General features: G+C 44.9%; 53 protein-coding genes (1 of these 53 cut by a window edge). 37 read left to right on the top strand and 16 right to left on the bottom strand.

The annotated features are described in order from the left end of the window. Positions 1 to 30: 30 nt before the first annotated feature. Positions 31 to 714: a PilZ domain-containing protein gene (locus tag VF412_RS03745; RefSeq protein ID WP_331337865.1), complete on the bottom strand. Its 684-nt coding sequence runs from the start codon at positions 712 to 714 to the stop codon at positions 31 to 33. A gap of 82 nt (positions 715 to 796) precedes the next feature. On the opposite strand from VF412_RS03745, the gene VF412_RS03740 reads away from it, so the two are divergent. After that, complete coding sequence (locus tag VF412_RS03740; RefSeq protein WP_331337864.1) at positions 797 to 1,966, top strand: hypothetical protein; 1,170 nt, start codon at positions 797 to 799, stop codon at positions 1,964 to 1,966. Positions 1,967 to 1,978: 12 nt separating this feature from the next. Then, a complete protein-coding gene (locus VF412_RS03735; protein ID WP_331337863.1) occupies positions 1,979 to 2,608 on the top strand; it encodes a hypothetical protein in 630 nt (209 codons plus the stop codon). Between the two features lie 53 nt (positions 2,609 to 2,661). Here the strand turns inward: VF412_RS03735 and VF412_RS03730 are convergent, their stop codons facing one another. Continuing rightward, on the bottom strand, positions 2,662 to 3,153 hold the full coding sequence (locus VF412_RS03730) for a YceI family protein (RefSeq protein WP_331337862.1): 492 nt from the start codon (positions 3,151 to 3,153) through the stop codon (positions 2,662 to 2,664). 79 nt (positions 3,154 to 3,232) lie between these two features. Continuing rightward, positions 3,233 to 4,237: a c-type cytochrome gene (locus VF412_RS03725; RefSeq protein WP_331337861.1), complete on the bottom strand. Its 1,005-nt coding sequence runs from the start codon at positions 4,235 to 4,237 to the stop codon at positions 3,233 to 3,235. A 174-nt stretch (positions 4,238 to 4,411) separates the two neighbouring features. Between VF412_RS03725 and VF412_RS03720 the strand changes: the two genes are divergently transcribed. The 3 genes from VF412_RS03720 (at position 4,412) to VF412_RS03710 (ending at position 7,653) form a co-directional block, all read left to right on the top strand. After that, positions 4,412 to 5,233, top strand: coding sequence for a hypothetical protein (locus tag VF412_RS03720; protein WP_331337860.1), 822 nt, complete (start codon positions 4,412 to 4,414; stop codon positions 5,231 to 5,233). Between the two features lie 184 nt (positions 5,234 to 5,417). Then, positions 5,418 to 7,139 carry a hypothetical protein gene (locus VF412_RS03715; RefSeq protein ID WP_331337859.1) on the top strand — a complete coding sequence of 574 codons (1,722 nt, stop codon included), beginning with the start codon at positions 5,418 to 5,420 and terminating at the stop codon, positions 7,137 to 7,139. Between the two features lies 1 nt (position 7,140). Continuing rightward, complete coding sequence (locus tag VF412_RS03710) at positions 7,141 to 7,653, top strand: hypothetical protein (RefSeq protein WP_331337858.1); 513 nt, start codon at positions 7,141 to 7,143, stop codon at positions 7,651 to 7,653. Here VF412_RS03710 and VF412_RS03705 read toward each other — a convergent pair. Beyond that, positions 7,650 to 9,152 (bottom strand): NAD(P)/FAD-dependent oxidoreductase, encoded by a 1,503-nt coding sequence (locus tag VF412_RS03705; protein ID WP_331337857.1) that lies wholly within the window; start codon positions 9,150 to 9,152, stop codon positions 7,650 to 7,652. The genes VF412_RS03710 and VF412_RS03705 overlap by 4 nt on opposite strands. Before the next feature lie 181 nt (positions 9,153 to 9,333). On the opposite strand from VF412_RS03705, the gene VF412_RS03700 reads away from it, so the two are divergent. From VF412_RS03700 to mgtE, 4 genes are all read left to right on the top strand, one after another. Then, positions 9,334 to 9,792 carry a 2OG-Fe(II) oxygenase gene (locus tag VF412_RS03700; protein WP_331337856.1) on the top strand — a complete coding sequence of 153 codons (459 nt, stop codon included), beginning with the start codon at positions 9,334 to 9,336 and terminating at the stop codon, positions 9,790 to 9,792. Next, on the top strand, positions 9,789 to 11,570 hold the full coding sequence (locus VF412_RS03695; protein WP_331337855.1) for an ABC transporter ATP-binding protein: 1,782 nt from the start codon (positions 9,789 to 9,791) through the stop codon (positions 11,568 to 11,570). Before VF412_RS03700 ends, VF412_RS03695 begins: the two co-directional genes overlap by 4 nt. Next, positions 11,563 to 13,422 (top strand): ABC transporter ATP-binding protein, encoded by a 1,860-nt coding sequence (locus VF412_RS03690; protein WP_331337854.1) that lies wholly within the window; start codon positions 11,563 to 11,565, stop codon positions 13,420 to 13,422. Before VF412_RS03695 ends, VF412_RS03690 begins: the two co-directional genes overlap by 8 nt. 186 nt (positions 13,423 to 13,608) lie before the next feature. Next, on the top strand, positions 13,609 to 14,949 hold the full coding sequence (mgtE, locus tag VF412_RS03685) for a magnesium transporter (RefSeq protein WP_331337853.1): 1,341 nt from the start codon (positions 13,609 to 13,611) through the stop codon (positions 14,947 to 14,949). Positions 14,950 to 15,183: 234 nt separating this feature from the next. Here mgtE and VF412_RS03680 read toward each other — a convergent pair whose 3' ends face one another. Beyond that, the gene (locus VF412_RS03680; protein ID WP_331337852.1) at positions 15,184 to 17,058 is read right to left on the bottom strand and encodes a S8 family serine peptidase; all 1,875 of its coding nucleotides are present in this window, start codon (positions 17,056 to 17,058) and stop codon (positions 15,184 to 15,186) included. A gap of 157 nt (positions 17,059 to 17,215) precedes the next feature. Between VF412_RS03680 and VF412_RS03675 the strand changes: the two genes are divergently transcribed. Both VF412_RS03675 and VF412_RS03670 read left to right on the top strand, forming a co-directional pair. Next, complete coding sequence (locus tag VF412_RS03675; protein ID WP_331337851.1) at positions 17,216 to 17,812, top strand: DUF502 domain-containing protein; 597 nt, start codon at positions 17,216 to 17,218, stop codon at positions 17,810 to 17,812. Then, complete coding sequence (locus VF412_RS03670) at positions 17,813 to 19,225, top strand: hypothetical protein (protein WP_331337850.1); 1,413 nt, start codon at positions 17,813 to 17,815, stop codon at positions 19,223 to 19,225. A gap of 48 nt (positions 19,226 to 19,273) precedes the next feature. On the opposite strand, the gene VF412_RS03665 is transcribed toward VF412_RS03670, so the two are convergent. After that, complete coding sequence (locus VF412_RS03665; protein WP_331337849.1) at positions 19,274 to 20,833, bottom strand: leucyl aminopeptidase family protein; 1,560 nt, start codon at positions 20,831 to 20,833, stop codon at positions 19,274 to 19,276. Between the two features lie 55 nt (positions 20,834 to 20,888). Between VF412_RS03665 and VF412_RS03660 the strand changes: the two genes are divergently transcribed. From VF412_RS03660 to VF412_RS03635, 6 genes are all read left to right on the top strand, one after another. Next, positions 20,889 to 21,920 (top strand): hypothetical protein, encoded by a 1,032-nt coding sequence (locus tag VF412_RS03660; protein WP_331337848.1) that lies wholly within the window; start codon positions 20,889 to 20,891, stop codon positions 21,918 to 21,920. Between the two features lie 126 nt (positions 21,921 to 22,046). Continuing rightward, positions 22,047 to 22,436 carry a Co2+/Mg2+ efflux protein ApaG gene (gene apaG, locus VF412_RS03655; protein ID WP_331337847.1) on the top strand — a complete coding sequence of 130 codons (390 nt, stop codon included), beginning with the start codon at positions 22,047 to 22,049 and terminating at the stop codon, positions 22,434 to 22,436. 103 nt (positions 22,437 to 22,539) lie between these two features. Next, positions 22,540 to 22,869 carry a hypothetical protein gene (locus VF412_RS03650; protein WP_331337846.1) on the top strand — a complete coding sequence of 110 codons (330 nt, stop codon included), beginning with the start codon at positions 22,540 to 22,542 and terminating at the stop codon, positions 22,867 to 22,869. Further along, positions 22,835 to 23,446, top strand: coding sequence for a GNAT family N-acetyltransferase (locus VF412_RS03645; protein ID WP_331337845.1), 612 nt, complete (start codon positions 22,835 to 22,837; stop codon positions 23,444 to 23,446). The genes VF412_RS03650 and VF412_RS03645 overlap by 35 nt, the downstream gene beginning before the upstream one ends. A gap of 173 nt (positions 23,447 to 23,619) precedes the next feature. Next, positions 23,620 to 23,883 carry a hypothetical protein gene (locus VF412_RS03640; protein WP_331337844.1) on the top strand — a complete coding sequence of 88 codons (264 nt, stop codon included), beginning with the start codon at positions 23,620 to 23,622 and terminating at the stop codon, positions 23,881 to 23,883. 93 nt (positions 23,884 to 23,976) lie between these two features. Then, positions 23,977 to 24,525, top strand: a complete 549-nt coding sequence (locus VF412_RS03635; RefSeq protein WP_331337843.1) for a hypothetical protein — start codon at positions 23,977 to 23,979, stop codon at positions 24,523 to 24,525. Here VF412_RS03635 and pdxH read toward each other — a convergent pair. After that, positions 24,509 to 25,096, bottom strand: a complete 588-nt coding sequence (pdxH, locus tag VF412_RS03630) for a pyridoxamine 5'-phosphate oxidase (protein WP_331337842.1) — start codon at positions 25,094 to 25,096, stop codon at positions 24,509 to 24,511. The two genes, VF412_RS03635 and pdxH, sit on opposite strands and share 17 nt — an antisense overlap. Before the next feature lie 3 nt (positions 25,097 to 25,099). Beyond that, entirely contained in the window at positions 25,100 to 25,816 is a 717-nt protein-coding gene (locus tag VF412_RS03625; RefSeq protein ID WP_331337841.1) for an FKBP-type peptidyl-prolyl cis-trans isomerase, read from the bottom strand. Positions 25,817 to 26,131: 315 nt separating this feature from the next. On the opposite strand from VF412_RS03625, the gene VF412_RS03620 reads away from it, so the two are divergent. Then, positions 26,132 to 28,225 carry a S8 family serine peptidase gene (locus VF412_RS03620; protein WP_331337840.1) on the top strand — a complete coding sequence of 698 codons (2,094 nt, stop codon included), beginning with the start codon at positions 26,132 to 26,134 and terminating at the stop codon, positions 28,223 to 28,225. 85 nt (positions 28,226 to 28,310) lie between these two features. Here VF412_RS03620 and VF412_RS03615 read toward each other — a convergent pair whose 3' ends face one another. Together VF412_RS03615 and VF412_RS03610 are read right to left on the bottom strand one after the other, a co-directional pair. Next, positions 28,311 to 28,670: a DUF2388 domain-containing protein gene (locus tag VF412_RS03615; protein WP_331337839.1), complete on the bottom strand. Its 360-nt coding sequence runs from the start codon at positions 28,668 to 28,670 to the stop codon at positions 28,311 to 28,313. Positions 28,671 to 28,691: 21 nt separating this feature from the next. Beyond that, positions 28,692 to 30,677 (bottom strand): DUF4105 domain-containing protein, encoded by a 1,986-nt coding sequence (locus tag VF412_RS03610; protein WP_331337890.1) that lies wholly within the window; start codon positions 30,675 to 30,677, stop codon positions 28,692 to 28,694. Positions 30,678 to 30,881: 204 nt separating this feature from the next. Between VF412_RS03610 and VF412_RS03605 the strand changes: the two genes are divergently transcribed. The 5 genes from VF412_RS03605 to VF412_RS03585 all read left to right on the top strand — a co-directional run bounded on the left by VF412_RS03605 (position 30,882) and on the right by VF412_RS03585 (position 35,880). Then, positions 30,882 to 31,310, top strand: a complete 429-nt coding sequence (locus tag VF412_RS03605; RefSeq protein ID WP_331337838.1) for a hypothetical protein — start codon at positions 30,882 to 30,884, stop codon at positions 31,308 to 31,310. Between the two features lie 54 nt (positions 31,311 to 31,364). Beyond that, positions 31,365 to 33,467: an LTA synthase family protein gene (locus VF412_RS03600; protein ID WP_331337837.1), complete on the top strand. Its 2,103-nt coding sequence runs from the start codon at positions 31,365 to 31,367 to the stop codon at positions 33,465 to 33,467. Next, on the top strand, positions 33,464 to 34,147 hold the full coding sequence (locus tag VF412_RS03595; RefSeq protein WP_331337836.1) for a response regulator transcription factor: 684 nt from the start codon (positions 33,464 to 33,466) through the stop codon (positions 34,145 to 34,147). The genes VF412_RS03600 and VF412_RS03595 overlap by 4 nt, the downstream gene beginning before the upstream one ends. Continuing rightward, complete coding sequence (locus VF412_RS03590) at positions 34,125 to 35,582, top strand: HAMP domain-containing sensor histidine kinase (RefSeq protein WP_331337835.1); 1,458 nt, start codon at positions 34,125 to 34,127, stop codon at positions 35,580 to 35,582. Before VF412_RS03595 ends, VF412_RS03590 begins: the two co-directional genes overlap by 23 nt. 85 nt (positions 35,583 to 35,667) lie before the next feature. Further along, positions 35,668 to 35,880 carry a hypothetical protein gene (locus tag VF412_RS03585; RefSeq protein WP_331337834.1) on the top strand — a complete coding sequence of 71 codons (213 nt, stop codon included), beginning with the start codon at positions 35,668 to 35,670 and terminating at the stop codon, positions 35,878 to 35,880. A gap of 141 nt (positions 35,881 to 36,021) precedes the next feature. On the opposite strand, the gene VF412_RS03580 is transcribed toward VF412_RS03585, so the two are convergent. The 5 genes from VF412_RS03580 to VF412_RS03560 all read right to left on the bottom strand — a co-directional run bounded on the left by VF412_RS03580 (position 36,022) and on the right by VF412_RS03560 (position 43,832). Continuing rightward, positions 36,022 to 36,630: an NAD(P)H-dependent oxidoreductase gene (locus tag VF412_RS03580; protein ID WP_331337833.1), complete on the bottom strand. Its 609-nt coding sequence runs from the start codon at positions 36,628 to 36,630 to the stop codon at positions 36,022 to 36,024. 105 nt (positions 36,631 to 36,735) lie between these two features. Continuing rightward, entirely contained in the window at positions 36,736 to 40,422 is a 3,687-nt protein-coding gene (locus tag VF412_RS03575) for an ABC transporter transmembrane domain-containing protein (protein ID WP_331337832.1), read from the bottom strand. Between the two features lie 257 nt (positions 40,423 to 40,679). Continuing rightward, positions 40,680 to 41,969 carry a putative Na+/H+ antiporter gene (locus tag VF412_RS03570; RefSeq protein WP_331337831.1) on the bottom strand — a complete coding sequence of 430 codons (1,290 nt, stop codon included), beginning with the start codon at positions 41,967 to 41,969 and terminating at the stop codon, positions 40,680 to 40,682. Positions 41,970 to 42,020: 51 nt separating this feature from the next. Beyond that, positions 42,021 to 42,935, bottom strand: a complete 915-nt coding sequence (locus VF412_RS03565; RefSeq protein ID WP_331337830.1) for an ADP-ribosylglycohydrolase family protein — start codon at positions 42,933 to 42,935, stop codon at positions 42,021 to 42,023. Between the two features lie 36 nt (positions 42,936 to 42,971). Then, positions 42,972 to 43,832 (bottom strand): HNH endonuclease family protein, encoded by an 861-nt coding sequence (locus tag VF412_RS03560; protein WP_331337829.1) that lies wholly within the window; start codon positions 43,830 to 43,832, stop codon positions 42,972 to 42,974. Positions 43,833 to 43,932: 100 nt separating this feature from the next. Here VF412_RS03560 and VF412_RS03555 point away from each other — a divergent pair, with 100 nt between their 5' ends. The 11 genes from VF412_RS03555 (at position 43,933) to VF412_RS03505 (ending at position 54,869) form a co-directional block, all read left to right on the top strand. Then, the gene (locus VF412_RS03555) at positions 43,933 to 44,949 is read left to right on the top strand and encodes a hypothetical protein (RefSeq protein ID WP_331337828.1); all 1,017 of its coding nucleotides are present in this window, start codon (positions 43,933 to 43,935) and stop codon (positions 44,947 to 44,949) included. A gap of 126 nt (positions 44,950 to 45,075) precedes the next feature. Then, the gene (locus tag VF412_RS03550; RefSeq protein WP_331337827.1) at positions 45,076 to 45,723 is read left to right on the top strand and encodes a Crp/Fnr family transcriptional regulator; all 648 of its coding nucleotides are present in this window, start codon (positions 45,076 to 45,078) and stop codon (positions 45,721 to 45,723) included. Between the two features lie 71 nt (positions 45,724 to 45,794). Beyond that, positions 45,795 to 48,050 (top strand): heavy metal translocating P-type ATPase, encoded by a 2,256-nt coding sequence (locus VF412_RS03545; protein WP_331337826.1) that lies wholly within the window; start codon positions 45,795 to 45,797, stop codon positions 48,048 to 48,050. Then, positions 48,047 to 48,211 carry a cbb3-type cytochrome oxidase assembly protein CcoS gene (gene ccoS, locus VF412_RS03540; protein ID WP_331337825.1) on the top strand — a complete coding sequence of 55 codons (165 nt, stop codon included), beginning with the start codon at positions 48,047 to 48,049 and terminating at the stop codon, positions 48,209 to 48,211. The genes VF412_RS03545 and ccoS overlap by 4 nt, the downstream gene beginning before the upstream one ends. Next, positions 48,198 to 50,327, top strand: coding sequence for a cytochrome-c oxidase, cbb3-type subunit I (gene ccoN, locus VF412_RS03535; RefSeq protein ID WP_331337824.1), 2,130 nt, complete (start codon positions 48,198 to 48,200; stop codon positions 50,325 to 50,327). The genes ccoS and ccoN overlap by 14 nt, the downstream gene beginning before the upstream one ends. Next, positions 50,324 to 50,503, top strand: a complete 180-nt coding sequence (locus VF412_RS03530) for a cbb3-type cytochrome c oxidase subunit 3 (RefSeq protein WP_331337823.1) — start codon at positions 50,324 to 50,326, stop codon at positions 50,501 to 50,503. The genes ccoN and VF412_RS03530 overlap by 4 nt, the downstream gene beginning before the upstream one ends. Continuing rightward, complete coding sequence (locus tag VF412_RS03525) at positions 50,490 to 51,047, top strand: cbb3-type cytochrome c oxidase N-terminal domain-containing protein (RefSeq protein WP_331337822.1); 558 nt, start codon at positions 50,490 to 50,492, stop codon at positions 51,045 to 51,047. The genes VF412_RS03530 and VF412_RS03525 overlap by 14 nt, the downstream gene beginning before the upstream one ends. Then, on the top strand, positions 51,044 to 52,435 hold the full coding sequence (gene ccoG / locus VF412_RS03520) for a cytochrome c oxidase accessory protein CcoG (RefSeq protein WP_331337821.1): 1,392 nt from the start codon (positions 51,044 to 51,046) through the stop codon (positions 52,433 to 52,435). The genes VF412_RS03525 and ccoG overlap by 4 nt, the downstream gene beginning before the upstream one ends. Continuing rightward, positions 52,432 to 53,061, top strand: coding sequence for a sulfite exporter TauE/SafE family protein (locus VF412_RS03515; RefSeq protein WP_331337820.1), 630 nt, complete (start codon positions 52,432 to 52,434; stop codon positions 53,059 to 53,061). The genes ccoG and VF412_RS03515 overlap by 4 nt, the downstream gene beginning before the upstream one ends. Positions 53,062 to 53,228: 167 nt before the next feature. Beyond that, a complete protein-coding gene (locus VF412_RS03510; protein ID WP_331337819.1) occupies positions 53,229 to 54,545 on the top strand; it encodes an OmpA family protein in 1,317 nt (438 codons plus the stop codon). 9 nt (positions 54,546 to 54,554) lie between these two features. Continuing rightward, positions 54,555 to 54,869, top strand: coding sequence for a transcriptional regulator (locus tag VF412_RS03505; protein ID WP_331337818.1), 315 nt, complete (start codon positions 54,555 to 54,557; stop codon positions 54,867 to 54,869). Positions 54,870 to 54,894: 25 nt separating this feature from the next. On the opposite strand, the gene VF412_RS03500 is transcribed toward VF412_RS03505, so the two are convergent. Continuing rightward, positions 54,895 to 55,575 (bottom strand): protein-L-isoaspartate O-methyltransferase, encoded by a 681-nt coding sequence (locus VF412_RS03500; RefSeq protein WP_331337817.1) that lies wholly within the window; start codon positions 55,573 to 55,575, stop codon positions 54,895 to 54,897. Between the two features lie 43 nt (positions 55,576 to 55,618). On the opposite strand from VF412_RS03500, the gene VF412_RS03495 reads away from it, so the two are divergent. The 3 genes from VF412_RS03495 to VF412_RS03485 form a co-directional block, all read left to right on the top strand. Then, positions 55,619 to 56,560, top strand: coding sequence for a hydrogen peroxide-inducible genes activator (locus VF412_RS03495; RefSeq protein ID WP_331337816.1), 942 nt, complete (start codon positions 55,619 to 55,621; stop codon positions 56,558 to 56,560). Between the two features lie 98 nt (positions 56,561 to 56,658). Next, on the top strand, positions 56,659 to 57,102 hold the full coding sequence (locus VF412_RS03490) for a DNA starvation/stationary phase protection protein (protein ID WP_331337815.1): 444 nt from the start codon (positions 56,659 to 56,661) through the stop codon (positions 57,100 to 57,102). A 237-nt stretch (positions 57,103 to 57,339) separates the two neighbouring features. Continuing rightward, positions 57,340 to 57,671, top strand: partial view of a hypothetical protein gene (locus VF412_RS03485; RefSeq protein ID WP_331337814.1) — the 5' portion only. It continues 217 nt past the right edge of the window; the window shows 332 of its 549 coding nt (coding positions 1-332); its start codon is at positions 57,340 to 57,342; its stop codon lies beyond the right edge, outside the window.

The raw sequence follows: 57,671 nt of genomic DNA, 5'->3' as shown, positions 1-57,671 counted from the left end.
ACCTTAAAAGAGAACCCTTATGCCTGAAACTTAAGCTTTTGGCAAATTTTGACTTGAGAGCCACTGGCGTATCAGTTCTTGTTCTTGACTAGAGGTGTCCTCAAAATGAATTCGCACGTGATGAGCGTGAATTTCCAGGATCCGCCCCTGACATAATAAATCGTCCACTTCCGTAAGAAGCAATGACACACGGTCCCCTACTTTGAGGTCAAAGGCAACGCTCTCGGGCAAGGCCACCTTGGCCCCTGTATACGACAAATCCAGAGATGTTGTCTGGATATTACCATTTAAAACGACAGGGATCTGTGCAGCAAAGCGATTGCCTGTTGGCGCAAACCAGTGCTGACGCCGATCTAAATAAGGGTAACGGAAGAAATAGAAAACCGTTCCCACAATAAAGACAACAAGCAAACAATCCATTAACTTTGCTGTTTGAAATACAGGATTTGCTCCGGGCACGGTTGAGTTCACCAAAATAATTAGGTTATAGAGCACAAAGATCACGCTAAGAAGGATCCCTAACATCCACGCCAATTTATGGCGTACCATAAGAGTGGCCCCCGCCCCGAAGATGAGCAGCCAACTGACACCATCAAAGATGAACGAACCTGTTCGTTGCCCCATGAAGATGTCAAGAACAGGCATTGCGATCAAAACTGCCGCTGCTAATTGCACAACACGGGGCCTTTCAAGACCCACTGACTTACTTTTCATAGGCATTCTTATCGGTTTGATTGACAGATGTTTGCAATTTTTTATTGCTTCTACGAAGCACTTCACAAATGATTGTCTCATTGTGAGAAAACTTAAATTTACCCTTTTTGCAATTCCATTTCTTTTACTTCTTAATTCAAAAGAGGCTTCAGCCTATCCAGACTTCATTGGATACGGATACTCCTCTTGCATCACCTGCCATTACAACGGTCTTGGTGGCGGAGCTTTGAATGATTATGGTCGCGCCTTGTTTGCGACCGAGATCACGGCTCGCGACGTGTATTCGAAAGACACAGATGAAGAAGAGATCGCAGCTGAATCAGGTTTTCTTGGCAAAACGCAGATGCCTTGGTGGTTTCGCCCCGGTTTAAAATATCGTGGTCTATGGTACAAGGTAAATCCGGGTAGCAATCAGACTATCGAAAAATACGTGAACATGCAGCAGGACGTGAACCTCAACTTCTTTGCAGACAAGAAGCAAAATATTGCGTTGATCACAACACTTTCTTATGCCGATGCGTATCCTCCGCACTCACAAGTGAACGAGTGGGATTTCTATATGAAAGAATACTATCTTCGTTGGAAAGCCAATAACAACTTGTGGTTCTACCTAGGGCAAATGGATAAGGCTTACGGCATTCGTAACGTGGATCACACAGCTGTGAATCGCTCGCCGATTACATTGGGTCAATTCGATCAATCTCAAGGTTTAATTGCCCACTTTACATATCCAACTTGGGATATCGCCGCGGAAGCATTCTTCGGGAACAGCTACGAAAAGGATTCAGAACGTTACAAAGGTGGATCCATTACTGGCGAATACCAAGTTTACGAAAAATTCAAAGTCGGCGGATCATTACTTCATGAAGAAAATGACTCTGCACGCTGGGATTTGGCGGCAGTGACTTCTCGCTTGGGTCTTTCCAAAGGTTCTTCTGTTCTGGCAGAAGTGGGTTTGCAGCAAAAGAAAGACAAAGTGGCGAATACCGATGCGACTTTGGGAACTTATGCGTGGATCGAGTCCTTGATTTCGATCCGTCGCGGTTACAACATCCTAACATCCATCGAAGCCAGCAAGTCGGACATCAACAAATCCTCTGCGGAAAATTTGAAATACAGTTTTGGCGCTATGATGTTCCCGCTTCCTCGCACGGAACTTCGTTTCATGGCAGTGAATGGCAAAGCTTACGACGACCAAAGCGGTCAGTATGATAGCTGGATGTTGCAATCTCAAATTCATATTTCTTATTAAAAGGAGGCGCAGATGAAAAAATTAATTCTTATTTCTTTGATTGTGTCTTCTTTGACTGGTTATTTTGCTCAGGCGGACGAACTTGCTGACAACTCAGTTGAAGAATCTTCGCAGACAGATCTTCCTTCAGCGAAGAAAACTCACGTGGAATCCCGAGCCATCGGCCTTTCTTCTATTCAGTGGAACGAGCCTTTGATTTTGAAACAAGCTGGTAAAAAAGAAACCGATGTCGCAAACTATAGCGGCCTAGCTCTGAGCTATCAAAAAGAGTTCACTTACTATCACTGGGGTTGGAACGTCGGAGGCTTCTTAGCCACAGGACGCGCCAACGGTGGCGGCAATAGCACAATCACTTATCAAAAAGATAAGCAGTCATTTACGATGGTAGCATTAACTCCTCGTGCATTCTACCGTCTGACCGGGCGAGTGAATGTGGGTGTATCTGCTTTGATTTACTACCGCAATATTGATTGGCCCACAGACACGGCCGGCTTGACTGTGGATGCGACAAGAAATTTCGCACTGACAGCTCTGGCAGACATCAACGTTCGCTTGTCTGATTCTTTCGATTTCTATCAAGGATTAGGACCTTTAGATCAAGGGTCTACCTTCTGGAAGATCGGACTTGCTTACAGATTCTAGAAATAAAAAAGGCCTCTCGCGAGGCCTTTTTTATTTTGTTTTTTTAAAAGAATTTACTTAGCAGATTTCACTGGAACTACAACGTGAAGAGCGACTTCGTCTTCAACTCCAACTCCCATGTAGTTGATATCTTTGATTCCGTATTCAGCAATATTCACCTTAAAATCAGCGATCAAATTTTGACCATCGACTTTATAAGTGCCTTCAACATCTTTTTCGATTCCACGGATTTTAAGTTTGCCTTTACCTTTGCCACCTTTACCTGATGCAGAGATCAAAACGGCCTCTGGATACTTTTCAGTTTCAAGATGTTTTTGAGTGTGCTTATCACGAAGTTCCACACCCGTTTTCAAAGACTTCAGATTTACGACGATATTTTGCGCAAAAACTTCGTCTCCCTTTTGAATGGCTTCGCCCTTGACGTCCGCTGTTTTGGCTTTGAAATCACCCATTGGATTCAAAACCACATCCACCACTGCTTCAGATGCAAAGGCCGCGCTTGCGACACCTAATGATAAAACCAACGATGCAAACAAAACTCTCACGATTCCCCCTCAATTAAAATTGATTCAGGTTTTTTTTAATTTCATAACAGTCACTTCTACGAATGAGATGAAGTGTAGACTACTTGATATTGGAAATCCAGTCAGCAATTGCTTGAACTTCCGTTGCAGTGATAGAACCGGCCTGGGGCATGTCTTTCGTCCCGCTGCCACTTGAACCTTGCAAGCGATAATACAACTTAGAGCTGGCAGGATTTCCAGCCACGACCCATCCCCGCGAAACTGCCTTAGCGCTGGTTAGATTCGTTAAATCTCCACCGTTGCTATTGGGCACGTGACAGACGATACACTTGTTATCAATAATCGTTTTCGCAGCGACAAATAATGGATCTTCCGTCGTCGTTGAAGCTCCCGATCCATCACCATTCATCAAAACTGGATCATAGACAACATTCTGGATTGATTCTGCCGAGGCAATATAGCGTGACATGACATTCAGCTGGGTGGCATTCAGAGGAGTATTATAGACAACATATTCTGAAACAGTTCCTGTGGACGGCGCTGTAGTCAGTGATTTGAGAACATACGAAAAATCACCGGGAACTCCCACTTTCAGTCGCGTCGAGATTTGCAAAATCCCATTAATCATCAGGGTCACGTCACCGTCACCTGCAGTTTGAGCGAAGCTTGCACCGATCACCATTTGCTCTCCAGACGATGGCAACGGCACTTCGATATAAGAGTAATTGTTAGCATCAATATAGCGAGCGGCCGTGATAGTCGAATCAGTCACGGTAATGCGGCCCTCTTCTAATCCTGTGCCCGAGTTGACAGACATCACGACTCCTCGAGCAGATCTGCTCAGGGCCGCGACAAAAGAAAATGAATCTGAGAGCACCGAGGATTTATTGACATAATTGACGTCACTAGGCTTTGACCAAAAAGAAAGAGATGAGGTGGTCAAAAGAGCGGGAAGATATTCTTTATCAGCAGCCGCTTCATATTCCGCCAAACTTGCCTGATACATCACGCCATCTTGCACGACCATATCGCTGCAGTTTTGAAAGCACAGAATTAACAGCCCAAAGCCAAGCATGCTGGCAACTCGAATAGGTAGTTTTCTCACATGCATTTCCCCTTCAAACAATTTATCGGTTTATGGTCTGGCTTTTTCGAAGAATCCTTCTGATTTCTCGTGAAAAATCGTTCCGCTTCACTGGACATTTCAGAGAGCGTCTCAGAATGAGATCCGCTCGACGATAGTGCTTAAGTTGACTCAAAAAATGACGATACAGCTACTATGAAAACACTTGTTGCAACATTGATACTCTTCTTCGTGTCCTTCCAGGCGCAAGCCATCAAAGTGACTGCGGTAAAAAATGGAAAGGCTCTTCTGGATCTTGAAGGCGAAAGCGTCAAGACTGGCGAGCGTTATCTTACAATCAATGAAGAGGGAAAAAAGAAAGGTCTTTTGACCATTCGTCAAGTTAAAGGCAATAAAGCTATCGCAGCTATAGACAAAGGCTCTGCACAAGTTGGTTATGTCCTTGAACCTTATGAAACTCGTTCTGCTCATCATCGCTCGCGCGATAAGGCCTCTTGGGGTTTGATGGGCGGCTATTCCATGAACAGCATGACTGTGAAACCTTCCGGTGGCTCTGTGAACCTGACCGGATCAAGCTTTGAGTTTACAGGTTTTTACTCGATGGTTCTGGATAAAAATATCAGCGCGAAATTTTCCGGTGGTTACAAAACGTTGGTTGCAAGCGGAACAGCATCTTCTGCGATCTGTGATAATGGCACTTCAACAAATTGCAATGCAAACATCAGCTATCTGGGCATCGATGCTCTTTTGCGCTACACTGTTTGGCAGAATAAAACTTTCGACTTCTGGGGCGGAGCAGGCCTTGGTTTCTTGTTTGCTTTAAGCAAATCAAGCAACGTCCTTGATACAAGCAAGATCACAACAAACCAAACAATTGATGTGGCTTTAGGTGGCGACTACGCCTTGAGCAGCCAGAACTATATCCCATTCCAATTCACATATGCGCTGTTCCCGAACAATAGCACCTCATCTGCGAATCAGATGATTTTCTCTGTGGGTTACGGCTGGAATTTCTAAAATCTATTTAGGCTCAAAGGTCACAAGTCCCTGTCCCCGGGGGCTCCTTTTCGTCATGTGTCTCGTTTTTAGACAGTGCTTTATGACTCAATTGAAAGAGACAGGTTCGTGACAGTCATTAATTTCTGGAACCCCACTTGCAAAGCAAACCTCGGAATTTCATGCACTCACGTGGAGAGGTTTAATGGCACGTCGGTTACAGAGATCAAAAATCTTGGTTCCCCTATTGCTGACAATGCAAGGCTTGCGTGCGTTTGCAGGTGATGCAAATCCGCAAATTCCGCAGACTCATTTGCTTTCTAATGCAGTTCAGTTGCAGATCACTCCTCGGGGAATGAAGTATTTTGATCAAAATCTAAGTGCGATCTTAGGCAATATGGGCGTGAAAATCGACGAGGGCTACTTCCCCGCTATGTCTTACAAGGCCGACAAGCCTATTAATCCCGACGACTATATAAAGGATGCACCGGAAGCGGTTGCTACTTATAAGCAGATCAAAGATCTTCTGAGCACCTGGTTCGTTGGTTTTTCTTTAAATCCCCATTTGCCGACAGTACAAATTGGTGAATCAGGTTATGTGGCGCAGTTCTCTCGCTTTGGTTTGGTAACCGACGAGAATTTAATGCGCTCATTAGGAAAACGCGATGGCGCCGTCTTGGCCATCGAGCTTGAAGTGAAGAAATTTACTTTATCAACGGCATCGGTTTTAGCTTGGGACTTGAACAATGAAGATCTTGGCAAAGTCGGTCTAGAAAATGTGACGATCTCAGTGGGTGATAATGACACGCCACTAAAATTGCGTTTGCCCTTCTATATCCGCATGAATGCAAGTGGTCAGTTAGAGTTCGAAGCTTTAGAACTTGAAAACAATATCGATAAAGCGTCGATTGCTTTCCAGTATCAAAAAGTGATCATCCCGACTTTCGCAGTCGAGTTGAATGGCAAAAAATATTACCTGAACAACCAAGAGCTCGACAAACTTTTGACGAAGGAAGCTCCGCTCTTGATCGAAAAAGTTCGTAGCAGCATGGGCGATTTCGCTCGCAAAACTTTACCAGATATGTTGAACCAAAAGGCGAAAGAATTCTTAGCCGGAAATCTTGAACAGGTTCAGACGATGTCGGCTCCGGGCAAAGAGGACAATGACACTCGTCCTGATTATAAATGGGGCTTACGTCTTCAAAATTTGAACTTGAATAAAACCCTCAATGTGGATGTTACGGGATACGTGGAAGATACCACGAATCCGTCAAGCACCCCTCGTTTGGCGGATAAATCCCGTGGCAATGTGGTGATGAATCTGTTGCCGGCAGAAAGCTACGACATCGCATTGAGTTTGGATCGCTCATTGATCAATCGTGTTTTACAACTTTCCTTTGAACGTAAGAACTTCGAGCAGATCAAAACAGGAACTGATACGATGAAACTCGTCGACGTTCCGACAATTGACTATGTAAAAGCTCCAGCCGGCGTGGTTTTGAAACCACAAGAGACCTTCGTTAAAATGCATGTGGCGATTGAAAACAAGCCAGGCTCGGCTTTCCTGAAGGATACTATCGTTCTTGAATTCGATATCATTGCAAAATTGGCGCAATTGAAGGATAAACCGGGCATGCAACTCATCCTCTACACGATCGATGATTCGACGATGAAGATGGATCCGAAGTATCTTTCAACAGCTGGAAAACTTTTAAATGGAATCTGGAAAGACAAAGTCTACACAGAGATCCGCAAACAGTTGAAAGAGAAATGCAAGACATGGGCGACCACTCAGGAAAACATCCCTGGATCTTTGCCTCTGCCTCCTGAGGTTCTAGGCATGAAGTTGGATATCAACCGTGTGCTGATGGACCCAACGGGCCACCTTGTTATGTATTTGAATTACGCGCAGACAGGAGCGAAGTAACATGAGATCTCTCAAACTCATCATCATCAACGCATTAACCTTGATCATTGGACTTGGTCTTATGAGCGGTTCGGTTTCTCAAAGAAATGCAGAAGCTGCGCGCTTTGAAACAGTTCCGTCTTTACAGGTAAATCGCTTGGGCAATTTCCGTGGTCAATACCTGACAGTGCTTTATGCTGTCGGCTCACGTCCATTCATCTCAACGGATGCTTCACAAATCAATTTGTCGCAAGTGAAAGAGTCGCGCACGGTTTACCTTACAGCTGACTCTGTGACATTGCCACCAGTGCAAGTTGAACAAGAGGGCTTCCGCCCTTCTTACAACATCGTGGTCTTTGTGGTGTCCAATCAATCGAACTACAGTTGGGTGAATGCAGATGGAACAACTCCGCAAGGGATGACTGCATCAAGTAATCACTCTGCTTCAATCATCAACTCTATCAATAAGACAGACGTTGATAGCTTCGTCAGCTCGTCAGGACAAGATGCTGTTCTGAATGTGAACTTGAATTAGATATTCACGTTGGCTGCTGCAATGAGGCCCGTTTCGAGGGCCCCTTGCAAAGTTCCTGCGGCGAGCATGCTTGTGTGTTCTCCGGCAAACTGGAAGTGCCCTCTGTATTCGGCTTCACCTGCCACACCTTTGAAGCGCATGTATTGACCTTTTTTGAAGTACGCCATTGACCCCAAAGACCACGGCTTCAAACTCCAATTCACAAAATTCGAGTCAAGAACGCTGTGAGAATTCATATCATAGAAAAGATTAAAATCCTGAACTGCCGCTTGAGGCGCTAGCGCCCCCGCTTCAGCACCCGACTTACCTCCGCGTTGGAAAGTCAGAAGACCTTGAGTACCATCCTGTCCTCGGCCTGAGTCCCAAAACTTTTGTGTTAAAAAATCACCGGTGAAGTTTCCAAGATTGCCGGGAATCTTTCCTGATTTTTTTCTCCAGAATGGATCGTTAAAGGCCAAGGCTCCTTTGCTATGGGTTGCATAGTCTTGAGCCAAGATCGCATCTTTTTTCAAAGACGAAAATTCTAATTTCTGCAAACCTTCAACCTCGCGCAGCTTCGAAAAAGGAATTGTGCAGATCACATTCTTTGACGTGTAAGTGCCGTGTCCATTCGGAGATTTGAATGTCAGTTCAAAGACTCCTTTTTTCTCAAAGATCTCTGTCAGAACATTATTTGTTTTCACAATGTATTGAGGAATGACTCCGGCAACACGCTCATGCAAGGTCGAGATCAACTGAGTCAACCCGCCTTCCATGCGATATGTGCGACTGCCCTGAAGCAGCGAACTGCCTTCCGCATCTAATGTTTCCAAAAAATGCAAAGAGGACTGATTTTCCGCATCCACACCAAAACGTGCCACCGCCTGCGCTTCGATCAACTTCAAAATCACCGGATCCACTTCACTTGCCCAACTATCAAGCAAGTCTTTTAATGACATCGAGTCATAGTAAGCAGAACGTTCAAACTGCAAAGAGTTCTTATAGTTCAATGTCACATCCTGTTGACGATACAGATCCTGGCGCACGCGACGGATCGGACCTGCCAAAGTTTTCATCTTGGAAGCCAAATCTTTGACTCGATACGTGCGAGCATTGAAAGAAAAAATATGGGCTTCTAAACCCGAAGGTCCTTTGATTTCGCGCAGCGGGAGATTCAATTCTTTGGCGATGGCAAAAACGGCTTTGTGAGAATCGTCGATAAACTCGGCCCCTAACTCTGCAACAGGTCCTCCGTCAGGGAACATTGATACAGTTTGCACTCGGCCGCCCACTCGAGAAGACGCTTCAAAAACTCTGAAGGGAATTTTGCGCTTTTTTAAGGCATAGGCCGCCGCGAGACCCGCTGCACCGGCACCGATGATCACAACTTCATTGGTAAGATCCCGCTTGTCGCCCATAAAACTGCGATCCAAACTTGCGCAGGAACCCAAAGCAAATGCTGTAGAACTCAGTGCAGAAATTTTTAAAAACTCGCGACGAGTGAAAGAACTTTTTGCCATCAATGCCTCACCAGCATAGGATGACAACACTTTGGAACAGAAGCAAATCAATCTCACAGCTTTAGAGGGAATGTTGGAAGAATTGGCGCAAAAAAATTGGGCCGTTTCTAAGTCAGTTTTCTCTTTAGATTTCTGTCGATCTCTTGCCCATGAGTGTCAAAATCTTTCCAAAGAAGGATACTTGAATAAAGCCTCCATTGGCCGTGGCTCAACAAAGACTGTGCAGAAAGAAATTCGGGGCGATTTTATTCTGTGGCTGGACGAGCATCCTTTCTTGGAATCTCTAGAAGTGATCCGCCAAAAATTAAACGAGTTTTTCTTTCTAGGTCTGAAACGCGTGGAAGCCCACTTTGCTTTTTATCCTCCTGGAACGGGATATGAAAAGCACATCGACAATCATCGCGGACTCAGTCACCGAAAAATTACTTTTGTGCTTTATCTCAATGAGAATTGGCAAAAGTCCCATGGTGGAGAACTGAGCCTTTATAATCCAGAGAAGGACGATGAGCGAATCGCTCAAGTAGAACCGACCTTGGGCACGCTGATTCTTTTTCGCAGTGATCTTTTTCCGCACCAAGTGGAAAAGAGCACCACAAATCGCCAGAGCCTGACAGGCTGGTTTAGGGACGACGCATTATGAAATCACTCTTTAGCGAAGTAGTCTTCACACGTTTTCACGCTAGGATCATCATCCTGCTGTGCTCGTTTGCCGCTGCGGTGTTCGGCTTGTTGGGACCTTTCTTTCAAAAAGAGTTCATCGATCAATTGACCGGCACTGCAAGCAAGCTTCATCTTTTCACATTCAATAATCCGTTGTGGTTTATCGTCGGTGCTTTCTTCTGCGTTCTTTTTGCGCAAGCTTTTGCGCAACTTACGAACTACCTCAGCGCCAAGGAAGCTTTGTTCATGCAAAGAGTTTTTGCTGAGCGCCTTTACAATAAAACATTGAACTTGCGCGTGGATACCATGAGTCACCGTCCTGTTGGGGAAATTGTTTCTTTGTATGCAACGGATGTTGCCGGAGCCACGGTTTTCTTGGATCAAACGTTGCCAGCAGGTGCATCGACTTTGTTCCCGCTACTGCTTGCGCCATTTGCGATCTCTGTACTATTTGACATTCCACTATGGCCGACGATTTGTGTGATGATCGGCATGACAGTCCTAAATACAGTAATGGGTTTTCGTCAGTCTCGCTTCTTTTTCCGCTTTAAGCTTTTGGCGGCAGAACGCATTGGCCTTGTAAATGAATGGATTCAAAATATTCGCACGATCAGAATTCTTGGATGGATTCGTCATTTCGAAACTGCGATTTTTGCGAAACGCGAGGTTGAAACAAGAAACCGCGTCTTGATGGTGACCAATGGTCAAATCATGAATGCCCTTTCTTCCTCTGTCACTTTTGTTTTGAATGTTATTTCTTTGGGGTCGTTGGTGTTCTTCACCAAGCAACAGGTCACAGGCGGCGAACTTTTGGCGCTTTTGTGGATTGTCGGCATTTTCCTGACTCGTCCATTTAGACAGATGCCTTGGTTCTTTACTTTCGCTTTCGACTCTTGGACTTCACTAAAACGTCTGGAGGAGTTCTTCTCGATCAAAAATAACAAAACAGATGAGGATGGTCGTGAACCTGCAGCTATGACTCGCGATGAAGCCTTTGCGCTGCAAGTGCGCGGCTTGAATCTTCGCATTGGCGCCAGAGATATTTTGAATAAAATTGATTTGGATGTGGCCCACGGAGAATTCGTTGCCGTCGTGGGTGAAGTAGGCTCTGGAAAATCCATGCTTTTGCTTTCCCTTCTTCGCGAGACAGGCGCAAGCTTCGACTTTTATCACATCGGCGATAAAGACGCTCTGCAAGCGACCCCGGATGAAGTTCGTGGGAATTTTTCCTACGTTCCACAAGAGGGTTTCATCATGAGTGCCAGCCTTCGTGAAAACGTGGCGTTTCTTTACGATATCGATCCTGATCGAGATCCGATGGTGGAAGAGTCTTTGCGTTTAGCACAATTTGATTTGAATACAGAACGTGTTGAAAAAGGCTTGAACACTGAAATCGGAGAACGTGGTGTGAACTTGTCTGGCGGCCAACGTCAGCGCGTAAGCTTAGCTCGGGTGCATTTCCATCAAGCCCCTATTCTGCTTTTGGATGACTGTCTAAGTGCTGTCGACGTCGATACAGAGCAAAAATTATTTGAGCAATTATTGTTGGGTGCGTGGGCAGATCGTACCAGAATCTTAGTCACTCATCGATTAAGTGCTTTAAGCCAAGTGGATCGAATTTTATTCTTAGAAGAAGGTCGTATCATCGACCAGGGAACATTCGAAGAGCTTCTCGCTCGTAACGAAAAATTCCGTGACTATACGACAACAGTCGCTAAAGAAGCCGCTGCGAACAAGACGGAGGCTCATAATGGCTAGTCCTATTCGTCCCAAATATCTTTCCGATGGTGAAATAAAACGTGAAGGTGGCTACAACAAAACCATCTACGAAACTTTACACATGGCTTATAAGCCATTCTTGGTTCGGATCAGTTTGTGTTTGTTATTGGGTGTTCTAGGTCGTGGTCTATTGCTCGCGAACACGAACGTCATCGGTTATTGGGTGGACACACTTGTTGGCAAGCCCTCGCCTTTGACGGGAATGACCTCACCGCAGATTATCGGTTTACTGCTTGCGATGGCATTGTCAGGATTTGTAATGACTTTGGTTTTCCGCGTGGGCTTTTCACGCTTGTCAGCTCAAGCGATTTCTAGCTTTTATGACGAAGTCACTCTAAGAACTTCTCGCCTGCCAATGAGTTTTTTCGATAACACTCCCGCGGGTCGTATCATCACGCGTTTTTCGTCTGACTATGGCAACGTGTTCCGTTTGTTTGGCGGGCCTTTAGCCGAATTCTTATCCATCATTTTCGATTTGACCATGATGGTGGTTTTAATCACCTTGGCGAGTCCCTATTATTTGATCTTTGTCGTGTTCATCGGTTTTATTTACTATCTTGTTTACAAGTTGAACCAAGCTCACTTGCGCCAGGCCCGTCGGGAACTTTCCGCCAGTCGCTCACCAAGTATCGCGCACTTTGCTGAAACGACTCAAGGAGCCAGCACAATTCGTTCGTTCCGTCGTCAAACATCTTTCCGCGAACGTTTTGAAAGCTTGGATCGTTATTACTTATCACAAAGACTCTATACCACTCGGCAGATTTTAAGTTTTTCATTCCAGATGAACAGCTTGAGTGCCCTTTTATTATTGGTAACCGGTGTTTCTGCTTATTTCATGGTAGAAAAAGGTTGGACAAGCATTGGTTCCGTGGGGGTGGCCTTCAGCTTTATCGCTTTATCTGGAAATACAGTGCAAATGTTCTTTGAATGGCTCACACAATTCGAAGAAGCCATGATCGGTGTTGAACGATTGGATCAATACATGCGCATGGAGCTTGAAAAAGGGAATCTGCTTCCAGCATCAGCCCATTTTGCTACTGGTCACCCTACGTACACAGATACCGTTGAAAAGTATTTTAGCCATCGCAAACTCACAGAAGATCGTAGCGCCTCTGTTGAAATCAAAGATTTGTGGTTCCGATACCGCGAGGATCTTCCTTGGGTTTTGAAAAATCTGAATTTAGAAGTTAAAGCGGGCGAACGTTTGGGTATCGTAGGTCGCACTGGCTCTGGAAAATCAAGTTTGATTCAGGCTCTGTTCTATCTTTACCCTATCGATAAAGGGGCTATTTCTATCAATGGCCATTTGCCTAAAGTTGAAACTGATGCACACGGCGTGGATTTGAATCTTTACCGAAAATCCATTGCCTTCATTGCACAAGAGCCGATTCTTTTCCAAGGAACCTTGCGTTCAAATCTGGATATTGAAAGCACGTTGAAAGAAGATCAACTCGTGGCTGTCCTGAAACGCGTAGGTCTTTATGACTGGGTCATGGCTCAACCTCAGGGTCTCGATATGAGAATCGAAGAGCGTGGTAAGAATCTGTCCTTGGGCGAGCGCCAATTGTTATGTATGGCACGCTGCCTTCTGCAACAGGCTCCGATTGTGATTATGGACGAGGCCACAAGCTCCGTTGATCCTCAATCCGAAGAGATTTTAGTTCGCGCCACCGAAGAATTCTTCTCGGATCGCACGCAAATCATCATCGCCCATCGCCTGTCGACTCTTGCTAAATGCGATCGCATCCTCTGGTTGCAAAATGGCGAGGTCGTAGCCCTCGGTCCTACTCGAGAAGTCCTTCCAAAATTCAAAAAAACAGAACTTGTTTGATTTTCACTCCGGCCTCGCTGGAGTGGAAAATATAACCAGCGCTATCAAGCTAAAATCCGAGAATAGCCTTTGCTGAATGCAGGCTAGTTTTTGTCTCGCACTATTAACAAAAAGTTTGCCGCTGCCGATGAAAAAGGGTACTTCTTGCGAACGCAAAAATTTTAAATCTCATCATGGGTGGCGGAAATGGACGACAACAACCAGATCCAAGACGAACAAAAAGACCAAGACACCGTCCTGAGCCTTACGGATGAATGGGCCTCATTAACCCTCGAGGAACGTCGCGAGAAGTTTAAGAACCTTCCCCGCACTGAAGCGGAAGATCTTTTCCTCAGTCTTAAAACTCACGATCAAGCGGAACTGATTGCCGAAGCGTCTCATCTTGAGAAACGTTCTTGGGTGCGTTTGTTGGCTCCCGATGACGTCGCCGATTTGATTCAAGAAATGGGAGTCGAGCACAAGGACGATTTATTGTCTTTGCTAGACCCTCAAACAAAGCGCGAGGTCATTGCCCTTCTTGCCTATGCAGAAGATGCCGCCGGCGGTTTGATGTCCACCCGCTTCGTGCGCCTTCGTCCTGACATGAGTGTCGATGAAGCCATCAGCTATTTACGCATTCAAGCAAAGACTCACGTTGAATCAATCTATTACGCTTACGTTTTAGAGTCAGATCAAAAGCTTTTAGGTGTTATTTCTTTCCGTGAAATTTTCTCTGCGGCTCCAGGAACTAAAATCGCTGATATCATGCACACCGATATTTTGAAATTGCCTCCAGAAATGGACCAAGAGCAAATCGGTCGCATCTTTTCACAACATGATTTGATGGCCCTTCCCGTTGTCGACGAACAAGGGATCATGAAAGGTATCGTCACATTTGACGATATCGCCCATGCGATTCAAGAAGAAGCCACCGAAGACATTCATAAACTGGGTGGTGTGGAAAGTTTGGATGCTCCGTACATGAAAATCTCGATGATCGAGATGATCAAAAAACGCGCGGGCTGGCTGCTTGTCCTTTTCTTGGGCGAGATGTTCACTGCCACAGCCATGGGGTACTTTCAAACAGAGATTGAGCGCGCCGTTGTTTTAGCTCTATTCATTCCGCTAATCATCAGTTCGGGCGGCAACTCGGGGTCCCAGGCTTCGACTTTGATCATTCGTGCTATGGCTCTGGGAGAAGTTCGCCTTCGCGACTGGTGGCGAGTTCTAGGTCGAGAATTGATGGCGGGCTTGGCCCTTGGTATTTGCTTGGGCTTTGTAGGTCTATGTCGAATCTTGATCTGGCCAACTCGTGAAGCTCTATACGGCCCTCACTATGTTCTGGTAGCGGTCACTGTGATGCTAAGTCTTATCGGTATCGTTCTGTGGGGAACGATCTCTGGATCGATGTTGCCATTCCTTTTGAAAAAAGTCGGTTTCGACCCGGCCAGCGCTTCAGCTCCTGCAGTTGCCACACTGGTGGACGTAACAGGTTTAATTATCTACTTCACAGTAGCAAGCATCGTTCTACACGGTGTTTTGCTTTAGAGAATTTTGCAAATTCAACTTCAAATAGAAAGGCTCTGCTAAAACAGAGCCTTTTTATTTAATGCGACTGAGTCCATCCCCCCCTACAGGCACATTAATCCCCGTCATATGGCAGCCCTTTATGCTGCATAGAAAGATCCTTTCTTTGGTATGCACACAAAAGAAAAGACCGCCAGATGACGGTCTTTTCCGAATTTCTAAATTGATTCTTCAGTGCCTACCGCACTCAGAGTGTCATGACTTAACTAAAGCCTGCGTCCACTGCTGGATCATAGCCAGAGTTCCTTGACGGGCATTCGCAAATTGAACCCCGTAAGCTTGATTTGCTTCACTCCATACAACTTGACCTTGCACCTCGATCATCTCGTGACCGTCAGGGCTTTGGATTCGCATTGTGATGATGCCGCCTTTTTCAAGGGCTTGATCGGTATTGAAAGACAGCCCCCCTTGAGAGATCGTGTTCATCGAACCCACCAACTCGCGATCGCCAATCATCACACGGATCTGAGAATTCATACGGAAGCGTTCGAACTTACGGCGTGATGCTGGATCACGTCTGCGTAAAGCAAACCACACAATCAAAGGCAATAACAGCAAACCACTGATCACACCGGCCATTGGATTGGGACCACCCGCTCCAGGTCCACCGCTCATTGCAGAGGAAACCAAGCCACATCCCGCAGAGCCACTGGCTGGAGAACGATCGGCCTGATACTGAGCCTTGTACACCGGTTGATAAGTCGCCAAAGTACCCACAGAATTTTTTGCTGCAATGATTGAAGTTGCCGCATTAATGCGACCACTCGAAGAAACATAGCCATTTAAGGCCGGATAGACATCAACATTAGACATCAACAACTGCTTCACCTGATAACCTGTCATTGCAGAGTCTTCGCGCAAAGCCATAGCCGCGATACCAGAAACAAACGGCGCTGCCATACTTGTACCGCTCATGTAGCCGTATTGATTCGACGGTAAAGAACTTAAGATATACTCCCCAGGACTTGCGATGTGAACAAGGTTCGCACCATAGTTCGAAAATCCTGACAGCATATTGCTATTGGTTGCAGAAGCCACTGCAATGTTACTTGGAACATCGTAATTGGCAGGATACATATCGGTTGTATCGTTATTGTCGCCATAGTTACCGGCAGCGCTGACAATCAAAACCTGGTGATCATAAGCATATGCCAAAGCCTCATGCAGAGCTTTTGAATAAGTCGAACCACCCCAAGAGTTATTGATAATCTGTGCGCCGTTTTGAACAGCATAGTAAATTGCATTGATTGCCGATGTCGTCGTTCCAGAGCCATCAGCGCCTAAGAACTTTAACGGCATGATAAGCACTTTAGATTGCGACAATGTCGTCGCAAAAATATTCTGACCGGTCCCTACGATGATGCCAGCGACGTGAGTGCCGTGATTGTCGTCATCAGCCCAGTTGCTTGTATTGGCGTAAAAGTTCCAACCATTTTTATCATCAATGAAACCATTTTGATCGTCATCGACGCCCGTCAGACCATTGACTTCAGCTGTATTTTGCCAGAGAGCTCCGGCGCCACCGTTTGCCACTGTTTGAAACAGACGATGAGTTGGATCCAATCCCGTATCGACAACGGCTACAACAACGGTTCCCTTTGTTGTGACGTCAGATTCGTTGGACCATGACGTAGGAACAGCGGTCGGCGCCGAAGACTGCCAATAGTTGTTGTCAGGATAAGCATAGTGATTATTGATGATATCGTTATAACTATAAACGCCCTGATACGCTGAACTTTGCGCATTGTTAGAAGACGAATTGTCCTGAGTTTTATTCCAAATAAGATTCGGTTCTACGTATTCTACGTCAGGGTCATTTTTAATCTCTTCCAGATTTGCGGCTTCCCCAGCTTGGGCTTTCAAAGAGATATGGTACATGCCCATGGCTGGAAATGCTTTTCTCAAGTTGGCTTTGGATGCCAGCTTTGAACGCACCTTACTGACATTCACAGATGTCGAGGTAGACTTGTACTTAACGATATACTCACCCGGAACGGCCTGCACACCCTGCGCAAGTACCGGCGCAGTGGCGAATAGAGAAATAATTAGACCAGCAAGAATCCGCTTCACGGGTTCTCTCCTTTGTGACACTTCCTTTTCGGTTGCTAGTCCAGCTTGGTTGAGTGGAATTATTGACTCATTTTAGGACAGCGTAAGACCTTGATGCCTTTCGCCTAAGCTGATATTTCTTTTGTACCGATAGGTAATATGAACAGGACATCTAAGTATGAAACAGCTTCAGAAAATCTTCTTGCAAGGGCTCGTGACTTTTCTTCCGATCGCGTTGACGATTTATATCATCTACGCCGGAATCTCTATTGTTGATAGCCTTCTCGGAGATTCCCTTCGTCATGTGTTGCCCATGTACATTCCGGGATTGGGTTTTCTACTGACGATTTTACTCATCTTCCTGCTGGGCTTTATTCTCAATAATTTGATCGCCGCCGGAGTTTTCCATAAGCTCGAATATAGACTTCTAAAAGTTCCTTACATCAAGGCGATCTATGGTCCCTTACGTGACTTGATGAACCTCTTCTCGAAAGACGGTGGTCATGGCATGCGAACTGTGGTTCTTGTGGACATGGGTGAAAGCGGCATACGGGCCCTAGGCCTTGTGACTCGCGAGCATTTTAAAGACGTCCCAGCCATTGATGCTAATGCTGGGGACCGCGTCGCCGTTTATATTCCTATGAGTTATGGTCTTGGGGGCTTCACTTTGATGGTGCCTCGCTCTAAAATCACTCCATTAGATATGCCTATTGAAAAGGCCATGAGTCTAGCTATCACTGGCTGGGTCAAAGCAGATAAGAACGACGAGGACTAGATGTCAGAAACACAAACAACCGACACACTCAGCAAAGCTCTGCGCATCAATCAAGATTGTTCCCGTTATGGAGCTTTTGCAGAAATCGGTGCCGGCCAAGAAGTTGCCCGTCACTTCTTCCAGGCAGGTAAAGCTTCTCAAACAATTGCGAAAACAATGTCCGCTTACGACATGATCGTGAGCGATGAAATTTACGGCCGTGAAGCCTCTGGTCGATATGTTTGTGAATCCCGCGTTGTAAAAATGCTGACTCACGAATACAAGCTTTTGATAGATCGCTTAGCTCCTCGTCGCGGCAGCAACACTCGTTTCTTTGCTTTTGCCAACACTGTGGCAACGGCTTCCGTGGGCAGCTCAAAACAATCCCACGGCTGGATGGGAGTACGCTTTCAAAAAGATTTCGGTGGCCCTCATAACGATATCATTCTGCACGTGCGCATGCTAGATCGCTATCGTTTGGATCAGCAAGAAGCATTGGGCATCTTAGGTGTGAATCTTTTGAATTGTGCCTTCTATCACTCTGACACAACAGAATGCTTTATTTCGCGTCTGACGGAAAATCTTAAAGAAGGCCAAGTTGTTATCGACGTTGTTAAATTCAATGGGCCGGATCTTAAACATTTTGATGATCGCTTGATGAACTTGGAATTGGTTCGTCGTGGCCTGGCAGAGGCCATATTGTTCTCTCCAGACAACGAGATCTTAAATATCGCTGATGCCATTTACGGCAAGTCTTTGTTGATTCAACGAGGCACTTTCCGCCCTATCACAGTGACTCATATTGATGTTCTGCAAAAAGGCCTGGTGCAAATTCGCGAGGATATCGCGAAAACAGAAGGCAAAGACTTGGATGTTCTTCCCATGATGGAATTGACCATGCATGCACTGCAAACCGATGGTCACGTAAATGAAAAAGATTTCCTTGCCCGTGTTGAAACAATCACGGCCTTGGGCTTTCCCGTTTTGATTTCTAACTTCTTCTTATTCTATGGATTGAAGCGCTTCATTCGCCGCTACAATCCGCACTTTATGGCTCTTGTTGTTGGCGCCAGCCATTTGGACAAGCTTTTCAATGAAGAGCACTATCGTGATCTGGAAGGGGGCCTCCTTGAAGGCATGGGCAAACTTCTTGAGCAAAAAACAAAACTGTATATTTATCCGCATAAAACTCTACAGCTATGTTTAACCACAAAGAGCTTCTTCCCAGCACCTCATCTGCGCCATCTGTATTCTTACTTTATTGAGAACCAGCAGATCGTCGATATCTCGGGTTGCGACGAAGCATCCGAGTATTTGCACTCGGCAGACGTCATGGATCTTTTAGAAGCCAAAGACCCACGTTGGGAAAGCGGGGTTCCTAAAAAAGTTTGTGAGTTGATTAAATCAAAAAAGTTTTTTGGAATTGAGAAATAAAAAAGGGACCGGACGGTCCCTTTTTTTTACTTTCCTATCTTTCGCCTCTTACACGCGTGAGTTCAAGAATTCGATCAAGCATTGAACTGGCTGGCCGCTACCACCGGCAGAGTGCAAAGCTCCTTGAGCTTTGTCTGTCCATGCGTAAACATCCAAGTGGGCCCAACGTTTGCCACCTACAAATTTTTGCAAGAACAAAGCCGCTGTGATAGCTCCACCGAATCCCCCACCTGAATTTTTAAAGTCTGCAAACGGAGATGACATTTCACCCCAGTATTTTTCGAACAAAGGCATGCGCCAGTTCAAGTCACCCGCGCGTTGACCTGCATTGGTCAACGCAGAGGCCAACTCATCGTTGTTCGAGAAAAGACCTGCAATCTCGGCTCCTAGGCCTACTTTAATTGCGCCAGTCAATGTCGCAACGTCAATGACTGCTTCTGGTTCATCGCCACCCTTTTGTGTACAAGCCACATCCAAGACATCTGCCAGAACCAAGCGTCCCTCGGCATCTGTGTTGTCGATTTCAACTTTTAAACCGTTGCGAGCCGTGACCACATCACTTGGACGGAATGATTTTCCGTCCACAGAGTTTTCAGCCAATGCTAAATAGAAATCCAAGGGCCCTGGGTACTGAGATTCAGAAGCCCACAAAGCCATCGCTAAAACGCTGGCAGCTCCACCCATGTCTTTTTTCATCAAACGCATTGCTGATGAAGGCTTGATATCAAGACCACCCGTATCGAACGTGATCCCTTTGCCAACAAACGCCACAGGTTTTAGCTTTGATTTTTTAGTAGGACGATATCTCAAATGAACCATGCGAGATTCGTTCTCGGCACCTTGTCCCACCGAGGCATGAAGGCCCATTCCTTCTTGAATCAATTTTTTAGAATCCCACACTGTCACCTTCAATGAAGAAGAAAATGACAATCTGTTAGAAGCAATTTCCGCAAACGTTTTCGGATTCAATTCATTCGGCGGAAGATTCACAAGGTGGCGAGCTAATGTCACAGCCCGAGCACGGGCACGAGCTTGAACAATCGTCTCTTTCTCAAGAGCACCTAAAGTTTTTCTCAAAGCCACACGCGGAAGATCCACAAGTTGCTTTCCGTCCATGAATTGGCGGAAATTATATGGAGCCACATCAAGTCCCGTCAAAGCGCCAAGATCTTGAGCTTCCTCTGTGCCGTGAAATTCAAGTTGGACAGCCTTCAATTGATGAGCCCTGAATTGGCTTACCAACCCGCCGAACTGATCCCGGGCCCACGCATATTGAGATTCATCAATGAGTCCTTCGTGTCCAGCACTTGGTTTTTTGCGGGGGCGCAAAATCCAAACAGGACCTTGCTGACCCACGAAATAAATGAGCTCTCGCTCACTTTTCATCAAAGATTCTGTTTGCCACTGCAAAGAGTGGTCTTCAATCAAGTTTTTAACCTTGTTAGAATCATCAACACCTAAAAAGTAAACAAAACCCGCAAGTTCATTCTTTACCTTAAGTTCCTTACCAATTTCGAAAGTTTCAACCCATGATTGAAATTGAAGCTTTCCCGAAGCTTTTTTTGCGTCTGTTTTTGAACCAGCCTTGGAAGCTGTCTTTTTTGCCACTTTTTCCTCACTTTTTAGTTTGAGCTTGGGATATAAAATTCCATAAAATCATAATATGACGTGGACAGAGACCACAAATTTAAAATTTTGCTTACTCAATGCAGAGAACCTGTTCTTGATGTTCGACACCGAGCCATCAAAGGACTTGCTGAAGCTGCCTGAGACTCAATGGCAGAAGCTCAGCAATTCGGTATATGAGAATAAATCTCTGAAAAAATGCACCGACATCGCAAAATGTCTTACTGATATCAATGCAGACATCATTATGCTTTGCGAAGTAGGGGGATTTGAGTCCCTTAAAAACTTCAACTATCTCTTTATGAATGACGCCTATTCGCCAGTATTGGTTGAGGGAAATTCAGATCGCAATATTGACGTCGGTTTTTTGATTCGTAAGAACGCTTCTTTCTATTTTGATGTTCTTTCCAATAAGCATCGTCCGATTAATTATCTTTATCCTCATGAAAGACAAAGCCTAGCAACGGGCTACCCAGTGAAAGGCGGAAAGATCACAACGAGTCATAAATTTTCTCGCGACGTCGCCGAGCTTCGCTTGTTCAAACAAGACAAAGAAAAGCCATTCATGATCATCCTCCTCACTCATTTGAAATCACGTTTAGATCCAGAACGGATTGATCCAAATGGTTTTGAACGTCGCCAGGCTGAACTACGCACCTTGCTTGAAATTTATCGAGAACTTGAAATCGTGCACCCCCAAGTGCCGATCATGATTGCCGGCGACTTTAACGGCAATGCCAGCAAAGTGGGAACAGACCAGGAGTTCGCCGAGCTTTATACCTCAACCCAATTGCTGGATGTTTTTGAAATAGCACAGCTGACGCAAGAAAAACGCGCAACCTTCTATCAAGTGAAAAGCAATTCCCGCACAGAGGGTCGTCAGATTGACTTTGCATTTCTTTCGCCAATTCTTGCGCAATTATTAAAAGCCAACTCGGCCTTAGCATATCGTTATCGCGATGAGCTCGGCCAGGAAACAGGTGTTCCTCACAATATGGAGGCAAAACTTCGCCTTCCATCCGACCACTACCCTATTGTTTTTGAAATTGAGAACCTGCCGGTGCGTTAATTTACGCGGCGAGAAATTTCGAGCTCTTTCGCCACCCTAGCGTGTTCTTTGGTGAGCCCTCTTTCCAAGGTCGCCACTTCATGGCGACATCTTGATTCAGCAAATTCTTCGGAGTAATATTGACTCATGGCAATTCAAAAGACTGTTTACCCTGAGTTCAAAATTTCTGCGAAAGTTGTTTACGTTCCGTCGGAATCAAGACCTGACCAGGGCTATCATTTCTTTGCCTATAAAATCGCGATCACAAACTTGGGCGAATCTCCGGCGCAGTTGATGAGCCGTCATTGGATCATTACAGACGCCTTAGGTACAAAAGAGGAAGTTCGCGGTCCCGGCGTTATCGGCCAACAACCAAAAATCAATCCAGGCCAAACATTCGAGTACGACTCAGCCTGCCCTCTTCATACCAACACGGGCAGCATGAAGGGTCGCTATTTTATGACGACTGAGAGTGGTGAAAGTTTCTCTGTAGAAATTCCAGAGTTCTATCTCGTCGCACCTATGGCGATCCACTAACTACCTTCTGCAAAGCGGCGATTAAAAAGGTCTAGTTTTCAAAACCGCCACTTGGAACTACAGAAATCCAGTGATATTCCTCCCTGCACTTTGAGGAGGACCCATGGCCTTATTCAAAAATCTTCGCGAACTTTTAGGAGCTAAGTCCAAAGAGATGTGCCTGTGCATGGTCGTCTCCGAGCAGGAAGGCGCAGAAATCTGGGTCAACGATCAGCGCACGAACTATGTAACCCCAAAGCTTGTAGCCATTCCTAAAGATGAATCAGTGAAAGTGGAAGTTCGCTTGGTGGGCCACGAAAATCACTCAGCCATGGTGCGCAGCTCGCACAATTTGACTTATTATTATTGCAACTTAAAGCGCATTCCTCTGAAATTGATTTCTGGAGGACTTAGCTCTCATGAAATCAACAGCAACAGCGCAGCCTATTTATAAAAAAACAAAACGCCTCATCCTTCGTCCTCTGGAAATTCATGATTACGAAAACTGGGTGCAAGCTCATTCTTCAATGCGTCCCCCTCAGAATGAGTGGGATGAAACGAATTGGATCACCTCAGAGTTGACTCAAAAAAAATTCAAAGATCACTTAAAAAAGCACGCGCAATGGCGTGCGCAAGATCATTTCTATGAATTCGGAGTTTTCAGAAAAGACGACGGCGTTCTTATTGGTCTCGTAACTTTGATGGATATCTCTCGTCAGATTTTTCAAAACGCTTATTTAGGTTATCGCATCTACAACAATCACTGGGGACAAGGCTATGCCACGGAAGCTTGCAAGGGAGTTCTCGAAATCGCCTTCAAAGATTTGAAACTTCACCGTGTGGAAGCCGGAATTTCTCCGACAAATAAAGTCTCACTTCGTGTTGCTAAATCTATCGGCCTTCGCAAGGAAGGCTTAAGCCGCCGTCGCTTGTTCACGAACAACGGGTGGAGTGACATGGTTCTCTATGCAGGAACCAGCGAAGAGTTTGGTATTAAGTTTAGGTTTCCGAAAAACAAGACTGTGAAATAGCATTTCCCATCTCAAAAATTTGAACCATAACAAGTTCTGCAAAGATTGCTGGAGCAGAACGGTGCATTGCTTTCAAAATGATGACAAGGAGCGGTTTCAAAATTGCCATGAGTACGCCTATGGCACTTTTGAAACCGCTTCCAGAAAACGTGATCACCATAAAGGAGGTTCCCATGGCTGAAACTACACGCGAAGTAGTGAATGATATGAAGTCTCTTGGCAAGCAAGCTATCGACACTGGTAAAGGTGCCATGCATGAGGCCAAATCTGAGTTGAGATCTCAGTGGGGCGACACATACGACACGATTAAAGGCAAAGCCCAAGATGCATTCAGTGCTTCTGAAGACTTTGTTAAAGAGCATCCAATCACAACTGTGCTTGGTGCATGTGCAGTGGGATTTGTGGCAGGCCTGATCGCTCGCCGCTCTCGCCACTAGTACAACGGAACGAGGGCCCTCTTGCTCCCCCACGAGGACCTTCGTTCTTCTTTTTCTTTTTTGGTTTCTTCCCAACTTACAAAGGACCCGAAAATGATGAAATGGCTTTCACTGGTGCTGGGCTTTTTGTTCAGCGGAAATAAATCCCATCAAAGTTTGAACTTCACTGAGATTGGCTTGGAAATCTATGACCAGATCACTATTCGCAGCAGAAAACCCATCGCCTTGATCCTGTGTGGTTTTGCTTCAATTATTTTTATCTGTGGAGGAGTTTTCATAAGTCTTATCAATGTCACAAGACAATATGACCTTACAGGTGAAATCGTCTTGGGCGCTGTCTTCTGGTCTGGCATCGCAATGTCGCTTATCTTCTTAGCGGGCTACATCTATGTCTTTCTTCACGCATGGCCTGGAGTCAAAGAATCCAAAGCTCGCATAGAGGCAGACAGGAAAGCACAGGAACAGACAGAGCATCAGCCGCCAGGGTTAGATCAGGCGATTTCTCTTTTAATCATGGATCACATTGAAGAAAGAAAAGAGCGTCGTGCACGCAGAGAAGCTCGAGAAGACCGACCTCATGGACCTCACCATAGGGGGTCTCACGACGAACATTACCCTGGTGAACCTACGGGCTTCGCATAAGAGTCTTCCAACCGGAAGATGTCCGTTGATAAACAAAGCGTTCATGAAGGCGTCCATTGTGACCAAACCAGAATTCAATTTCTGTCGGAACAACACGCCATCCGCCCCAATGATTGGGACGAGGAACTTCTTGTCCTTCGAATTGCTTTTCATATTCCTGCACACGTCGTGCGAGGTGATCATAATTTGGAATTTCATCACTTTGATTAGAAGCCCAAGCACCAATTTGACTTAAACGCGGGCGAGTGCGGAAGTACTTATCGCTTTCAGCGGCAGAAATTTTCGTCGCCAGTCCCGTAATACGAATCTGTTGCCAAATCGCAGGCCAGTGAAAATTCAAGCACACATTCGGATTTACATCGATGTCATGACCTTTATGGCTGTTGTAGTTGCCATAAAAAACAAAACCCCCAGCAGAGATCTCCTTAAGGTAGACGACTCTGACTGAGGGAATGCCCTTTTCGTCCACTGTTGCCACTGACATCGCATTGGCCTCAGGGATTTGCTTTTCGACCGCTTCTTTAAGAAGGCGGTCGAATTGTAGAAAAGGATCTAAGCTTAAATCGAACATTAATTATTTCTTTTTAGCTTCTGCTTTGTGTTCTGCTTTTTTTGGTTCAGCCTTAACGATATCCATCAACTCAACTTCGAAAACCAAAACTGAATTTGGTGGGATACCTGGGCGACCTGAAGGACCGTAAGCAAGTTCTGGTGGGATGAAAAGTTTAGCTTTGCCGCCAACTTTCATCAATTGAAGAGCTTCTGTCCAACCTGGGATAACGCCGCCAACTGGGAATTCAGCTGGTTGACCACGATCGTATGAAGAATCGAATTGTTCGCCGTTAGTCAAAGTACCTTTGTAGTGAACTTTAACTACGTCGTCTTTCTTAGGAGTAGCACCAGTGCCCTCTTTTTCAACGATGTATTGAAGACCAGAAGCAGTTGTTTTTACGCCTGGTTGAGATTTGTTTTTCTCAAGGAATTCTTTACCAGCTTTAGCGTTTGTATCCGCTTGCTCTTGTTGTTTCTTCATCGCCATTTCTTGAAGTTTCATCATTGCAGCTTGCATGTCTTCTTTAGACATTTCATTTTTACCTGCAGATGCATCTTTCAAAGCTTGCGCCAAAGCGTCAGCATCGAATTCGATGTTTTGTTGTTTCAAGTTGCCACCGATTTGCTGGCCAATTGCGTAGCTGGCTTTCTTGATATCGTTGTCCAACTTTACTTTTCTGTTACAAGCAGTTGTGAAAGCCATCGCTAGAACTAGGCCTCCCAATACTAACTTACTCATGCTGTCTCCTCGTCATTGTTACCTAAGGTTGTTTTCCTAAGTTTGTTTATTTCGATCCCCACCATCTTGCGACGATTTCCTGGTTTTTCAAATAGATAATGCAGTCCGACAACCTGTGTTTGCCCCGCGAGTCCATGATTTTACAGTGATTGACCCTGGGTTGATGCCTTGTTTTCGCCTAACTCTCGGGCAAAGTCCTCAAAAACTCTCGGTCGCCCTAGTGAATTGTCACAGAATCATTTCTTTAGACAGAACAAGGACCCCTCATTTGCGAGTCTCTCCCTCCCCCTTTACAATCTATGAAAAGGAGGATTCATGAAGCTCTTCATTGCTCTTCTTTTATTGATTTGCTCTCAATCCTTTGCCAACCCTCTTTTGAAATTGCGCTCTGGTACTTTGGATATCACAAGCATCTCAACGCAAAAACCGCTATGGAATGGAAGCAAAAATGCTGGTGATGAAGGAGATTGGATTATCCAGTATAAAAATCCAATTTCGGATGAAGAACGCCTTTCATTGAACAGTGTGGCGGAAGTTTTAGGCTATCTTCCGGATTTTGCGTGGGTCGTCCATGGAAAACTTCATGAGCTCGAAAAACTCAGGCAACAAAACTCAAACATTTACGGGATGATGGCCTTAGACCCTCAGATAAAAGTCAGCGATGACCTTCTTCCCGTCAGCGTTTTCAATCAAAATGATCTTCTGCGAGTCATCGTCAAAGTCTACAAAACCCAGGACACCGGCTGGCTTGTGAAAGAAATCAATCGTCTTGATAGCAATGTGAAGTTTTTAAATTCCTACGATCAATATCTTTATTTTCTTTTGCCTCGAAAAGTTCTTCCCAGTGTCGCGTCTTACTCTTTAGTCGAACATATTGAAGAGGATAAAAGCTTTGTCCTTCATGACATTTACGAAACCCTCGCAAAGCCCGGTGATTTTTCAGACCTTAACGGGTTTGAAAACGGCACAAAACTGATGAACTTTGATCGCGCGTGGGGCCGCGGGCTTTCAGGTGCGGGGCAAGTCGTTGGCATCGCTGACACAGGGTTGGACACCGGCGACTCTCAATCCATTCATCTCGATTTCGTCGGAGTTGTCGACATGGCTTACACATTCGGTATCGAGTCTACTAGTTGGGCTGATTTTGAAGGCCATGGGACTCGTACCGCCGGAATATTGATAGGTCGCGGACGAATTTCTGACGGTGCTCTTCGCGGAGGCGCTTACAATGCCATGCTTGTCGCTGAAAGTTTGTGGTCTCCAAAAACAAAAAGTATCAACTCATGGGCACCACTCACAACAGTTTTAGATAAAGCCGCAGAACGTGGAGCTTTCATTCACAGCAACTCCTGGGGAAGCCCTAAAGACTTGGGAGCTTACGATCTACAAGCCTCCCAATTGGATCAATGGAATTACAACCATCCCGAAAATTTGATCATCTTTTCAGCAGGGAATAGCGGTGTGGATCTCGATAAAGACGGTCGCATCGATGCGCAATCCATCGAATCTCCGGCTACGGCAAAAAATGTTTTATCTGTCGGAGCTTCTGAAAACAAAGTCACCAAAGGTGGCATTCAAATACCCGTAAAAAAGCAACCGGATGCAGCGAAGTTTTGGCCCAAAGATCCCATCGCAAGTTCTCTCATTTCAGATAATCCCAATGGACTTGCTTATTTTTCTTCTCGAGGTCCCACCGCAGACGGTCGTTTAAAACCTGATGTTGTCGCTCCTGGTACTAATATCTTGGCGCTCTGTTCACACACTCAAGGCGCCAATCATTTTTCTGGGGACTACAACAGTGACTTCTGCTGGGGAAGCGGAACTTCTGCGGCGACGCCTCTCGTGGCTGCCGCAGCAACATTAGCTCGTGAATACTTAACGGAGGTGAGAGGCCTTGCTCATCCCACGGCGGCTTTAGTCAAAGCATTGCTACTGCAAACATCGGTGGATCTTTATCCAGGGCAATATGGGAAAGGAAAGACACAGGAGCTACGGACCAATCGCCCCAACAACGACGAAGGATACGGCCGCGTCGATGCAGGAAATATTGCATCACTTTCAGCAGAAACACGTTTGATCGACAACGCCAATGTAGCCCAAGGTCAACAGCAGGAATATCCATTCACCTTGCAAGAAACTCGTTCGTTGAAAGCCAATTTGGTCTGGACAGATTATCCTGGTTCTGTGAATGCAGGCTCAGCACTGGTTAATGATTTGGATCTTTCGCTTGTGATGCCGGATGGAAAAATTATTTCCCCCAACGATCACCTCAACAATGCCGAGATGATCGAACTGAAAAACCTCAAACCTGGTGATTATAAACTTATCGTGCGCGGTTATAATATTCCTCAACCGAAAAATAAAGCTCAGGCCTATGCCTTGGTTTTTACGCTATCGGAAAATGATTGAACATTCATAGAATCGTCGATTTAAAATATAAAAAAAGAGGCCCTTTCGGAGCCTCTTTAATAAAACATACTTAAACTTCTAGAAATTAGAAGTTCAGGATATCTTGAGCAAGTTTTGTGTCGCTAGATTGCGTAGAAGGGTCCATTTGACGAAGCAATTCCAAAGCGCGAGTCAATTTCACACCTTTTTGTTCGCCACCGGTAGCCAAGAACACGGCTGCATCGTCTTTTGATTCAACGATAGCTTCCTTGTAGGCGCAACCAGGACCTGCAGAGCAAGAGCTTGCTGACGTCAAGAACAGCGCACCTGTATATGCAGACAAAATAGATGCAACTTCGTTATCAGCCGCACGATCGCCACCATGATAGTAGCCTGGGCCATAGGGGTGAGCAACTGCTGCTACGCCCGACAATACGATAACGGCAGATACAAAAAGAGATTTCATAGAACGTCCTTTCATTGGGTTTTATTTTCCATTTAAGAGTTGTTGTAACAATTTAATATTTTCTTGAATGACTTGAGCATCTTTCAGCAGATCCTCGGATGTCAGTTGGCTTGTCACCTTCTGAGTTTCATCGGCAATCTGCTGCGCTTGGTTGGCTTTAGAATCAATCAAAGCCCCAGCCTTTTGCAGCTCAGATTTATCCGGCAGTCCATATCCCACATTCTTTTCCAAGAACGCAGCTGGCTTTGCAAATAATTGAGCTAACTCTAAATAATTATCTTTCACAGTCCCTGCGGCTTCTTTCGACGCAGCATCTTGATTCTCATCTTTGCTTGTAATCAAGCCCTGCAACTCATTGACAATTTCAGTCTGTAAACTGCGTTGAGCCGCAAGCTCTAAAACATACAAAGCCGCCACGGTTTGCAATCTGTTGGGTGTCGTCGCTGTGACGGTTTTGATCACTTTCTGACGATCGCTTGCTGCAATCTTGAACCATTCGTCAAAAGACTGAACCGGCATTTGCAAACTCTTTTGAACAATCGCAAAAGACTTTTCATAACGTGGCTTATAAGAATCAAAGTAATAACCAAGTTCCAAAGCCTTTTTTTGATCTTTCAAGACACTGGCATCTGCCAGGCCTTGCTTCACCAAAATGTCGTATAACGAAATCGGCGTCGTTGCCTCTGTGAAAAGAATCTCTGGCGTTAATAAAGAAGACTGAAGCAAATTCAAGCTTTCCGTCGCACAGTTATTAGAGATGAAGTAATACTTCCCTTCATAGCCCCAGTGCACTTCCACCGAGCGCGTGATCAAGTTTTTGATTTGTTCACGAGTCATTTTCAAAGGCAGACTGCGTAAGGCACGGAATTGTGCTTTGTTGTATTCATCAATCACTTGGTTCATCGGCAGAATAAATAACCGCGATGGGTATTTTCCACTCAGACCTGCCCAAGTGCTTGTAAACAATGAGTCCACAAAAGCACGGAAGCTTATAACCACGTGGCTTTCAACATCGCGAAGACAATCAGGTCCGACCTCTTTACGTTGCGGCGAGCACACCACAAGACGAATCATCGCATGTCCCCAGCCGCTCATCATCGCACTGCCTTTTTCGGCAAAAAGATAATGAACTTGGTAAACACGAGCGGGATCAATACTTAAAAGCTGTGCCATCTTGTAGCTACTATTTGGAACTACGTAACCCAACTCGGATTCGCAGCTCACATCTGCAAAAGGAACATGCTTAAATTGCGAAGATAGAACCTGATACATACCGGGACGGCGGCATTTGTATTGAGGATCTAGAAGGAAAAACTCCATATTCACAGCCAAAAATTCTTTTGGATCTGTCAATTCATATAGATCGGGACTGCGAGTTGAAAATCCATTGCTCGAAGAGTTCATCCATCCAGCCACTTGCAAAAAGTAAGGATTTGCAGAAAACGACGTGTGCATTTTTTCGTAATAGCGACACGCAAATGGACGAGGTTGGCGATGATCTCTTTGATCTTGCTCAAACGTCGTATCGCAATCAGAGATCCACTTCCACTCAGCGTCCGTATGAACATTCGCATAGTCATACAGGTGCGTTGTTTCGTGAAGAACTGTCGCTAAGGCTTCTTCGTACTCGGTTTTATGCTGACGTCCCGTTAAAGCCGATCGCTCGGGTCCCGCCAGCAAAGCCGGAATAAACGTCTTGGAAATAGAAATGATATTGCCCTTCGCGGAGGCCACTCCAAGGGCTGCTCCATGGGGACTTTTGATGCTTTCCACTTTGACCGTCACTGATGTCGTGATGGCTTTTTTAAGCTCTTCAGGTAAAAGACTTTGCGCCTTCGCTAGCACGTTTAAAACAGCTTGGCGTTGCTCCTTAGGGAGCTTGGGCTCAAGCTTGTATTCAAAGGCCTGGGCCTGAGCTCCGGCCATCAGTGCAAAGGCCATCAGCGCCCCCCGCAGGGTCGTGAACACACCTTTACTTTGGCTTCCGAAGTCTTTCAATCCAGTCATGGCATTCACATATGGCAATCCCCTTGCCAGCCCAAAAATGACTCAAAATGAAACCTATTAGTTTTGGTCAAGACTATGGAAAACTATGGAGAATACAATTCAGACAGACTGCCAAAACTTGCGGGCTCTGCCACCCGATCAGACAGTCAAAACCCGTTGCATGGCAACAAAAGCATCGGCAAAATAACCCCTAGAGGTACTAGCATGTTTCACATCCTTTTGGCCCTTTCTTTGATAGGTGGAACCCCTGCAAAAGCGCAGGAGGCTCAGGCTGCAAAACCGAAAAAAACCTCCACCGATATTTACGAAAAAGAAGAAGATAAGCCCGATACAAAATCATTTACGGCCAAGGTTCGCATCGTTCGTGATATCTCAGATGACATCGAAGTTTTCTTCGAAGGCAATAAAGCCACGGGGGCTTACTCCCTCTCTCGCAATAGTGCCAATTTTGCTGCAATGCTTAAGGCCCTCGAGGCTAGTAAAGAGCCTAAGGGCGCTGCTGTGACGGTGACTGCGGACTCTGACAAAAATATCAAAACAGTCGAGATCAACAAATCTAGCAGCAATCCCGGCGGATGGTCGATTCCTGATGATCCCAACAAGAAGTGGGACTTCGGGAAAGTTCCAGACTGATCCCCTCGCAAACATCTTGCGTAAGGCTTACTTAAGTGAGATTTTTCCTCGGCAATGGAAAAATCTCGCGCACGCTGGTTGAACGCATTTTGGCTTTATCTTAAACGCATCCTCATTGTGAATGCCGTATTTTTAGGCATTGGCACTTTGTGGAGATGGGCGTTTTTAGCTTACTTCGGTGCCTCTCAAAATCTTTCTTCTTACCATTCTGATTTGGTTCATGCTTTTATTTTGGGTGCGCGTTTTGATAGCACGATCTTATTCTATATCAATGCCGTGCCGTTTTTGGTGTGGTTCCTTTTAAGCTTTCTTTCTTGTTTCAAAATTTTCGAACCTCTTTTAGACAAAGTCTTCACTCACTTTGATAAATTCTTGGTGCCGTTTTACACCCTGTTCTTGTTTTTAGTGACCTACATTAGCGCCGTGGACTTTGGTTTCTACAGCTTCTATCAGGATCGCATCAACGTTTTGATCTTTGGATTTTTCGAAGATGATACGACGGCCTTGATCAAAACAATATGGCGCAATTACCCGATCATCTGGATCTTCTTGGGACTTGGACTTTTCACATGGCTTTTGTGGAAAGGTCTAAAAATCAATTTTACTCAAGGTCGCGAGTGGCTTCCGTTAAAGGCCGAGAAAATTTCTTATCCTGTTTTTGTGTTGTTCTTCCTTGCTGTGTTTTTCTTAAATGGTGTAGGGGCTCGCGGCTCTGTCAGTCTTTTCCCTTTGAGTGAAATCGATACAGGTATTTCTAAAAACATCTTCATCAATCATTTGTGTTTTAATGGAACCCGCGCCTTTACCCGCGCAATTGAGTTAAAATCTCAAAGCAACAGCCGCTGGGACAGCAATCTTAAACACTATGGGTACGGCGATGATCCGAAAAGGGCCTTCGCTGACTTTTATCAGATCCCTGTCGACAAAGTTCCTCAAGATCCTTTAGAGCTTTTGAAACACGTCACTGGCAAAAACGCATGGGCGGAAAAAAATAAACCCCATGTTCTGCTTTTGGTGATGGAGTCTTTAGGTGGCTACTGGTTAAAATATGACAAGCCCGAGTTTGATCTGGTCGGAGATTTGCGCAAGCATTTTAATGAAGACACTTACATCACAAACTTCCTTTCAAGCACCAATGCGACGATTGGAAGTTTGAGCTGTTTGATGATAGGTTCCCCTCAACGACCTATCAGCGAATTTTTGACGGAAAGCTCTTATTTACAAGTTCCTTTCCGCACAAGCCCGGCTCGCACATTTAAATCTGCCGGCTACAAAGCTCGTTTTATCTATGGTGGCAATCCAGGTTGGCGCGAGATCAACAAATTCGCTGTTCGCCAAAGCTTTGACACCGTGGAGGGCGAGGCAGAAATCAATGACACCATGGGTGGTTTGAAAGAGCACCACGACTGGGGCATCTACGATGAAGACCTTTTCGATTATCTTTTCAAAACATTGACTGAAGCAAAGACACCGCAATTTGTTTTGACGATGACGACGACAAATCATCCCCCCTACCAGTTGCCATCGACCTACAAGTCCCCAGAATTTAAGGTTCCACAGGAATTGGAATCGCGCTTGATCGCAGATCCTGAGCTTGCGCAAAATCGCTTCAAAACTTATCGTTACTCGACAACGAAGCTTGCGCAGTTCTTGGACCGTGTAAAGCACTCGCCGCTGAAAGATAAACTGATTATTGCAGTCACCGGCGATCATACGTTCTGGATTGTGAATTTTGGGGAAGACGAGATGTTACAAAAAGGATCTGTGCCTTTGTATCTTTATATGCCGGCGGCTATTCGTAAAAAACTGAACCCAAATACCTTTGGGTCACACGCTGATATCTTACCAACACTTTACAACTTGGCTTTATCAAATCAAACTTACTACAGTGTGGCTCGTGATTTATTCTCGCCGACACCGGATTATGCGGTGAATGCCTCGAATTTGATCGCAAACCAACAAGGGGCCGTACTCGTTGCGGCACAAAGCCCTGATGACCATGGACTCAAGTGGGAAGGTCATTTCGAAAGATTGGCTCCATCCCCGATGACCGACAATCAAAAAGAACTTTCCACGAAGTATAAATCCTTGATGGGAGTCCTGGATTATTATTTCATGAAAGAGAAGCAAGATCAGAAAGGATCGCCAAAGCAATGAGAATTCTAGTCGTTGAAGATCAGGCCAAAATGGCCAACTTTCTAAAAAAAGGCCTGAATGAGGTCGGCTACGCCGTAGATGTCGCAGAAAGCGGCACCGCTGCGGAAAGCTACATGGCTCAAGGTGATTATGATCTTGTGATATTAGACGTGATGCTGCCAGATCAAAACGGCATCGATACAGCAAGACATTTACGCCGCGATGGTTATGAAGGACCTATTTTGATGGTGACGGCTCTTTCTACAACGAAAGACAAAGTTCACGGTCTCGATGCGGGAGCCGATGACTATTTGACGAAACCTTATTCATTTGACGAACTTCATGCCCGCGTCCGAGCTTTGCTTCGTCGTAAATCTCCGAATGGCGCCTCTGTCAGCAACATTTTGAAATACGCTGATCTTGAGTTGGATTTGATTCAACGTAAAGCTCGCAGAGCCGGTCAGGAAATCTCTCTAACAACAAAAGAGTTCGCTTTGCTTGAATACTTCTTGCGTAATCCCGAGCGTCCCTTAGGACGGGTTTCTATCGCGGAACACGTATGGGACATTCACTTTGATTCTGAAAGCAACGTCATCGACGTTTATATCAACCTTTTACGCAAAAAAATTGATGCGCCTTTCTCTAAGAAACTGATCCATACCGTTGTGGGCACCGGATATGTTCTTAAAGAAAATATATAAGTTTTTTTCAAGCTTCAGTATTCGTCTACGCCTGTCGTTGATCTTTGTTGCGATCTTCGGCGTCACAACTATTTTGTTTAACATGTTCGTTTTCAAGACGATGATCGACAATCTTCAACAAGATTTCGATGATGCGCTTTTCAACTATGCCGTCGACGTTTCTGAAGGTGTTGAAATCGGCGTTAAAGGCGATTTGAACTTCCCACCTTTACGTTTAGATCACGGTAAGATCCTGCCGTTTCCCCTTGGAACAGCCTTGATCCAGGTACGCCACGCTTCCGGTGCTGTGCTAGCGCGGGTGGGAAATTTTGGTGAATTCAATCCTCCCTACAAAAAAGATTTCGAGCGTATTTGGTCCGGCGAAGAAGCCACTTATCGCACCATTGAGCACATTCATAATATTCCCTCTGCCGAAGCGGACTCTTATCGTCTGATCTCGTTTCCTTTGGATAACGCCGCCAAGCCGCAATTGCTTTTGCAAATTGCCGTGCCAATGACCTTGCTTGAGACGCAGATCACGAAGCGATTGACGATTTTGGAACTGGGTATTCCATTTGTTTTATTGATCGCCACATTCGGTGGTATTTTCTTATCGGCACGCGCGTTGGCTCCGGTAAATCGCATGATCGATATCACTCAGAAAATTAAGGCAAATGAGCTCTCTGTGCGAGTTCCCGTGCCGAATGCCAATGATGAAATCAAAAAATTGGCTTTGACCATCAATGAAATGCTTGATCGCATTCAACAAGCATTTATGAGTCAGGAGCGTTTCATTGCTGACGCCTCTCACCAGCTTTTGACTCCTCTTACGATCATGCGCCAGGAAATTGAAACTCTTGGCAAGAGCGAAACAAAAGATGTGAAACCGTTTCTTGAAAGCTCTTTGCAGGAAGTTGATAACCTTGCCAACATTGTTCAAGAGATGCTGCTCTTAGCACGCGCCGATGCAGGTCTTGGTGCTTTGAATTTGCAAGAGGTGGCACTTGATGAGCTGGTTTTCGAAGCTCTCACCCGCTGTGAAAAATTGGCGAAGTCTAAAGCGATTAAACTAAAATTCAATATTAACAACGAGTCGAAGGAAGATCGCAAATTGGTTTTGGGCGACAACGATTTGTTGGGAAATTTGATCTTTAATATTATTGAAAATGCGATCAAGTATTCGCCGAATAATGAGACAGTTAGTATTGCTCTCACATATAAAGATCAAACCAATGAATTAGTTGTTGATGATAACGGTCCGGGCATTCCTCCCGAGCAACTTCCATTCATCTTTGAACGCTTTTCGCGCGGATCTAATATGGAAAATCGTGTAAAAGGCTTTGGTCTAGGTTTAGCAATCGCACAAAAGATAGCCACACTTCACGGGGCCAAGTTAAGCGCCGAGAATCGCATTGGAAATGGTGCACGCTTCGCATTTGAAATTAAAAACATTTAATGTGTTTTTAATCAGGACTTTACCCCTCTTTGCTAGCCTAATTACGTTCTGAAGCTAACGAAATAAAACCATTAGGAGGTTTATAATGAAAATCGCTTCTGTTTTGATGACTATCGTATTCGCAGGTGTTTTCGCTCAAGCTAACGAAGCAGCTCCAGCTGCTGCTACTACAACTGCTGCTCCAGCTGCTGCTACTGCACCAGCTCCAGAAGCTAAAGCTGAGAAAAAAGCTGCTAAAAAACACCACGGCAAAAAAGCTGCTAAAACTGAAGAGAAAAAAGAAGAAGCTGCTCACTAGTTTGAGTACTTCGAGCTTTGCTCTTAGTTAAAAAGGGACCTTAGGGTCCCTTTTTTTGTGCTTTTTGCCGATCAAGATCGATTTCTTTTCTCTGCTATCGCAGCTAACACTTCTCAAATCTTCAATTATAAATACCAGCAGCTAAACCGTTGCCTGTGGTGAATCCGACTGCTTGGTCTTTGATGGTGATTCCGCAGTTTTCGCTGTCGAAGAATCGATGAAGTCCACAAACGCTTTCCAAAACTGAGAAGCAAACTTCAGATTCGATTCATCATGACATTTTCCATCGGGACCAAAAGCCTTGCCTGCATTGAAATAAAATTCTGGCTGCCCCATCACTTTCATATCTAGATAAGCCAGCACTTGGCGTAAATGGTGTTGAGCACCAAATGTTCCTATCGCCCCACCAGAAGCGCCCATCACTGCGGCAGGCTTCCGAGCCCATAAGTTTTTTCCATAGGGGCGTGAAGGCCAATCAATGGCATTTTTCAAAACTCCAGGGAAGGAACGATTGTATTCGGGAGTAATAAATAAAACGGCGTCGCACTCGATCACGAGCTTTTTCAAATCCTGAACAATGGGCTGCGGATTTTGTTCTTCATCCTGAGTGAAAAAAGGAAGTTTCGAGATATCAAAGGTTTGAAGCTCAATCCCTGCCGGCGCTAAATCCTTCATCATATTATAAGTCTTCTTATTCAAAGAATCTTTGCAGATGCCACCAACCAGAGCCAAAATTTTTTTCGAAGCCATAAGGGACCTCCATCCAGTCCCTTATTTTACAATCGTTGTATCGTTATAGAATATTTCAGCAACCGCCTTGCCGGAATACATGATGTTCAAATGCAAGGCGTCTGATTAGACCAAGCTTTCTTCGATCTCTTCTTGCGAGATCTCTTGAGGACGACGAATGGACTTCACCGTACCGGCAGAAATCTCGACGATTTGATCGCAGTCTGCAATGGTTCCCAAACGATGGGCGATGATCAACATCGTCACACCTTTGAAAGCATCACGGATAACTTTTTGAAGAAGCGCATCGGTTTGTACGTCTACACTCGCCGTTGCTTCATCCATCACAATCACACGAGCTTTCGTCAATAAGGCGCGAGCCAAACACAGCAACTGTCTTTGTCCCTGACTTAAATTCAAACCCCCTTCTGTCACCACAGAGTTCAAACCTTGCGGCAAGCCTTCAACGTGTTCCCACATTGCTGCATGCTTCAAGGCGCGAATGACTTCTTCATCAGAATATTCGTTATAACGATCTAAGTTATTACGAATAGTTCCCATGAAAAGAGTCGGATCCTGAGGAATAATTGCAAGACTTCGGCGCAATCTTTCCAAAGGAACTCCGGCGACATTCACACCGTCAATGACAATGCGACCTTGTTCTGCTTCGATGAAGCGGAACAAAGATTGAAAGAAAGTACTTTTTCCTGAACCCGTACGACCAATTATACCGACACGTGTTCCGGCTTCAATATCGAAAGTGATTCCCTTCAACACCAGAGGCAAATGTTCCGCATAGCGCACTTGCAGATCTTGCACTTCAATGGCACCTTTCTCGGGCCACGTGGGGCGCAACGGTTCCGGCAAGTCTATCAGTGTCTCTTTTTCGGCAGGCAAGTTCGCAAAGTATTTCAAACGCTCAATCGAAGTCATACGCGATTCGATGTCGGCGAAAATACGAACACCCCAGTTTAAATACGACCAGAATGACAATGAATACATCGTCACCAAGCCCGCAGTTCCTGCCGTCATCAAGCCATAATAAGCAGACAGTGTCACACCAATGACCGTAGCCATTGAAATTAACCCACCTACGACCGGAATACGTGAAGAGAACCAACGATTCAACATATAGTGCGAAAAGAACATACGCTGACTGTGCGCTAATTTTTCGTAGAAGTTTTGCAAGAACCAATCGGACTTACTAAATCCACGAATCACCACCAACCCTTGCAAACTTTCTTTGAAGTGTGCATAGCGAGGGGATCTGGCAATACTGTCTAAGCGTTTTGCTTCACGGGCTGGTCTGCGATAATCACGTTGTAACAAATAGTAAAGCAACATCACCGGCGCAATAACCAAAACCATGTAAGGCATCAATCCCAAAATCAGGAATAATGATGCTAAAACTTGCAAAGCACAATTCACAGCAGAACTAAAGCTCCACTGCAAATACACGTCGACAGATTCCACGTCGCGAGAAAATCTTTGCAGGATACGGCCCACCGGCGTCGCATCAAAGAAACGAACAGGTGCTTTCAAAACACTTTTCAGCATCTTGTCGTGCATGTCTTTGCCGGCTTTGATACCGCGGCTCAGCCAGAACAAATTATCAACTAAACTTCCCACTAGAACGGCAATACCAATCGCACCGTATATTCCCACGGCTGTTAGGGCATTCCATTCACCTTGGCGAGATGAATAATAAGACAGCCAGGATTTTTGCGCCAATGGCAACACCGTCACAGAAATCGCACCAAGCAAAAGCGCAATCAGAATCAAAGGCTTCGTACGTTTTCCATCTCCGCCTAATGAACTGATATAATCCCAATAAACGGAACCTTTCACCGCACCTACTTCACGATCTTCATCTTCAGTGACCCGGGACTCATTCACTTCCTGAGTCGACGTTTCAGCAACTGTGTGGCTGACTTCCGCTGCGGTATGAGACTCCCCTTGAGTTTTTCCGTGTTCTGAATAGAACTCGCTAAACTCGGGGCATGTTTTTAGAAGTTCTGCAAAGGGAGCTAAGCCCTTCACTTGACCATCTTCCATATACAAAACTTGATCGAAGCGATTTAAATGTTCTAAACGATGAGTCACCACAAGCAATGTTTTATCTTTCCATGCGCCGAACAAAAGTCTTTGCACCAAAAGATTTTCAGTTTCCGCATCCACTGCTGATAGAGGATCATCCAATAAGATCACCTGCGGATGTGACAAATAAGCGCGAGCCAATGCCACACGTTGTTTTTGTCCACCTGACAAGTTCACGCCTTTTTCACCGATCTCGGTACGAAGACCCGCCTTCCATTCCTTCAAGTCTTTGTCTAAGCAAGCATTATGCAAAGCCTTGCGAATTTCTTCACCACTCACTTCTTCACCGAACTTTAAGTTTTCAAGAAGTGAGGTGTTTACGATGTAAGCTTCTTGCGGAACGTAAGCGACACGGGGGCGCAAATCCATGGATTCAAGTCCTGTGTAGGCAATACTTCCGCCTTCGATTTGAATTTCGCCAAGAAGCGAAAAAATCAGCGAGCTTTTTCCAGAGCCAACCGGCCCCACCACCGCAAGGCTTTGCCCTGCCGGGATTGTGAAAGAGATATCTTGCAATACCGGTGTCTCAGCGCCTTGATACTTCACCGTCAAATCTGTGACTTGAAGACCCGCACTTTTCCCCGAGTTATCCAAAGTGCCTGATTTTTCTTTCACTTCTTCTTGAGAAAGGAAATTCAAAATACGGCGAGCCCCTACAAGAGCTTGGGTATAGCGAGAAATCAAACGTGACAACTCACCAAACGGTCCTTCAAGCAAACCAAACAAAGAAATACACGTAAAGATCAAAGCGGCATCAAGAGTCTGACCGCGCCAGGCATGCACCGCTAAAGCCACGAATAAAACAAATGTCGAAACACCTAAGTATCCAAGGGACGAAAATGTCTCTGCGCGGGCCAAATGACGACGAGCCGCCAATTCTTTGGCGCGAACTTCATTCACTTCCTTTGCCACACTTTTTTCCCACGCAAAGTATTTCACCACACGGATGGCATTCAAAGCCTGAGTCATCAACGTGACACGTTGATCCCTTTGCGCCATCATCTCGTCATCAAGTTTTGTGAATGACTTACTGATGAATTTCGTCAGTGGCGCCAATGTCAAAAGAACTGCTACCGCCGCGAGCGTTGACCAACCGATATAATAGAAAAGCATTGCAACGATCGCCAAAATCATGCCGATCGCATACAATACGTCTGCTAAAATCAAGGGAAAATCGGCGACGGATTCGCTGTCACTTCCCATGTAATTGACGATATCGCCCAATTGATTTTTTTGACGTGCTTCCATGCTCAACTTCAAACTGTGACGGAAGATTTTTTCGTTCAGCAAGTTTCCTAAAAGCTGATACGAACGCAAGCTTCGCACGAAATAGTGTTGAATGCAGAAACCCGACAAGAAACCGCAGAAGCCCAGTAAGATACCAACGATCAGCGTTTCTCCAAGATTGTTGCGAGTGATTCCGCCAGAAATCAATCCCACAAAGCGATGCACCAGCACCGGCGACATCAATGAAAAAACCGCACTGGCGATATACCAAGCATAGGCCTTGGAAAGATACTTTCTTAATGCGCGAATAAGGGTAAATAAATGTCGATGAGGCGACTGCCAATCGATGTGGGCAACTTCGATCGAAACTTTGCGAGGATCGAGGTCTGCTGGCAACGCCAACATGTCACTCTCATCGATAATCTTGGTCTTGGCCTTCCGAACCAGAGGGCTGACCTCAAAAAAGAACAAACGTCTAAATAAATTCATATGAATCCGTTCAAGCAAAAATATTAAATTGTATAACTAGGATCAGAGGGAGAGCTTTAGTCTGTACTCTGTAATGTGCAGAGCAACCGATTTGAAGACTGTGACCTTAGAAAGCAGAAAGAGGAAGGCCCATCATCTTCAATGACTTATCTGAAAGCGATTTTTCTAGAATCATGGTGTCCTCCTCTCTTTAGAGTGTTGCTAGGATAAACCAAGCCGATTTGTTTTGTCTAGGGGGCAACAAAAATAATTTTTATTTACAGCAGCCACAGAAATCCGATCGCCACTGCTGTCGGAGCTAAAGCAGCGATCAAAAGATTTAAAGGTTTGATTCCTCCGGGGAATTTCTGACTCAAAATTGAATATCCTGCAGCGTTAGGAGCATTGGCGATGATCGTCAAACCGCCACCGGCGATAGCTCCCCCGACCAATGCGTACTTGCTGGCTTCAGACAATCCCTCGACTTGTGAACCCAAATAAGTCAAAGCCGCATTGTCTGTTATAGCCGTTAAAGCAACGGCTCCTTTAAATAGAAGAATGTCGCTCATGCTACTTAAAAGAGGCGCGAGCCACCATTTCTGGAAAGCTCCGAATTGAATGATTCCTCCCAAGAACATGGACACTAGCAAACCTTCCTTGAGGCGTAGTTGATCCTGGTGACGTGAGGTCACCGCCGCGACTCCTAAGAACAATAAGAAAATTCCAAGAAATGCATTCTTATGATGTGACGTCACCACAACGCCCGCCAAGAAAATCAAATGAATGGCCATCACGCCCCACGGAATCGGCGCATGGGAATTTCCAATTCGTTTTTCCACGTCCCGAAGGGTGATGCAACTTTCCGATAGTGTTTTTCTAAAAATCAAAATCAATCCCACCGCATTCACTGTGACAGCCAAAGCACTTTTCCAACCGAAATGCGTGATAATAAATGTAAAATCCCACTGCCACTTTGAAGCCACCATCAAGATTGGTGGTGCCGCAAAGGGAGTTAAAGCTCCACCGATGGAAACATTTACGAACAGCACCGCAATCAAAGCATAAATCAATTTGCTCGATTCTTTTTGCAACATTGAATTAAGCAGGTAGGCTGTCACTGTCATTGCGGCAGGCTCGGTGATGAAGCTTCCACTCAACGGCCCGATGATCAGCAGCACAACTAAATCTGTCAGCACTGCGGGAGTTTTAAAAATCTTTTGAATCAGAGAACTGACAGACAATATCCCTTGACGGGCCGCTGTTAAAATCGGTCGTGTTGAGCAAATCACCATAATGGCAAAAATAAAAAACGGTTCGATGAAATCCAGGGACTCTTGATAATGAATCGCGGGGCCCCATCCTTCAATCGCGATATAAATAGCCATGAACAGAGCCGCCCAAATGGCAAACACCGCTTCAATCTCGCCAAAAAGATGAAGCAAATTGTTCATCAAGGAATTTTTAGGATAATGACGAGACCACGCAAGGATACGTCCCACCAAGAATGTATGTACAACAGCTAAAGCAAAAAAGAGGGTCCCAAGCAATTCAATCGTTGTGTAAGTCATTTTCAAAGCATAACCGCAGGGCACACATTTGAACAGCTCTTCTTAAACTGACTAAACTTTAGCAAAAAACTGCTGAATTTGATCTCTTATCTCATCGCGAAACTCAAGTTTCTGCAACCAACGTCTCGGAATAGAATCGCTTCCGTAAAAAGCTCCACACAAAACACCTGCCACAGCTCCGCATGAATCAGAATCATCACCTTTGTTAACTACGGCGATCAAAGCCTCTTCAAGCGAGTCATACTTCATGAAAGCCCACAAGCCTGCACACAATGTGTCCACGCAAAAGCCCGAGGTCGACAAGTCATTCCACGAGGTCGAAAGAATTTTCTCCATACGAGACTCAATAAACGGAGAAACCTGACATGCTTTTCTTAAAGCACGTGCCAAGACATTTTGCTTGGTTTCCCCCTCAAGGACAGCCTTCACCGCTTCGACAAATATCAAATCCGTATGCACACAGTGCTGATGACCGTGAGTCATCTTCGTTTGTGTGACCAAAACCTCTTGCAAAGGAAGTGTTTGTTCACGTCCTTGATACGAAGTCGTTACAATTTCATTAAGCAACGCCATAGGGGCCACACGCATGATCGAGCCGTTGCCTTGAAATTCATTATTCACAAAGCCACAATCTCGCAGTGGCAGCCCCGCTTCAAGATTTCTGAGACCTTTGATTGTCGTTGTTCCAATATCAGGTGGATTACTTTCATACCAAGCCAGCATTTCTCTTTTCAAAGTATCAAAAGAAAACTGCCCTGAGTTTTGAATGGACTTTATCACACACAACATCAAGTCGGTATCATCTGTGGCCTCACCGGCTCGCCAATTGAATTTACCTCCGCCCACAATTTCAGTGTGTGTGTTCCAGGCACGAGACGGCGGCAAAAACTCCAGCGGTGCCCCCAGAGAATCCCCCGCATGAAGGCCCCACAACATCCCTAAAACTTTATCTTGTGAATAACTCATGGGCCGATCTTAGCGATCAGCCTGAAAAGGTGCAAGCTATTGGCAAAGATCCATATGCTCGTCGATGAATTTTCTTTGATCCTGAAGGTCTTTGGCTGGATAACTGAATTTCTTAAGATCACATTTATTTTCTTGAATCAAAGAAATGACAGCCTCTTTCTCTGGCGGAGTTAATCCCAAATCCCAGATCAGTTTCACTTTCAACCATTGTTCAAGATACTGACAGGCATAGTTTTTCGCAGGAGGCATATAGCCCAACGGTGTCTTATCGCCCTTGCGCATATTTTGAGAACCATCCGCAGAGATGAGATGAAAGGGATTTCCCATGTAGTTCGCATAAAGACAACGCTTAGGGTAATCCCACTTAAAGGCTCCACTGATATATGCATTCTTTAACGGAACAAAGTGATCGATTTGAATGTCACTTGCTTGAGTGACTTCTTTGCCTGAATAAGGCTCATCCCAGGTTCCGGAAACCACTGTACAACCTTTACTGCTCAAAACGACTTGAGTCTTAGAGTCACGAATCAAAACTTTTGCACGAGTGTTGTAGCAAGTATCATCGGATTTATCATTCACCCAAGTTCCGAAATGCTTAAAACGATTGTAGGACTCGTTCACGTCACCATAGTTTTCATTGTGATGATCGAATTGAAGAAGCGACAGGGCTTTGGCCTTCAACTCGGTCACCCAGCTCGGTGTATTCACTAACATGTTTTGAACTGTTTGAACGGGATCTATGATACCACGAACAGGATCTTCCTCTGAAGAGCCGGCGGAGTCTTCGCTGACAGTATAAAAATTGTCGAAGCGAACATCCGTCGTCCCTGCGCTTCCCTCGGCAAGAACCTTTTGCCATGTGATCAGCACCGCAATTACGAGAAGAAGCTTTTTCATACGTCTCCCAACATCCTTGTTGCAGAATTGAGTTGCCTTTATTACAAACAGACGAAAGACCAATGGCAACGGCTTATTTGTTAGAGTTTTGTCAGGTGAAATGACGGTTCTGAAAGGATTATGTTACGCGATGCTTCGCAGTGGGCGCTTTCGTCATCGACTTCTCGATGAGACATTTTTAAATCAGCATGCGGGACAAGCTTACCGCAGTCTATCGCCCTTCTTAGCGCTTTGGCAGCAAGGACAACTTAGCGATATCGAAATCGTCTGCGCGTACATTTGGGTCTTTTGTTTTCTTCGCCGTCCCCAAGATTTCTTCGGTGGTCCGCACTCTCAGACTTTAAGATTTACAAAATCTTCTTCGACTTTAACGGCCCGTTCTGCGTTGCAGATTTTAAAATCCACTTTGCCAGAAAATTTGCAGGCAATGAATTCTTTGAAGCGTTTTGAAAATGACCACCTCTTTATTGATTTTTTTTGCACCCACAGTTGGCGCTCGATCCCCTATTCAGTCGCTCGTTCTTTATGTGAGTGGCATAATGGTCTTTATGATTTAAAGCTTTTAACAACGATTCCTTCAGTGGAAGAGGTTCTCGAGATGCAAGCGCAAGGTCGCCGTTGCGTGAGCATGCTGATCAGCGCTGAAGAAATTCAAAATTTTGTATTAGAGGGTCGTGACGTCTTAGGTTTTATTGTTCATGATTTGATTCACGCAGACCATTTCTTTCATCATCGCGAAAATGCCTTAGCGCAAATTCAGTTTTCACAAAAGTTGGTGATCCTTCGCCAGTTCACCGTGACCGATCAAATGATGCAGTTGGATTTTAAATTTCGCGACGAACTTCATTATTTGATGTCCGATATGAACTCGGTCCCTCTTCATCTTTTAAAAACTTTGAAAGCAGTGGTTCTTGGGTACTTCAAACGTCGAGACCAGGTCGAGATGAATGCCGTCCTCAGTTCCCAGTCCGAGGCAGAGTTCCGTGACGTTTTAGAGACACTCTTAAAACCTTGGAACATCCCAGCGAACGCATTAGATGCAATTCATCGTCTTAACACCCCATTAAATCGAGGTCTTGAGGACAACCTTCTCATCGACCAGGCCTTACGAAGATAAAAAGCCCGCGCGGCAGAGCATTTTCTGTATCAAAAAGATGCTTGTTTTTGGTATCCTTATTCTATGGCGAACCCAAAACCTGATTGTCTAAAGAATCCTTCTTCAAATATCTGTCAAACTTGCGGAATGAAAGATGAAAGCATCCTTTGTTCTTTTCCCGATGCCATTGAAGCTATTCAAAAAGCTCGGATTGCTTGCAAGTTCAAAGCAGGCCAGGTGATTTTCTATGCCGGCAATGATTCCTTGGGCATTTTCACGATTCAAAGTGGTTTGGTAAAATTAGAAGTGACCTCTCCGACAGGGGCGGCTCACACCCTTCGTTTGATGGGGCCTGGTGGAGCTTTGGGGTATCGCTCTCTTTTTGCCAATGAGCCTTATCACGCTTCTGCTATTGCTGTAGAGGATTGTGAACTTTGCTTTATTTCCAAAGCAGATATCATGCACGTCTTCTCTAAACATCCGGAGATGGCTTTAAAACTTCTTGAGCATGTCTCAAAAGATCTGCGCATCGCCGAACAAAAGTGGATGGGTCAAATGGATAAAGGAGCTGCCGAAAGAATCGCAGATGCCCTCTTATTTCTGCAAGACCACTTTGCGCATCAGAATTGGACTCGTCGTGAAATCGCTCAGTGGGCTGGGACGACTCCAGAGACCGTCATCCGCACGCTGGCTCAATTCGAGAAAGACGGGCTTATCGACCAAACCGATGGTCGCAGCATTCGTATCATTTCGCGAGAGAAACTGCTCGAACGCATCTCCACCCCGGGGTTGTAATTTCAGACTAAGCTGATTGCCATCATGTTTTGTGTGCCTCACCTTGACGATACTGCCGGTGAGAGGCACTTATGGATTTCACTAGCACACAACACTGTCAGTTTTGCGGATTACCTTCCGAAGGAAAGAGCTTCTGTTGTGACGCCTGCGAATTACTATCGCAAAAAGTCCCCTCTGTTACCGTCCCCCCCTCGCAAGAATTTAAGCATTTAGATTCTCCAGAATTTAAAGATCTTTATCGTCAAGAAAACGAAGACTACAATTACCTCTTCCACGCAGAGGGTCTACACTGCTCTTCGTGTGTTCACATTCTAGAAAAAATGCCCGAGTTTTACGAAGACCTTGAAAAAGTTCGTGTGAATTTCGGCCAATCCACTGTCGCTGTGCAACTCGACGAAAACGGCTCTTTAGCAAAAACCGCACAACTTATTAAAGAGCTGGGCTATACCCCTTCTCTGATCAGCGCCAAGGACAATCTGGCGGAAAAATATAAAGCAGAAAATAGAAAATTTTTAAACCGTATCGCCATCGCTGGCTTTTGCGCTGGCAATACAATGCTGTTCGTCGTTCCTGTCTATGCGGGACTGGATGGGGGATGGGCTACGATCTTCAATTGGTTGAGCTTTGCATTGTTCTTACCAATATTATTTTATTCAGCGATACCTTTTTATCAAGGCGCTTGGGCTTCTTTAAAGTACCACCACGTTAGTGCGGATCTTCCTATCGTCCTCGCACTATGGTCAGGATTTTTATTTTCTACTTACAACCTAGTCTACAGTGGCGGCCCTATTTATTTCGATAGCACCGCCAGTTTTCTTTTCCTGATCCTGTCAGCACGTTATCTTTTAAAACGAGTTCAGCAGAATTATTTAGCTCCGGCCCGCGCAGTTTCATTGTTTAAGAATGAATTCTACAAAGTAGCAGATTCCGAGCACTCCCTGCCTTGGAATAAAGTTCGTCCGGGCCAAGAACTTCTGTTATCACGTTTGCAATCGGTTCCCGCGGACAGCGAGCTTTTATCGCAAGAAGCCTCTTTGGATTTATCTCTATTTAACGGCGAGTCTCTGCCCCGCAATTTTACTAAGGGCATGATGATTTATGCAGGCAGCAAGCTTTTAAACGAAGAAGCGCGTATTCGTGTTCTTCAGCCCTTTGAATCCAGCAAATTGGGTGAGCTTTTCAATAAACTTGATCAAAATGCTTATTTAAAAAGTCATTTCGGAGCTCTGTCGGATCGACTCGCGCAAAAATTAATAATCACCGTTTTTGCGGCCGCTTTGATTTTCTTTATTATCTATTATCACATCAACGCTGTTGAAGCCTTCAATCGCAGTCTGGCTCTTATCGTCCTTGCTTGTCCCTGCGCATTGGCTTTCGGCACTCCGTTGGCATTGGGTTTGGCTTTGAAGAAAGCACAACGCCTGGGGATACTCATTAAAAACTCTGACAGTCTCGAAAAAATTTTGAATGTCAGAAATGTCTTCTTTGATAAAACAGGAACTTTGACCGAGGGACATTTGGGGCTCGCTCACTCGGCTCCGCAGGTCATTCAGCAAGATCTCATCAACAATATTTTAGCCATTGAAAATCAATCAGTTCATCCGGTAGCCTTTGCACTTCGCAAGACTTGGAAAGCTACTGCTTATCCAAAAGTAGAAAGCTTCGAAGAAATTTTTGGACAAGGGGTTCGCGGCTCTATCCAAGGCGACATCTATGAAATTAAAGCCTTGTCTGACACAACCCACGACTCGGAATTGGCTGTTGAGGTCTTTAAAAATGGTCACACCCAATGCCGTCTTTATTTTAATGACGAGATCCGCGACAACGCGGCCTCTTTGGTGAAGGCTCTAAATAAGCGCGGTCTTCATTGCTTTATTTTATCTGGCGATAAAAATGCACGTGTTCGAGAGGTCGCAAAAAAATGCGGTATCGCAGAAGCCGATGCGTTTGGTGAACTTTTCCCAGAGGACAAGTTAAGCATCCTACAAGAACTCACCCACACCTGCATGATTGGCGACGGCGCCAATGATGCGCTTTCATTGCAACGAGCCGACGTCGGCATCGCCGTTAAAGGCAGCCTAGATATCAGTTTGCAAAGCGCAGATGTATATTTCACACGCACAGGCCTCGAGTCATTATTAAATCTTTTTGACCTCGCAGAGCAATCTCGCAAAATTCTGATCCGCAACCTGATACTCTCACTCATTTACAATATGATCGGTGCTGTTTTAGCTTTAACAGGATTTATCAATCCAATGATGGCGGCGATCCTTATGCCCATCAGCTCGCTTTTGATTATCGCGTCTTCATTTTGGGGGTTCCGATGAATATTTTGATCTTAATGATCCCCATGGCGCTACTCCTTGGAGTCGGATTTATCTCGGCCTTTTTATGGGCCAACTCTCAAGGACAATTTGACGATTTAGAAACACCAGCTCACAGAATTTTAAAAGAAGACAATGAAAGGATAGGACGTGAACACAAGTAAGAATTTAATAGAGGAAATTTTCTATGACGATGATATCGTCAAGAAGTTTACCCTTGCGACGTTGCTCTGGGCTTTGGCGGCGTTCATATTTGGATTATTCATCGCGCTGGAGTTGGCTTATTGGCCGATGAATATGAATTTGGAATGGATTACCTTCGGTCGTCTTCGACCTCTGCATACAAATGCCGCCATTTTTGCATTCGCAGGTAATGCGATTTTCGCCGGGATTTATTATTCCACTCAAAGACTGTTGAAAACCCGACTTTTCTCAGACACCTTATCAAGAATTCACTTCTGGGGCTGGCAATTAATCATCATCTCTGCTGCCATCACTTTACCATTGGGATACACACAAGGGAAAGAATACGCAGAACTAGAATGGCCGATTGATATTGCGATCACTGTGATTTGGGTTGTCTTCGCTGTGAATTTCTTTATGACCATTCGTCAACGTCGCGAAAAACACATGTATGTGGCGATTTGGTTCTATATTGCGACGATTATCACTGTCGCGGTTTTGCATATCGTGAATTCTATCGCTATTCCAGTGGGACCATTCAAGTCTTATCCAGTGTATTCAGGCATTCAGGATGCCTTGGTCCAATGGTGGTATGGTCATAATGCCGTGGCGTTCTTCTTAACCACACCATTCTTAGGATTGATGTATTACTTTGTACCAAAGGCTGCGAATCGTCCGATCTATTCTTATCGACTTTCCATCGTGCATTTTTGGTCGTTGGTATTTATCTATATCTGGGCTGGTCCGCATCACTTGCTTTACACTTCTTTGCCAGAGTGGGCACAAACCCTTGGAATGGTTTTCTCGATCATGTTATGGGCTCCATCATGGGGTGGCATGATCAATGGTCTTTTGACCCTAAAAGGTTCTTGGGATCTATTGCGCAAAGAGCCTCTTTTAAAATTCTTCGTCGCAGCTTTGACTTTTTATGGGATGGCCACATTCGAAGGACCTCTTCTTTCAATCAAATCTGTATCGGCTATCGGTCACTATACTGATTGGATTATTGGCCACGTGCACTCAGGTGCTCTTGGTTGGAATGGCTTTCTTTCTTTCGGTATGATTTACTATCTGGTTCCGCGCTTGTGGAACACAAAACTTTACTCGAAAAAACTTCTGGAAAATCATTTCTGGATCGGACTTGTCGGTATTCTTCTCTACTACATCTCAATGGTCACTGCCGGTATCACTCAGGGCTTGATGTGGAGAGCAATTAATAAAGATGGTACTTTAACTTATCCTGATTTTATTGAGACCGTCGTTCGCATTGTGCCGCTCTATTGGGTTCGCGCATTGGGTGGAGCTTTGTTCATCATCGGCTTCCTGCTCATGTGTTATAACATCTTTAAAACAATCCAGATGGCGCCAAAGGCTCAACCGTCTCAAGCTCATTCTGTAACTCGCACGGGCTACGATGAAGTGACTAAAGAAACTCATCGCAAACTAGAGGGAATGGGATTTACTTTCTCAGTTCTGGCTTTCATTGCCATTCTTGTTGGAAGCGTTATTGAGATTTATCCGACACTGGCTTTGCACAAATATATTACACCTGCGAATTTAGTGAATCCTGAGTCTCCGCTCGAGATTGCCGGTCGGGACATCTATATCCGCGAAGGCTGCTATCTTTGTCATTCACAGCAGATTCGTCCCATTGTTTCTGAAGTTCTTCGTTATGGAAAAGCGTCAACAGTGGAAGAATCTTTGTATGATCGTCCGTTCCAGTGGGGATCAAAACGTACAGGCCCAGATTTGGCTCGCGTCGGTAAGAAATATCCAAATCTTTGGCACTATAGCCATATGATGGATCCTCGTGCCGTGACTCCAAGAAGTATCATGCCAAACTATCCATGGTTGGCAGAAAAAAACACTGACTTTATTTCGCTTAGAAAATCGTTATCGGTCATGAAACACCTTGGTGTTCCTTACGAGGAAGATGACGTTGCAAATGCTGATATCAAAGCGCAAAAACAAGCGAAAACTATCGCCGAAGACATTGAGAAAAATGGTGGGCCAAAAGGTTTAGAGAAAAAAGAAATCGTCGCCTTGATTGCCTACCTTCAATCTCTTGGACAAAAAGCACAAGGAGCAGCCCAATGAAAGAAGGACTAGCTTATTTCACTGACACTTACTTAACAGTCATCGGCCTAGCTATTTTCATGCTGTTCTTCTGCGGTGTCCTTATTTGGGTGAATCGCAAAATGGCTAAGGGTTTTTATAAAGAAATGGAACAACTGCCCCTAAAAGACGGAGAATTTTCTCATGAGCGATTCTGAAAATAAATTCCACGAGTACGATGGCATTGTCGAACATGACAATCCCCTTCCAACCTGGTGGCTATGGACATTCTTTTTAACGATCATTTTCGGCTTCCTCTATTTCATACACTATGAATTTGGCGGAGGCCAAAGTCTGCAACAAGAGTTGCAGGTTGCTATGACGGCTCTAGAAAAACAGAAAGCATCCATGGAGGCGACAAGCCCTGTCGAAACTGAAGATGCCTTGAAGCAAATCTTTGCTGCTGGTGGCGTCGTCAAAGCCGGTGGCGAATTGTTTGCTACAAAATGTACAGCTTGTCATGGTCAACAGCTGCAAGGTCTGATTGGTCCGAACTTAACAGATGACTATTGGTTACATGGCCAGGGAACACGCATGGATATTGTAAAAACAATCCGTGAGGGCGTACCTGATAAAGGAATGCCGCCATGGGGACCTTCCTTAAAGCGCGAAGAAATCTACAGCCTAGCTGCATTTATTCTTTCGAAACATGGAAGTAATCCACCCGGTGCAAAACCACCACAAGGAAACAAAGCGCCATGAGTACACTTGATCCAGGAAAACTCACTTCTGTCGATGAAAATGGGGATCGCATCCGTCTGATCCCCGCTGAAGTGCGCGGCTATTTTCATAAGCGTCGCAAAATTGTTCATGGCATTTTGCTTTTTATTTTCTTAGCCATTCCATGGACGACGATGAATCATCGTCAAACTGTTCTTATTAATATTCCGGACAGGGAATTTTACCTGTTCGGAGCTTTATTCAAAGCCCACGACGCCCCGCTGTTGTTTTTCATCTTGGCTATTCTTGGCATCGGACTCGCTTTCATCACTTCTGTATGGGGGCGCGTTTGGTGTGGTTGGGCCTGTCCGCAAACTGTCTTTGTAGAATCTGTTTTCCGCCAAATTGAACAATGGACCGAGGGGAATTACATTCAACGTCGTCAATTGCGTGACGCCCCTTTTGACTTTACAAAAATCCGCAAAGTTTCCTTAAAATGGATTTGCTTTATTCTTGTCTCTTTAGCTATCTCACACAGCTTTATGGCTTACTTTGTTGGAGCCGAAAGCCTTATCGAGATGATGCAAAGAAATCCAGAAGATAACTGGACATACTTCCTTTTAACCGTGGCCTTTACTTCTGTCGTTCTTTTTGATTTTGTCTGGTTCCGTGAGCAATTCTGCGTGATCATGTGCCCTTATGGCCGCATTCAATCTTTGTTACTGGATCAAAAATCGGTTTCTGTCGTTTACGATGTGGCTCGCGGTGAACCACGAAAAGGCAGCGTTGGCGATAAAAAAGGTGACTGCGTCAGCTGCAACCGCTGTGTGCAAGTCTGCCCCACTGGAATCGATATTCGCAATGGGCTACAAATGGAATGCCTAAGCTGCACCGCTTGCATCGATGCCTGTGATGAAATTATGGACAAAGTTAAGAAGCCACGGGGCCTGATTCGCTATCAAACTTTAGATGGTAGTAAATTAACGTGGAAGCGTCCTCGCTCGATTATCTATATCGTTCTTCTTTTGGGTTTATCCGTCACATTGTTTTATTTCTTAAGAACTCACAGTCCAACGGATTGGACCGTCTTGCGGGGCGCAGGCTTGCCCTATTCTTATATAAAGAATGAAGCGAATGAAGAAATTATTCAAAACCAATTCAAAATCCACATTAGCAATGAAGGCAACACATCCGCGACCTATGAATTGCGTTTACTTGGCGCTCCTCTAGGAATTCAACTCATGACTGGAGAAAATCCACTCACATTAAATGCTGGCGACAATCACGAATGGTTCTTCTTCTTGCGCCTTCCTCCTACAGCGTTCAAGGGACACGACGGAAAGATTAAAATAAAAATACAAATTCGCGATTTGCAAAGTGACTTCATCGGAGTTAGGGAAGTTACGATAGTTGGACCGAGGGAGCTATGAATCAGTCTGTGATTCTAGCGTTAGGAATTCTCACCTCCAGTTTTCTGGGCAGTTGGCACTGCGCTGGAATGTGCGGTCCTATCGCTAGTCTCATGGCACAAAAGAAAAGTCTTGTCTCATACCACATCGCAAGACTTCTTTCTTATACAACTCTCGGGGCACTTTGTGGTCTGCTCGGGCAAAGTCTTTTAAGTTCTTCTTTTATTTGGCTCAGAACGGTCTCATCCATTGTCTTTGCTTTATTTTTGTTGCTCATGGGCCTTTCATTTCTATTCCCTCAACACGTCCCACAAATGGCTGTATCGCAAAAGATCTTTAGGTCCATGCGCACGAAACTTCCGTTAAACCTTCAATCTTCGGGGATCGTAGTAGGCTTATTAAGCGGACTACTTCCTTGCAGTTGGCTTTACACTTATTTGATCGCGGCGATGGCAAGTCAAAGCCCTTGGGCTGGCGCTTTTATCATGGCGTTGTTTGCTTTGGGGGGAATTCCTGCCTTAAGTTTATTCCCGGGCATGATCAAAAAAGTTATTGCTGCCGGATCTGCACGTCAAAAAAAAATCGCCGGCGGTATCTTAATCGCCGCCAGTCTTTATTCCCTCTGTAGCTTTCTGTTTTTACACTGATAGGTAAAGTCCAAAGACTTTCACATAAGCAAGAAACCTTACCTTCGCTTCGTCTTGTCATCTGATCTTAAGCATACAACCAAGTTCAGTTGCTCATTTTCTTTTACCTCCTATAGATCGCGGATTAATTTTTAATTATCTGGCCGAATTTTCTTTAAGGAGGATTTATGCATTCAAGAAACTTAGCAACCATCTTTGTCTTAACCTTAGCAACAGGTTTTATTGGTTGTGCCAGTGCCCCACCGACTGTTCCTGACATCTCTTCCACTGCAAATCCTGCAACCGAGATTGATAAGACCCAACAGATGATTAATGAAGCACGCGATCGCCAAATTGATGTCCTTTCGCCAACAAACTTTAGTAAGGCAGAAGACTCTTTGAAAAGTGCTATAAAAAAACGTGATGCTGGAAAAAGCAACGCTGATATTATCGAACAAGTGGCTTACTCTCGGGGATATTTAAAAGAGGCCTTGGCTAAATCTGAAATTGCAACCATGCAAATGAAGGACATCCAAGATGCCCGCCGTGGAGCATTGAACGCTAAGGCCAATGAATCCCTCCCTAAAGAGTGGGCTTCCACAGGCAAAGAACTTGAAAGCGTTACTAAGGATATTGAAAAAGGAAATATCAAACCTGCCGAGAAAAAAGGCCCTGACATCGTCGCCAAATATCGCAAACTTGAAAAAGACGCCGTCATGAAAATGGCTCTGGGAAAAGCAGATGATAATATCAAGATTGCCGAGAAAGATAATGCAAAGAAGGTCGCTCCGAAGTCCTATGAGCTCACCACAATGAAGTACGATAACGCCGCAAAAATTATTGCTGCAAATCCAAGAAATTCAGCAGCGATCAATAAGGCTGCCGCCGATGCAACGGCCGAATCCGTGCATCTAGTTGATATTGTCGGAAAAGTAAAACAAGGCAATACGGAAGATCTCGTCTTACAAGCGGAACGTCAACAACGTGCCATCACAAGCCTGAGTCGTGAAAACAGAAGCACCGAACACGAATTAAATCAAATGGAGCGTCAACAAGCTGAATTGAAACAGAGCCAAGCATTGATCAATCAAGCAGCTGCTATCCGTCGTCAATTCAAACCGAACGAAGCAGAAGTATTTCCAGAAGGCGGTCGTGTCACTATTCGCTTGAAAGCTCTGCAATTCCCAGTGAACCAAGCAACACTCGGCCCTAGAAATCAAGAATTGCTGGAAAAAGTAAATGAAGCTATCAGCCAAGCCGGCCCATCAAAAGTTATTGTCGAAGGACATACGGATTCAACAGGAAGTGCCGAGAAAAACATGACTCTTTCCGAGCGACGCGCTAAATCCGTTCAAGACTATCTTGTCGCCAATGGCGCTGTTACACTGGACAATGTCGAGTCTGTAGGTTTAGGCGCTACCAAACCTGTCAGTGATAATAAAACATCAGCAGGCCGCGCTCAAAACAGACGCATCGATATTATCGTCGAACCTATTCAAAGATAGGAGGTGTCTATGGCAACAATCCCGGGCCACGGTTGGCGAGATTTTAAAAAAGAGCTCATGGAGAAATGGCATGAGCTTACAGAAAATGACATCGAAAGAACAGGTGGCGAACGCCGTTCTTTGATGGATCTTCTAGAACGTAAAGTAGGAATGAAAATCGAAGACGCCAGCGAGCACATCGAACAAATGGCCGAGCGATATCACCTCTATGATGAGCCAGAAGAATCCAAAGCTGACATAGTTCGTAAAGAAAATGAAGAGCGGGTTCTTGAGATAAATCCTAAAGCTCCGAAAGAAAGAAATTTCAAACCGAAAAATCTTTAAGAATTATCTTCAATGACCCTGCTCATCACTCGAGAATCCCATCATCCAGATGGGATTCTTTTTTCCTGACCACCGGAACAAATTGGCAAGGAATCGAAATCTTCACTTCCGCGTGACCGTCTTTTTTTCGAATCACTTCCAAAAGTTCATCTTCACCGCCACCACGCTCACGAACGAAAACCATCAGTCCGTTTTCTTTCAGACTTGAAAAAAGCTTTTCAGGAAATTCAGCAGATCCTGCCGTAAAAATAATTCGATCAAATGGTCCTTCGCTAATAGTTCCCTCGAAACCATCCCTATTTAAAACCCTGGCGTTTGCAACATTCCGATCCCGCAGGATTTTTTGCGCTCGCTCCGCGATTTCGGGGATAATTTCCGTCGAGATCACCTGCCCTGAAGGACCCACTAAATAAGCAAGCAATGCTGAATTCCACCCACTGCCCGCGCCAAGCTCGTAGACTTTCTGCCCCGGCTCTAGCTCCATCAGATCAAGAATGCGAAGGACAAAGCTTGGTTGAGAAATCGTTGATCGATAAGGCTCTTTTTCATAGATTGACAACGCACGATCTTCGTAAGCTTTGTGTGGCAAATACTCAGGCACGAAAAGATGCCTGGGATGAGCATAAAAAGCCTCAACCACTCGTTCTGAAAGTGGCAGCGATTTTTCAATCAGTTTGTTTTGATATGACTCTAATCGTGACTCCACAATTAAGCTTGCAAGGTATTTGGGGCCACTGCAAGATTGTATTATGACACTCACCCAACTTGAATACATCCTCGCAGTCGCAGACACAGGCAGCTTTAGCCAGGCCGCTCAACAATGCCACGTCACGCAGCCCACATTGAGCATGCAAATTCAAAAACTTGAAGATGATTTGGGTGTTGTTCTTTTTGATCGTACCAAACAGCCCGTACGCCCTACCTCCACGGGTTTGATCGTTCTGAAGCAAGCCCGCCTTGTCATACAAGATGCTGCTCACTTAAAAGAACTTATAAATGAAAATAAAGGTGAATTGACTGGCGAAGTACGCTTGGGAATTATTCCCACTCTAGCCCCTTACCTTCTGCCTTTATTCTTAAAGAAATTTTTGACGGATCATCCTCGTATCCAAATTCGTATTGAAGAACTTGAGACACAAGCTCTGCTAGAAAAGATTCGCAATAATTCTTTGGATTTGGGATTGGCGGTGAGTCCTATTGATGATGTCAATATCGCGGTCCATCCTCTTTTTTACGAACCATTCTTGGTGTACTTCTCAAAAACTCATCCGCTATCTGATAAAAAAACGGTGGATGAAAAAGATCTTTCACAAGGTGATGTTCTTCTTTTAAATGAGGGCCACTGCTTCCGCGAACAAAGTTTGTCATTATGTCGTAAGAAATCTCAATCTGTTGAAGGAAAAAATTTCTCATTTGAAAGTGGCAGTCTTGAGACTCTAAAAAAACTAGTGGATCAGGGTACGGGATTCACTCTTTTGCCTTACCTGGCGTCTCAGGATGTGAAGGACAAGAAACGTCTAAAAATGTTCAACAATCCTATTCCGACGCGGGAAGTAAGTCTCCTGCACGGCCCCCATTTTCAGCGGAAAGCGCTTTTAAAGGCTTTGACATCAGAGATTCAAGAAAGTCTTCCGGAAGAGATCTCTTTAAAGAAAACGTCTCACCAGAAAGCCATCAGTCCCTTGACCTAACGCCCTATAGATTTTCTCTATGAGGCCCATAGAAAAAGAAGACTGTTTTTCGACACCCAGTTGCTCTATGATTATTTTGTACCTTCAGGAGGAATCATATGAGCAACAACAACGTAATTGAATCTCTTAAAAAAACATTGGCCGAAGAATACACTCTTCAAATAAAAACGCAAAACTTCCACTGGAATGTAGAAGGTCCTTTGTTCTTCTCTCTTCACAAACTTTTTGAAGAACAATATGGCGAAATTTCTGAATTCGTTGACTCTGCCGCAGAAACATTGCGCGCAATGAAATCACGCGCTCCGGGAAGCTTTACTGAATTTAAGACATTGTCTTCGATTCAAGAGCCACCATCAGAAAAATTGAATGCGAACCAAATGATTGAAATGCTGACTCAAGACCATACTGCTGTTGCGACGGCTTTCAAAGCTCGTTTGGAAGAGGCAGAAGAAGCTGGTGAAATCAATGCTGTGACTCTTTATGAAGATCTGATCACCTTCCACGAAAAAGCAGCGTGGATGATCCGCAGCCACAGATCTTAATTTTAGGCCTGAAACGAAAGCCCTCAAAAGAGGGCTTTCATTTCATTCAATGCCTTTCCAACTATTTTGTATGGATTTTGTAAAGATGATGGAACTAAGAAAAAAACAATTTTGAGAATTCGCAAATTAACTCACCCAATTATCCGCACTTTCAACACATTTCATTTTTACTTCTTCACTTCAACATCCTCTGTTTTCAAAATCGCCTGAGACCAACCAATCTCAGGAGGATTGAAAATGAAATTCTATGTATGCAGCATTCTAACCACAGCAGCATTAGCTCTTCCGGCTTTCGCAGCACCATCACACGCGACCGCAGCGGATCCACAAGAGCAAGATCAAATGACGTTGGCCTTTTCTGAAGGCACGTTGTTCAACCCACTTCAAACGCCATCTGCTTGCAGCACTTTGAACTTGGACGACACTCAGAAAAATTCTTTGAAAGAGGCTTACTATAACTTCGCAAAACAAAAAAATACGCTAGAGGCGGAAGTTAAAAATGCAATGCTAGATGTTCGTCACACTTTATTGAATACTTCTTCAACTAAAGACGATGCCAACGCTTCACT

The organism is Bdellovibrio sp., from assembly GCF_036384735.1.
Lineage (GTDB): Bacteria > Bdellovibrionota > Bdellovibrionia > Bdellovibrionales > Bdellovibrionaceae > Bdellovibrio.
The sequence above is the reverse complement of the archived record's forward strand: the minus strand, read 5'-3'. Positions and strand labels throughout refer to the sequence as shown.

Coding starts and splice junctions, on each gene's coding strand:
- VF412_RS03555 (WP_331337828.1), top strand. CDS start 43,933: ATGACGGTTCTGAAAGGATTATGTTACGCGATGCTTCGCAGTGGGCGC.
- VF412_RS03585 (WP_331337834.1), top strand. CDS start 35,668: ATGAAAATCGCTTCTGTTTTGATGACTATCGTATTCGCAGGTGTTTTC.
- VF412_RS03490 (WP_331337815.1), top strand. CDS start 56,659: ATGAGCAACAACAACGTAATTGAATCTCTTAAAAAAACATTGGCCGAA.
- VF412_RS03625 (WP_331337841.1), bottom strand. CDS start 25,816: ATGAGTAAGTTAGTATTGGGAGGCCTAGTTCTAGCGATGGCTTTCACA.
- apaG (WP_331337847.1), top strand. CDS start 22,047: ATGGCAATTCAAAAGACTGTTTACCCTGAGTTCAAAATTTCTGCGAAA.
- VF412_RS03620 (WP_331337840.1), top strand. CDS start 26,132: ATGAAGCTCTTCATTGCTCTTCTTTTATTGATTTGCTCTCAATCCTTT.
- VF412_RS03580 (WP_331337833.1), bottom strand. CDS start 36,630: ATGGCTTCGAAAAAAATTTTGGCTCTGGTTGGTGGCATCTGCAAAGAT.
- pdxH (WP_331337842.1), bottom strand. CDS start 25,096: ATGTTCGATTTAAGCTTAGATCCTTTTCTACAATTCGACCGCCTTCTT.
- VF412_RS03525 (WP_331337822.1), top strand. CDS start 50,490: ATGAGCGATTCTGAAAATAAATTCCACGAGTACGATGGCATTGTCGAA.
- VF412_RS03645 (WP_331337845.1), top strand. CDS start 22,835: ATGAAATCAACAGCAACAGCGCAGCCTATTTATAAAAAAACAAAACGC.
- VF412_RS03720 (WP_331337860.1), top strand. CDS start 4,412: ATGAAAACACTTGTTGCAACATTGATACTCTTCTTCGTGTCCTTCCAG.
- VF412_RS03550 (WP_331337827.1), top strand. CDS start 45,076: ATGAAAGATGAAAGCATCCTTTGTTCTTTTCCCGATGCCATTGAAGCT.
- VF412_RS03510 (WP_331337819.1), top strand. CDS start 53,229: ATGCATTCAAGAAACTTAGCAACCATCTTTGTCTTAACCTTAGCAACA.
- VF412_RS03690 (WP_331337854.1), top strand. CDS start 11,563: ATGGCTAGTCCTATTCGTCCCAAATATCTTTCCGATGGTGAAATAAAA.
- VF412_RS03695 (WP_331337855.1), top strand. CDS start 9,789: ATGAAATCACTCTTTAGCGAAGTAGTCTTCACACGTTTTCACGCTAGG.
- VF412_RS03745 (WP_331337865.1), bottom strand. CDS start 714: ATGAAAAGTAAGTCAGTGGGTCTTGAAAGGCCCCGTGTTGTGCAATTA.
- VF412_RS03560 (WP_331337829.1), bottom strand. CDS start 43,832: ATGAAAAAGCTTCTTCTCGTAATTGCGGTGCTGATCACATGGCAAAAG.
- mgtE (WP_331337853.1), top strand. CDS start 13,609: ATGGACGACAACAACCAGATCCAAGACGAACAAAAAGACCAAGACACC.
- VF412_RS03615 (WP_331337839.1), bottom strand. CDS start 28,670: ATGAAATCTCTTTTTGTATCTGCCGTTATCGTATTGTCGGGCGTAGCA.
- ccoG (WP_331337821.1), top strand. CDS start 51,044: ATGAGTACACTTGATCCAGGAAAACTCACTTCTGTCGATGAAAATGGG.
- VF412_RS03565 (WP_331337830.1), bottom strand. CDS start 42,935: ATGAGTTATTCACAAGATAAAGTTTTAGGGATGTTGTGGGGCCTTCAT.
- VF412_RS03635 (WP_331337843.1), top strand. CDS start 23,977: ATGATGAAATGGCTTTCACTGGTGCTGGGCTTTTTGTTCAGCGGAAAT.
- VF412_RS03505 (WP_331337818.1), top strand. CDS start 54,555: ATGGCAACAATCCCGGGCCACGGTTGGCGAGATTTTAAAAAAGAGCTC.
- VF412_RS03590 (WP_331337835.1), top strand. CDS start 34,125: ATGTTCTTAAAGAAAATATATAAGTTTTTTTCAAGCTTCAGTATTCGT.
- VF412_RS03570 (WP_331337831.1), bottom strand. CDS start 41,969: ATGACTTACACAACGATTGAATTGCTTGGGACCCTCTTTTTTGCTTTA.
- VF412_RS03675 (WP_331337851.1), top strand. CDS start 17,216: ATGAAACAGCTTCAGAAAATCTTCTTGCAAGGGCTCGTGACTTTTCTT.
- VF412_RS03715 (WP_331337859.1), top strand. CDS start 5,418: ATGGCACGTCGGTTACAGAGATCAAAAATCTTGGTTCCCCTATTGCTG.
- VF412_RS03610 (WP_331337890.1), bottom strand. CDS start 30,677: ATGACTGGATTGAAAGACTTCGGAAGCCAAAGTAAAGGTGTGTTCACG.
- VF412_RS03735 (WP_331337863.1), top strand. CDS start 1,979: ATGAAAAAATTAATTCTTATTTCTTTGATTGTGTCTTCTTTGACTGGT.
- VF412_RS03595 (WP_331337836.1), top strand. CDS start 33,464: ATGAGAATTCTAGTCGTTGAAGATCAGGCCAAAATGGCCAACTTTCTA.
- VF412_RS03640 (WP_331337844.1), top strand. CDS start 23,620: ATGGCTGAAACTACACGCGAAGTAGTGAATGATATGAAGTCTCTTGGC.
- VF412_RS03660 (WP_331337848.1), top strand. CDS start 20,889: ATGACGTGGACAGAGACCACAAATTTAAAATTTTGCTTACTCAATGCA.
- VF412_RS03530 (WP_331337823.1), top strand. CDS start 50,324: ATGAAAGAAGGACTAGCTTATTTCACTGACACTTACTTAACAGTCATC.
- VF412_RS03515 (WP_331337820.1), top strand. CDS start 52,432: ATGAATCAGTCTGTGATTCTAGCGTTAGGAATTCTCACCTCCAGTTTT.
- VF412_RS03600 (WP_331337837.1), top strand. CDS start 31,365: ATGGAAAAATCTCGCGCACGCTGGTTGAACGCATTTTGGCTTTATCTT.
- VF412_RS03605 (WP_331337838.1), top strand. CDS start 30,882: ATGTTTCACATCCTTTTGGCCCTTTCTTTGATAGGTGGAACCCCTGCA.
- VF412_RS03705 (WP_331337857.1), bottom strand. CDS start 9,152: ATGGCAAAAAGTTCTTTCACTCGTCGCGAGTTTTTAAAAATTTCTGCA.
- VF412_RS03495 (WP_331337816.1), top strand. CDS start 55,619: ATGACACTCACCCAACTTGAATACATCCTCGCAGTCGCAGACACAGGC.
- VF412_RS03545 (WP_331337826.1), top strand. CDS start 45,795: ATGGATTTCACTAGCACACAACACTGTCAGTTTTGCGGATTACCTTCC.
- VF412_RS03710 (WP_331337858.1), top strand. CDS start 7,141: ATGAGATCTCTCAAACTCATCATCATCAACGCATTAACCTTGATCATT.
- ccoS (WP_331337825.1), top strand. CDS start 48,047: ATGAATATTTTGATCTTAATGATCCCCATGGCGCTACTCCTTGGAGTC.
- VF412_RS03575 (WP_331337832.1), bottom strand. CDS start 40,422: ATGAATTTATTTAGACGTTTGTTCTTTTTTGAGGTCAGCCCTCTGGTT.
- VF412_RS03670 (WP_331337850.1), top strand. CDS start 17,813: ATGTCAGAAACACAAACAACCGACACACTCAGCAAAGCTCTGCGCATC.
- VF412_RS03650 (WP_331337846.1), top strand. CDS start 22,540: ATGGCCTTATTCAAAAATCTTCGCGAACTTTTAGGAGCTAAGTCCAAA.